52 protein-coding genes and 1 tRNA gene (1 of these 53 only partly in view) are annotated in these 57,153 nt (G+C 68.1%); 27 read left to right on the top strand and 26 right to left on the bottom strand.

Annotated elements, in window-relative coordinates:
- Positions 1-37 carry the 5' portion of a YdcF family protein gene (locus ACZ6ZP_RS19960; protein WP_469407732.1) on the bottom strand. Its footprint begins 629 nt before the window's first position, so only the first 37 of its 666 coding nucleotides appear in the window; its start codon is at positions 35-37; the stop codon falls past the left edge of the window.
- On the bottom strand, positions 37-828 hold the full coding sequence (locus ACZ6ZP_RS19955; RefSeq protein WP_469407731.1) for a GntR family transcriptional regulator: 792 nt from the start codon (positions 826-828) through the stop codon (positions 37-39). Before ACZ6ZP_RS19955 ends, ACZ6ZP_RS19960 begins: the two co-directional genes overlap by 1 nt.
- 163 nt (positions 829-991) lie before the next feature.
- On the opposite strand from ACZ6ZP_RS19955, the gene ACZ6ZP_RS19950 reads away from it, so the two are divergent.
- The 9 genes from ACZ6ZP_RS19950 to ACZ6ZP_RS19910 all read left to right on the top strand — a co-directional run bounded on the left by ACZ6ZP_RS19950 (position 992) and on the right by ACZ6ZP_RS19910 (position 7,059).
- Positions 992-1,321, top strand: coding sequence for an SCO3933 family regulatory protein (locus tag ACZ6ZP_RS19950; protein ID WP_468859634.1), 330 nt, complete (start codon positions 992-994; stop codon positions 1,319-1,321).
- Positions 1,322-1,323: 2 nt separating this feature from the next.
- Positions 1,324-2,667 carry an FtsK/SpoIIIE domain-containing protein gene (locus ACZ6ZP_RS19945; protein WP_469407729.1) on the top strand — a complete coding sequence of 448 codons (1,344 nt, stop codon included), beginning with the start codon at positions 1,324-1,326 and terminating at the stop codon, positions 2,665-2,667.
- An 85-nt stretch (positions 2,668-2,752) separates the two neighbouring features.
- A complete protein-coding gene (locus ACZ6ZP_RS19940) occupies positions 2,753-3,436 on the top strand; it encodes a DUF2637 domain-containing protein (RefSeq protein ID WP_469407728.1) in 684 nt (227 codons plus the stop codon).
- A gap of 18 nt (positions 3,437-3,454) precedes the next feature.
- A complete protein-coding gene (locus tag ACZ6ZP_RS19935) occupies positions 3,455-3,643 on the top strand; it encodes a mobile element transfer protein (protein WP_469407727.1) in 189 nt (62 codons plus the stop codon).
- A gap of 16 nt (positions 3,644-3,659) precedes the next feature.
- Positions 3,660-4,040, top strand: coding sequence for a hypothetical protein (locus ACZ6ZP_RS19930; RefSeq protein ID WP_469407726.1), 381 nt, complete (start codon positions 3,660-3,662; stop codon positions 4,038-4,040).
- A 92-nt stretch (positions 4,041-4,132) separates the two neighbouring features.
- Entirely contained in the window at positions 4,133-4,315 is a 183-nt protein-coding gene (locus ACZ6ZP_RS19925) for a hypothetical protein (protein ID WP_469407725.1), read from the top strand.
- A gap of 7 nt (positions 4,316-4,322) precedes the next feature.
- Positions 4,323-5,717, top strand: coding sequence for a replication initiator protein RepSA (gene repSA, locus ACZ6ZP_RS19920; protein WP_469407724.1), 1,395 nt, complete (start codon positions 4,323-4,325; stop codon positions 5,715-5,717).
- Positions 5,714-5,902: a helix-turn-helix domain-containing protein gene (locus tag ACZ6ZP_RS19915; protein WP_469407723.1), complete on the top strand. Its 189-nt coding sequence runs from the start codon at positions 5,714-5,716 to the stop codon at positions 5,900-5,902. Before repSA ends, ACZ6ZP_RS19915 begins: the two co-directional genes overlap by 4 nt.
- Positions 5,902-7,059 carry a tyrosine-type recombinase/integrase gene (locus ACZ6ZP_RS19910; protein WP_469407722.1) on the top strand — a complete coding sequence of 386 codons (1,158 nt, stop codon included), beginning with the start codon at positions 5,902-5,904 and terminating at the stop codon, positions 7,057-7,059. Before ACZ6ZP_RS19915 ends, ACZ6ZP_RS19910 begins: the two co-directional genes overlap by 1 nt.
- A 55-nt stretch (positions 7,060-7,114) precedes the next feature.
- On the opposite strand, the gene ACZ6ZP_RS19905 is transcribed toward ACZ6ZP_RS19910, so the two are convergent.
- The 9 genes from ACZ6ZP_RS19905 to dnaA all read right to left on the bottom strand — a co-directional run bounded on the left by ACZ6ZP_RS19905 (position 7,115) and on the right by dnaA (position 19,850).
- A tRNA-Ile gene (locus ACZ6ZP_RS19905) sits at positions 7,115-7,191 on the bottom strand.
- Between the two features lie 273 nt (positions 7,192-7,464).
- Positions 7,465-8,208 carry a DUF3566 domain-containing protein gene (locus ACZ6ZP_RS19900; protein WP_351169147.1) on the bottom strand — a complete coding sequence of 248 codons (744 nt, stop codon included), beginning with the start codon at positions 8,206-8,208 and terminating at the stop codon, positions 7,465-7,467.
- Between the two features lie 18 nt (positions 8,209-8,226).
- Positions 8,227-10,824 carry a DNA gyrase subunit A gene (gene gyrA, locus ACZ6ZP_RS19895; RefSeq protein WP_361472738.1) on the bottom strand — a complete coding sequence of 866 codons (2,598 nt, stop codon included), beginning with the start codon at positions 10,822-10,824 and terminating at the stop codon, positions 8,227-8,229.
- A 42-nt stretch (positions 10,825-10,866) separates the two neighbouring features.
- Positions 10,867-12,936 carry a DNA topoisomerase (ATP-hydrolyzing) subunit B gene (gene gyrB / locus ACZ6ZP_RS19890; protein WP_351169153.1) on the bottom strand — a complete coding sequence of 690 codons (2,070 nt, stop codon included), beginning with the start codon at positions 12,934-12,936 and terminating at the stop codon, positions 10,867-10,869.
- A gap of 265 nt (positions 12,937-13,201) precedes the next feature.
- Entirely contained in the window at positions 13,202-13,765 is a 564-nt protein-coding gene (locus tag ACZ6ZP_RS19885; RefSeq protein ID WP_361472734.1) for a DciA family protein, read from the bottom strand.
- A 22-nt stretch (positions 13,766-13,787) separates the two neighbouring features.
- Positions 13,788-14,909 carry a DNA replication/repair protein RecF gene (recF, locus tag ACZ6ZP_RS19880; RefSeq protein ID WP_361472731.1) on the bottom strand — a complete coding sequence of 374 codons (1,122 nt, stop codon included), beginning with the start codon at positions 14,907-14,909 and terminating at the stop codon, positions 13,788-13,790.
- A gap of 73 nt (positions 14,910-14,982) precedes the next feature.
- A complete protein-coding gene (gnd, locus tag ACZ6ZP_RS19875; RefSeq protein WP_351169162.1) occupies positions 14,983-15,867 on the bottom strand; it encodes a phosphogluconate dehydrogenase (NAD(+)-dependent, decarboxylating) in 885 nt (294 codons plus the stop codon).
- 89 nt (positions 15,868-15,956) lie between these two features.
- Complete coding sequence (dnaN, locus tag ACZ6ZP_RS19870; protein ID WP_160506115.1) at positions 15,957-17,087, bottom strand: DNA polymerase III subunit beta; 1,131 nt, start codon at positions 17,085-17,087, stop codon at positions 15,957-15,959.
- A gap of 861 nt (positions 17,088-17,948) precedes the next feature.
- Positions 17,949-19,850, bottom strand: a complete 1,902-nt coding sequence (dnaA, locus tag ACZ6ZP_RS19865) for a chromosomal replication initiator protein DnaA (RefSeq protein ID WP_469407716.1) — start codon at positions 19,848-19,850, stop codon at positions 17,949-17,951.
- A 367-nt stretch (positions 19,851-20,217) separates the two neighbouring features.
- Here dnaA and rpmH point away from each other — a divergent pair, with 367 nt between their 5' ends.
- From rpmH to ACZ6ZP_RS19820, 9 genes are all read left to right on the top strand, one after another.
- Positions 20,218-20,355, top strand: coding sequence for a 50S ribosomal protein L34 (gene rpmH, locus ACZ6ZP_RS19860; RefSeq protein ID WP_006381191.1), 138 nt, complete (start codon positions 20,218-20,220; stop codon positions 20,353-20,355).
- Positions 20,356-20,375: 20 nt separating this feature from the next.
- A complete protein-coding gene (rnpA, locus tag ACZ6ZP_RS19855) occupies positions 20,376-20,747 on the top strand; it encodes a ribonuclease P protein component (RefSeq protein ID WP_351169169.1) in 372 nt (123 codons plus the stop codon).
- Entirely contained in the window at positions 20,744-21,103 is a 360-nt protein-coding gene (gene yidD, locus ACZ6ZP_RS19850; RefSeq protein WP_344518424.1) for a membrane protein insertion efficiency factor YidD, read from the top strand. Before rnpA ends, yidD begins: the two co-directional genes overlap by 4 nt.
- A 3-nt stretch (positions 21,104-21,106) precedes the next feature.
- Complete coding sequence (gene yidC / locus ACZ6ZP_RS19845) at positions 21,107-22,396, top strand: membrane protein insertase YidC (protein WP_351169173.1); 1,290 nt, start codon at positions 21,107-21,109, stop codon at positions 22,394-22,396.
- 14 nt (positions 22,397-22,410) lie between these two features.
- The gene (locus ACZ6ZP_RS19840; RefSeq protein ID WP_135332061.1) at positions 22,411-22,932 is read left to right on the top strand and encodes a Jag family protein; all 522 of its coding nucleotides are present in this window, start codon (positions 22,411-22,413) and stop codon (positions 22,930-22,932) included.
- Between the two features lie 99 nt (positions 22,933-23,031).
- Positions 23,032-23,748 (top strand): 16S rRNA (guanine(527)-N(7))-methyltransferase RsmG, encoded by a 717-nt coding sequence (gene rsmG / locus ACZ6ZP_RS19835; protein ID WP_351169176.1) that lies wholly within the window; start codon positions 23,032-23,034, stop codon positions 23,746-23,748.
- A gap of 307 nt (positions 23,749-24,055) precedes the next feature.
- Positions 24,056-25,132 carry a ParA family protein gene (locus ACZ6ZP_RS19830; protein ID WP_351169253.1) on the top strand — a complete coding sequence of 359 codons (1,077 nt, stop codon included), beginning with the start codon at positions 24,056-24,058 and terminating at the stop codon, positions 25,130-25,132.
- Complete coding sequence (locus ACZ6ZP_RS19825) at positions 25,129-26,241, top strand: ParB/RepB/Spo0J family partition protein (protein WP_351169179.1); 1,113 nt, start codon at positions 25,129-25,131, stop codon at positions 26,239-26,241. The genes ACZ6ZP_RS19830 and ACZ6ZP_RS19825 overlap by 4 nt, the downstream gene beginning before the upstream one ends.
- Before the next feature lie 308 nt (positions 26,242-26,549).
- Positions 26,550-27,167: a GNAT family N-acetyltransferase gene (locus ACZ6ZP_RS19820; protein WP_160506106.1), complete on the top strand. Its 618-nt coding sequence runs from the start codon at positions 26,550-26,552 to the stop codon at positions 27,165-27,167.
- 120 nt (positions 27,168-27,287) lie between these two features.
- Here ACZ6ZP_RS19820 and trxA read toward each other — a convergent pair whose 3' ends face one another.
- The 7 genes from trxA to ACZ6ZP_RS19785 all read right to left on the bottom strand — a co-directional run bounded on the left by trxA (position 27,288) and on the right by ACZ6ZP_RS19785 (position 37,010).
- On the bottom strand, positions 27,288-27,620 hold the full coding sequence (gene trxA / locus ACZ6ZP_RS19815) for a thioredoxin (RefSeq protein ID WP_135332065.1): 333 nt from the start codon (positions 27,618-27,620) through the stop codon (positions 27,288-27,290).
- A 43-nt stretch (positions 27,621-27,663) separates the two neighbouring features.
- Complete coding sequence (gene trxB, locus ACZ6ZP_RS19810) at positions 27,664-28,623, bottom strand: thioredoxin-disulfide reductase (protein WP_351169183.1); 960 nt, start codon at positions 28,621-28,623, stop codon at positions 27,664-27,666.
- Positions 28,624-28,805: 182 nt separating this feature from the next.
- On the bottom strand, positions 28,806-29,750 hold the full coding sequence (locus ACZ6ZP_RS19805; protein ID WP_351169186.1) for a hypothetical protein: 945 nt from the start codon (positions 29,748-29,750) through the stop codon (positions 28,806-28,808).
- Entirely contained in the window at positions 29,747-30,457 is a 711-nt protein-coding gene (gene sigM, locus ACZ6ZP_RS19800) for an RNA polymerase sigma factor SigM (RefSeq protein WP_469407948.1), read from the bottom strand. The genes ACZ6ZP_RS19805 and sigM overlap by 4 nt, the downstream gene beginning before the upstream one ends.
- 58 nt (positions 30,458-30,515) lie before the next feature.
- Positions 30,516-32,225 carry a protein kinase family protein gene (locus ACZ6ZP_RS19795; protein ID WP_383815511.1) on the bottom strand — a complete coding sequence of 570 codons (1,710 nt, stop codon included), beginning with the start codon at positions 32,223-32,225 and terminating at the stop codon, positions 30,516-30,518.
- Positions 32,226-32,343: 118 nt separating this feature from the next.
- Entirely contained in the window at positions 32,344-34,608 is a 2,265-nt protein-coding gene (gene murJ / locus ACZ6ZP_RS19790) for a murein biosynthesis integral membrane protein MurJ (RefSeq protein ID WP_469407711.1), read from the bottom strand.
- Positions 34,609-34,655: 47 nt separating this feature from the next.
- On the bottom strand, positions 34,656-37,010 hold the full coding sequence (locus tag ACZ6ZP_RS19785; protein ID WP_351169256.1) for a DUF6049 family protein: 2,355 nt from the start codon (positions 37,008-37,010) through the stop codon (positions 34,656-34,658).
- 193 nt (positions 37,011-37,203) lie between these two features.
- Here ACZ6ZP_RS19785 and ACZ6ZP_RS19780 point away from each other — a divergent pair, with 193 nt between their 5' ends.
- Positions 37,204-38,646, top strand: coding sequence for a CCA tRNA nucleotidyltransferase (locus ACZ6ZP_RS19780; RefSeq protein WP_351169198.1), 1,443 nt, complete (start codon positions 37,204-37,206; stop codon positions 38,644-38,646).
- A gap of 100 nt (positions 38,647-38,746) precedes the next feature.
- Here ACZ6ZP_RS19780 and ACZ6ZP_RS19775 read toward each other — a convergent pair whose 3' ends face one another.
- The 4 genes from ACZ6ZP_RS19775 to ACZ6ZP_RS19760 form a co-directional block, all read right to left on the bottom strand.
- Positions 38,747-39,232: an LppU/SCO3897 family protein gene (locus ACZ6ZP_RS19775; RefSeq protein WP_351169201.1), complete on the bottom strand. Its 486-nt coding sequence runs from the start codon at positions 39,230-39,232 to the stop codon at positions 38,747-38,749.
- A 113-nt stretch (positions 39,233-39,345) separates the two neighbouring features.
- Positions 39,346-40,602 carry an MFS transporter gene (locus ACZ6ZP_RS19770; RefSeq protein WP_361472701.1) on the bottom strand — a complete coding sequence of 419 codons (1,257 nt, stop codon included), beginning with the start codon at positions 40,600-40,602 and terminating at the stop codon, positions 39,346-39,348.
- A gap of 78 nt (positions 40,603-40,680) precedes the next feature.
- Complete coding sequence (locus tag ACZ6ZP_RS19765; RefSeq protein ID WP_351169207.1) at positions 40,681-41,763, bottom strand: inositol-3-phosphate synthase; 1,083 nt, start codon at positions 41,761-41,763, stop codon at positions 40,681-40,683.
- Between the two features lie 59 nt (positions 41,764-41,822).
- On the bottom strand, positions 41,823-42,509 hold the full coding sequence (locus ACZ6ZP_RS19760; protein WP_351169210.1) for a PadR family transcriptional regulator: 687 nt from the start codon (positions 42,507-42,509) through the stop codon (positions 41,823-41,825).
- A 374-nt stretch (positions 42,510-42,883) separates the two neighbouring features.
- On the opposite strand from ACZ6ZP_RS19760, the gene ACZ6ZP_RS19755 reads away from it, so the two are divergent.
- Both ACZ6ZP_RS19755 and ACZ6ZP_RS19750 read left to right on the top strand, forming a co-directional pair.
- On the top strand, positions 42,884-45,634 hold the full coding sequence (locus ACZ6ZP_RS19755; RefSeq protein ID WP_351169214.1) for a transglycosylase domain-containing protein: 2,751 nt from the start codon (positions 42,884-42,886) through the stop codon (positions 45,632-45,634).
- Positions 45,635-45,769: 135 nt separating this feature from the next.
- Positions 45,770-47,317: a glycosyltransferase family 87 protein gene (locus tag ACZ6ZP_RS19750; RefSeq protein ID WP_351169217.1), complete on the top strand. Its 1,548-nt coding sequence runs from the start codon at positions 45,770-45,772 to the stop codon at positions 47,315-47,317.
- Positions 47,318-47,412: 95 nt separating this feature from the next.
- Here ACZ6ZP_RS19750 and ACZ6ZP_RS19745 read toward each other — a convergent pair whose 3' ends face one another.
- The 3 genes from ACZ6ZP_RS19745 to ACZ6ZP_RS19735 all read right to left on the bottom strand — a co-directional run bounded on the left by ACZ6ZP_RS19745 (position 47,413) and on the right by ACZ6ZP_RS19735 (position 50,114).
- Positions 47,413-48,444, bottom strand: a complete 1,032-nt coding sequence (locus ACZ6ZP_RS19745; protein WP_351169220.1) for an alanine racemase — start codon at positions 48,442-48,444, stop codon at positions 47,413-47,415.
- 90 nt (positions 48,445-48,534) lie between these two features.
- Positions 48,535-49,656, bottom strand: coding sequence for a lipid II:glycine glycyltransferase FemX (locus ACZ6ZP_RS19740; protein ID WP_351169223.1), 1,122 nt, complete (start codon positions 49,654-49,656; stop codon positions 48,535-48,537).
- A gap of 146 nt (positions 49,657-49,802) precedes the next feature.
- Positions 49,803-50,114 (bottom strand): hypothetical protein, encoded by a 312-nt coding sequence (locus tag ACZ6ZP_RS19735; protein ID WP_249588912.1) that lies wholly within the window; start codon positions 50,112-50,114, stop codon positions 49,803-49,805.
- Positions 50,115-50,390: 276 nt separating this feature from the next.
- Between ACZ6ZP_RS19735 and rpsF the strand changes: the two genes are divergently transcribed.
- The 4 genes from rpsF (at position 50,391) to rplI (ending at position 52,132) form a co-directional block, all read left to right on the top strand.
- Positions 50,391-50,681 carry a 30S ribosomal protein S6 gene (rpsF, locus tag ACZ6ZP_RS19730; RefSeq protein WP_006604399.1) on the top strand — a complete coding sequence of 97 codons (291 nt, stop codon included), beginning with the start codon at positions 50,391-50,393 and terminating at the stop codon, positions 50,679-50,681.
- Between the two features lie 80 nt (positions 50,682-50,761).
- Positions 50,762-51,373 carry a single-stranded DNA-binding protein gene (locus tag ACZ6ZP_RS19725; protein WP_351169228.1) on the top strand — a complete coding sequence of 204 codons (612 nt, stop codon included), beginning with the start codon at positions 50,762-50,764 and terminating at the stop codon, positions 51,371-51,373.
- Between the two features lie 57 nt (positions 51,374-51,430).
- A complete protein-coding gene (rpsR, locus tag ACZ6ZP_RS19720; protein WP_003949403.1) occupies positions 51,431-51,667 on the top strand; it encodes a 30S ribosomal protein S18 in 237 nt (78 codons plus the stop codon).
- Between the two features lie 18 nt (positions 51,668-51,685).
- Entirely contained in the window at positions 51,686-52,132 is a 447-nt protein-coding gene (rplI, locus tag ACZ6ZP_RS19715; protein ID WP_249588914.1) for a 50S ribosomal protein L9, read from the top strand.
- A gap of 94 nt (positions 52,133-52,226) precedes the next feature.
- On the opposite strand, the gene ACZ6ZP_RS19710 is transcribed toward rplI, so the two are convergent.
- On the bottom strand, positions 52,227-53,564 hold the full coding sequence (locus ACZ6ZP_RS19710) for an MATE family efflux transporter (protein WP_366462462.1): 1,338 nt from the start codon (positions 53,562-53,564) through the stop codon (positions 52,227-52,229).
- Between the two features lie 460 nt (positions 53,565-54,024).
- Between ACZ6ZP_RS19710 and dnaB the strand changes: the two genes are divergently transcribed.
- Entirely contained in the window at positions 54,025-55,503 is a 1,479-nt protein-coding gene (dnaB, locus tag ACZ6ZP_RS19705) for a replicative DNA helicase (protein ID WP_344525039.1), read from the top strand.
- Positions 55,504-55,644: 141 nt separating this feature from the next.
- A complete protein-coding gene (locus ACZ6ZP_RS19700) occupies positions 55,645-57,027 on the top strand; it encodes a serine hydrolase domain-containing protein (RefSeq protein WP_469407708.1) in 1,383 nt (460 codons plus the stop codon).
- Positions 57,028-57,153: the final 126 nt, after the last annotated feature.

Raw genomic sequence — 57,153 nt, 5'->3', positions numbered from 1 at the left:
GGCGTCGTGCGTCAGCCCATGCCTGCGTCGAGATCATTACTGTCCCTTCTCGCCCTTCGCCGAGTCCGGAACCTTGAAGTCGTACTCCCAGGCGAAGCGCGAAGCCGCGTGTACACCGATGGCGAATTCGACCACTGTGCCAGAGGCCGTGTAGGTCGTCCGATGCAGCTCGACGACGGGTTCGCCTGCCGGAAGCTGCAACAGCTTCACTTCGTCTGATGTCGCGGCCCGAGCGAAGATCGCTTCCTTCATGTGGTCGATCTCGTATCCCGCGTCGTACAGGACCCGGAATCCGCCGCCACGGCCCGCCGGTCCCGGAGTCGGGTCCACGATCCGAGTGCCCTCAACGTGCTCAGGCCTGTAGTAGCTGGTCAAGGTGTGGGTCGGCTGGTCGCCTTCCTTCACGAGACGCGCTCGCGCATACACCTGCGCGCCTTCGGGCAGCCCGTGTGCGGCTGCGACTGCGGGCGAGGCCTCGACGAGGCTGACCTTCTGGGTTTGCTCATTCCGGCGGTAGCTGCGTCCGGAGGCCACGCGGTCTGCGATGAACGCGACCTCATCGCCATCTCGCCACTTGGCCTTGTCGTACCGGGCAATACCGAGTCGCTTGAGAGGGACTTGCTGCCGCACAACCGTGCCGTGGCCTCGGGACGAGGTGACAAGCCCTTCGGCCTCAAGGGCTTTGTAGGCCGCGTGAACGGTCGACTTAGACCCTTCGCCCTCTGCTACTAGCTCCCTGATCTCCGGAAGCTTCTTGCCCGGCGGGTAGTCACCTCTCTTGATCTGCTCAGTCAGCTTGTCCGCTAGCTCTCGCCACTTCGGCGCCATCTGACGACTCCTTTCGACGAGTCCAGTCAAACACAGTCCTAGGACTGTTGACAGTCCCAGGACTGCGTGCCACAGTCTCCCTCAGTCGCTCGCAGTCCTAGGACAGCGAGCTAGGAGCCTCCCTTTTGGGGCTGCTCCAACGAATCGACTCAGGGAGTACTGCATGCCGTCCTTCAAGATCGACGTTTCGACCGCTGTGGTGTTCGTGGCGACCGCGCCGACGCCCAAGGTCATCAACAAGCAGACCGGCGAGCGGGCCATGGACCGGGAGACCGGCGCGGCTCTGTCGACGGTGGGCCTGCTGATCTCGGACGAGGGAGAGGGCAACCTCTACCAGGTGACCGTGCCGGAGACGGGCATCCCGGAGAGCCTGACGCCGGGCATGCCGGTCTCGGTTATCGGCCTCAAGGCGCGTGACTGGGAGAACGAGTTCAACGGCCAGAAGCGGCACGGGATCTCGTTCCGCGCGGTCGCGATCACGGCGGGGTCCTGATCATGGAGAACCTGAGCGGCTGGTTGCTGCTTGCCGCTGTCGCGGCGGTGGCCGGTGGGCTCGGCTTCGCGAAGGTCCGCGCTCCGCGCGTGTACTGGTCGCTGGTCGGCCTGCCGCTCACCTGGGGCCGGTTCATCCTGACCTACCGCTCCACGATGGAGGTCTGCGGGCTCACGGTCCAGCCGTCGGGCTTCCGGGCGTTCATGACCCGCAACGTGGCCCGCCGGGAAGTCCGGCCGCAGCCCCCGAAGGTCCGCCGGGTGCGGCCCACCTCGACTGGACTGCGGATCTCCCTGCGGCTTCCCGCTGGTCTGGAACCAGCGGACGTGGCAGCGGCCTCTGAGCGGCTGCGGCACGCCTGGGGAGTGCGCTCGGTGATCGTGGGGGAGACCCGTCCGGGCATCGTGGAACTGCGGATGACCGGCTACGACGTGCTCGCTCGGGTCCGCATGCCGCGCTCGAAGGCTGAGGGCCCGATGGTCGTTCCCGTCGCGCTGCGCGAGGACGGCTCGGTGTTCGCCCGGGAGTACCGCAAGGTGCCGCACGCCCTGACGCTGGGTGCCAACCAGTCGGGCAAGTCGATGTATCAGCGCAACCTGGTGGCCGGTCTGGCCAAGCTGCCGGTGGGCCTGGTCGGCATCGACTGCAAGCGCGGGGTGGAACAGAGCCGGTACGCCCCTCGCCTGTCGGCGCTGGCGACCACCCCGCACGAGGCCGGGCGCCTGCTGGATGTGCTGGTTGCCGAGATGGAAGACCGATTCGATCTCCTCGGCCTGCACGACGTCTCGGACCTGTGGGATCTGCCGGAGGACGTCCGGCCGGTGCCGCTGGTGGTGCTGGTCGACGAGGTGGCCGAACTGTTCCTCGTGGCCTCGAAGAAGGACGAGGCGGCGCGGGATCAGATGGTCATGCAGATGGTCCGGCTGGGGCAGATGGCCCGCGCGATCGGCATCTACCTCGAAGTGTGTGGCCAGCGCTTCGGCTCCGAGCTGGGCAAAGGCGCTACGACGCTGCGCGCTCAGCTGACCGGCCGGGTGGTGCACCGGGTCAACGACAAGCAGACCGGGGAGATGGGCCTGGGAGACATCGCCCCCGAAGCGGTCCAGGCCGTCACGACGATCGCCCCTGATCGCCCCGGTGTGGCGGTGGCCGGTGACTCTTCGGGCGGCTGGTCCCGCATCCGGACCCCTGCCATGACTCCTGCTGAGGCCGCTTCGGTCTGCCGGAAGTTCGCGCACTTGACTCCTGAGCTGGCCTTTCTGGCCCCGTTCCGGCCGCTGGTGCGACCCGAGCCGACGCCGGAGCCTGCTCCGCCGCTGGTGGCTCCCCGGCCGGTCACCGAGTAACCGCGCACCCCATCCCCGGTCGGCGTGACCGTCTCGCGCCACGTCCCTACCCGCCCCTGCTCAATTCCCCGAAGGAGGTGAGGACATGGCCCGCTCGATCCGCGTGGATGCGGTGCTCGTACAAGCCGTCATCGCCGGTGCACTGTCCTTCTCCCACCTGCACGACCTGGCCGAGGCCGCCGGACAGGACGGCTGGCAAGCCTGGGCCTACCCGATCAGCGTCGACCTGCTGCTGGTGGCGGCCTGGCGTCGACTGCGCGCCGCCCGTGGTGACCGTGCTGCCTGGACCTGGTTCGTGATCGCCCTGTTCGCCTCGCTCGGCGCCAACATCGCCACCGCCGGACTCCTCGACCTGGACGCCGTCCCGGCCTGGCTGCGCATCACGGTCGCTGGCTGGCCCGCGCTCGCCTTCCTGGGCGGCACGCTCCTGGTCCACACCCCCGCCGACAGCGCCCCGTCTCCGGCACCGCAGCCAACTGAGGAACCGGCCGCCGTCGACCTGCACCGCACCGACCCTTCGCCCGCACTCGACGAGAGCCCAGCTCCTCCCGAACCTGCTGAGCTCCCGGCCGCCGAACCGGCACCACTCCCGGCGCCAAAGCTGGATCCGGTGAGCGTTCCGCCGGCACTTCTGGAGCACGCCCGAAAGCTCGCCGACAACCACCGCGCGACCACCGGCACACCGCTCTCGGCCGCCAACCTTCGCGCTCAACTCGGGCTCCCCGCGCCCGTCGTCGACGAGATCGCCACGCACCTCCAACTCGCCTGACCCGAGAGGAGATCCACCATGCCCCGCCCGAACCGCTTCTACGACCTGATCCGTATCGGTCCCGTCCAGGTCGGCAGCTACAACGACGGACGCGGACGCACCAAGCACACCGCCGCCTGCACGGCGCCGAACTGCGGTTTCTCCACGGACTTCCCTGACCGCTCGGCGGCCGAACTCGCGGCCCGCACCCACCGCTGCACGGCCTGACAAGGAGCGCCGTCCCATGCGACTGCCCGACGAACAGTTCCGCGCCGGTCACATCCCCACCGACCTCTACGAGCGGCTCCCGCCCGGCACCGACCCGCGAGCGATCGTGATCGTGCAGGAAGCACCCCGCTCCTACAAGGGCCCGATCTTGCTCACCCTGGCCATTACCGCCGGATGCGCGGTCGTGCTGCTGGTGCTCGCCTTCGTCGTCCAGATCATCGCCGCATCGATCATCGCGGTCCTGTCCGCGAGCTGCGGCCTCAGCTACACCCTCAACCGCGCATCCAAGAGCGGCGGTTCATCCGCCCGCGCCTCCAAGGGGCGCTCTCGCCCGTCTCGCAAGCGTCCTGCGCGCTCTTTGCCCGTCCGGTCCAAGAGCGCCTACCGCAAGCACTAGCGCCCCCCGGGGCGGCCTCGGTCGCCAAACTTCCGCCGCCCCGGACGGCTTCACCCATCCAGATCCAACGGACCCGAAAGGGAAGTCTCATCATGGCCCAGCTCGCCCCTGCCCGTCGTATCTGCCGCGACTGCGACGGCTTCGCCACCGTCGCCATCACCACCGGCACCCGCAACCTGGATGGCTCCCGCGTGACCCTTCAGGCCGACTGCCGCACCTGCCAGGGCCACGGTCACACCACCCCGGCCGCCGCCTTCGCTCGCGCCGGTCGGTGACCTGCTGATGACCGACACCGCCACCATGGCGGGCCTGGACCCGGCCACCCTCGCTGATGTGCTGAGGGTGGCCGGGTCCCCGGGCTTCGACCGTGTACGGGACCAGATCCGCCGCACCGGCGGCTGCTCCGACCCCATCCACCTCCAGGGCGCCACCGTCACCCGCGACCGCACCACCGGTCAGGCCCTCTACTCCTACTCGACCGACACCGAGCCCGGTGGCCGACTCCGGGTCGCCTGCGGCAACCGCCGCGCCTCGCGCTGCCCCTCGTGCGCCTGGACCTACGCCGGGGACACCTACCACCTGATCCGCGCCGGACTCGTCGGAGACCCGGCCAAGGGCACCCCGCCCACCGTCCGCGAACACCCCCGCGTCTTCGCCACCCTCACCGCCCCCAGCTTCGGCCCGGTCCATAACCGGCCCGGCACCCGTGCCTGCCGCTGCGGCACCCGCCACCCGGAAGACGCACCCGAGCTGGGCACCCCGCTCGACCCGGACACCTACGACTACGCGGGCTCGGTGCTGTGGAACAACCACGCCTCCGACCTGTGGCGCTACTTCACGATCTACCTCCGCCGCGAGATCGCCGCCCGCGCCGGACTCACCCAGAAGGCAGCCAAGGAACAGTCCCGGCTCTCCTTCGGCAAGGTCGCCGAATACCAGAAGCGCGGCGCCATCCACTTCCATGCCGTCATCCGCTTCGACGGCCCCGAAGGACCCGACACCCCGCCCCCGGCCTGGGCCACCCTCGCGCTCCTGACTGACGCGATCCACGCTGCAGCTGCTCGCGTCCGCGTCGACCTCCCCGCCTCCGGCGACCACCGCGCCCGCGTCCTGGGCTGGGGCGACCGGCTCGACGTCCAGCCGATCAAAGCCTTCGGGGACGGTACGCAGATCACCGAACAGGCCGTCGCCTCCTACGTGGCCAAGTACGCCACCAAGGCAGCCGAGACCACCGGCACCGTCGACCGCCGCATCGGCAACAAGGAAGCCCTCGTCCTCCTCGGCGTGGCTGACCACCCCCGGCGCCTTATCGAGACCTGCCTGGACCTCCACCACGCCTACCCGGACCGCAAGCTCCGCGACTGGGCCCACATGCTCGGCTTCCGCGGCCACTTCTCCACCAAATCCCGCCGCTACTCCACCACCCTCGGCGCCCTGCGCCAGGTCCGAGCCGACTACCGCGCCGCCCAACACCGAGCCGCCCTCGGCCTCCCCGACCCCGGCGAGATCCCTGAGGAGATGACGCTCACGCTCGCTCACTGGACTTATGCCGGCCACGGCCACACCCCCGGCGAATCCTGGCTCGCCGCCAACATCCGCCGGGATATCGAGCAGAACCGAGAACTGGCCCGCGAGGAGAAAGCCACGCTCCTCGACATGGAAGGAGCCGTCACGTGACCACCGCCGTCCCCGAGCTGCTGACCGTGCCCGACGTCATGGCGCGGCTCAAGATCGGACGCTCCAAGGTGTACGACCTGATCCGCACGCACCGTCTGGTGTCCATCAAGATCGACGGGTGCCGTCGGATCCCAGTCCAGGCAGTCCGCGACTTCATCACCAGTCAGATCGGGGAGGCCGCCTGATGGCGAAGCGTCGGCCCAACGGCGGCGGCACGATCACCAAGCGGTCCGATGGCCGGTACCAGGGCGCTGCCTATGTGACTGACACGGACGGCAACCGGGTCCGTAAGTACGTGTACGGCCGGACGTGGGACGAAGCTAACGAGAAGCTCGGCAAGCTCCAGGACCAGGAGCGGAACGGTGTCCCCGTGCCGTCTCGCTCGTGGTCGCTCGGCGAGTGGCTGGCCTACTGGCTGGAGCACATCGTGAAGCCGGAGAAGGAGCACAACACGTACGTGAAGTACGAGTCGAAGGTGCGGCTCTACCTCGCGCCCCACCTGGGCAAGAAGTCGATGATCAAGCTCACCCCGGCGCAGCTCCGTGCGTTCATGAGTGCCCTCACGCGCGCGAAGGTCGGTGCGGCTACCCGCTTCGAGGTGCTGCGGACCCTCCGCAACGCGCTCAACCGCGCCGTGAAAGAAGAGCTGCTGACGCGGAACGTCGCGCTGCTGGTCGACATGCCCAAGGTCAGCAAGGACAAGGGCAAGGCGTGGAACGCCCCTGAGGCGATCACCTTCCTGCGGGCGTCGCGTGCCCACCGCTTCTACGCGGCCTGCGTCCTGGTGCTCGTCCTCGGGCTCCGCCGCAGTGAGGTCCTGGGCCTGCGCTGGCAAGACATCGACTTTGAGACCGGACAGTTCACGCCGACCAAGCAGGTACAGCGCGAGAAGGGCGTGGGCCTGGTCCTCAAGGACCTCAAGACCGAGTCCTCACAGGCGGTGCTGCCCCTGCCGGAGTTCTGCGCCCGTGCCCTGGAAGAGCGGCGTGCGCTGCAAGAGCTGGAGCGGAAGATCGTCGGTGATGCCTGGGTGCAGAGGCCGGGTCATGAGGTGATCTTCTCGTCCGAGCGGGGCGGGCTGACGGATCCGGTTGGGTTCTCCCGAATGTTCAACGCCCTGGTGAAGCGGGCCGGAGTCCGACGGATCACGGTGCGGCTCGCTCGGCACACCTGCGGCACCCTGCTCGCCTTCCTGAAGGTGCATCCCAAGGTCGCTCAGGCGATCCTGCGGCATAGCCAGATCAGCATGACCATGGACGTCTACACGCACGTGGTGGGGGACGGTGAGCGGGAAGCCGTCTCGCTCCTCGCGGACCTATTGGAAGATCCACTCATCGGCTGATGTCAGCCGTAGATGTCAAAGACCCCCAGCCGTAATCGACTGGGGGTCTTTGCGCTGGTGGGGCTAACAGGATTTGAACCTGTGGCCTCATCCTTATCAGGGATGCGCTCTAACCAACTGAGCTATAGCCCCGCCGCGCTGCGGTGTGTCCCGCGCGCTGACCTCTGAAGATTAGCGCACGTGCGGGCCAGTCCCAAAATCGATAGCTCCGTGGGGGCCGGACACCCCGTGAGCGGCCCCCGAGCAACCGGTGCGCGACCGTACAGCCACGGCAGAGCCTCGGGACAGCCACGGGAGAGCCGCGGGCAGAAGAACAGGGCCCCGCCCGGTACGGACGGGGCCCTGGACCCAAGACAGCTCAGCAGGAGAGCGCGGAGCGAGCGGGGAGAAGAGCGGTAAGAAGAACTACTCGTCTTCGGCCAGCGTCAGCTCGACGCCGCCCACGAAGCCCGCGGAGAGGTTGTAGATGAAGGCGCCGAGCGTCGCCAGCGCCGTGGCGAGGACCACGTCGATGACCGCGATGATCGTCGTGAACATCAGGACCCGCGGCAGCGACAGGAAGGACTGCAGGTCGAAGCCGTTGGACTCGTTCGAGCCCGTCGCCTCCGAGATCGTGCCGCCCACCGTCGAGAAGACGCCCATGGCGTCCATGACCATCCACAGCACGGCGGCCGCGACGATCGTGCAGATGCCGAGCGCGATGGAGAGCAGGAAGCTGACCTTCATCACCGACCACGGGTCGGCCTTGGCCACCCGCAGTCGCGCCTTGCGCGTACGGGGCGTCGTGCGCGCCCCGGTCCGCGGCCTGCGCACGGAACCCGTCTGGGAGTCCTGCTGGTAGGCCTGCGGCGGATGGTACGCCTGGGACCCCTGCTGGGCCTGCTGGGGCTGGCGCTCCCCGGGAAGCGCACCAGTGGCGCCCTGAGAGCCCTGCGAGCCCTGGGACCCCTGGGTCCCTTGAGCACCGGCCGCATAGGACCCCTCGTACTGCGCTGACTGAGCCGACTGCGGCCCTCGGGTGTCGGTCACGGTTCCCCCCTGGGATCCACGAGGCTCATGCGATTCGGGAGAATCAGTGGCGGAGCCACGGACACCGTCTGTACCGGCTGGGCCGGTTCCACTTGCTCCGGCGCCCGTGGCTCCACTCACGATGACTCTCTCCTCGCGCTACTCGGCCGTGGACTCCGTGCCCTCGTCCGTACCGACGACCGGCTCGCCGTCGGCCGATTCGTCGACGATGCCGTCGACTTCCTCCGCCTCGCGCCCGGCCTCGGCGTTACGAGCGATACCGACCACGGCATCGCGCTTGCCCAGGTTGATCAGTTGGACGCCCATGGTGTCACGGCCCGTCTCCCTGACCTCGTTGACTCGCGTACGAATCACACCGCCGCCCAGGGTGATGGCGAGGATCTCGTCGGTCTCCTCCGTCACCAGCGCGCCCACGAGTTCGCCGCGGTCCTCCACGATCTTGGCGGCCTTGATGCCGAGGCCACCACGACCCTGGACGCGGTACTCGTCGACGTTGGTGCGCTTGGCGTACCCACCGTCGGTTGCGGTGAAGACGAACGTACCCGGCCTGACGACATTCATCGAGAGCAGTTCGTCGCCACCGCGGAAACTCATTCCCTTGACGCCCGAGGTCGCACGGCCCATGGGACGCAGCGCATCGTCCGTTGCGGTGAACCTGATCGACTGCGCCTTCTTGCTGATCAGCAGCAGATCGTCCTCGGCCGACACGAGCTCGGCGCCGATCAGCTCGTCGTCCGAACCGTCGTCCGTCTCGCGCAGGTTGATGGCGATGACGCCACCGGCGCGAGGCGAGTCGTAGTCCTTGAGCGGGGTCTTCTTCACCAGGCCGCCCTTGGTGGCGAGCACCAGGTAGGGCACCGCTTCGTAGTCACGGATCGCGAGGATCTCGGCGATCTTCTCGTCCGGCTGGAAGGCGAGCAGGTTCGCGACGTGCTGGCCGCGGGCGTCGCGTCCGGCGTCCGGCAGTTCGTACGCCTTCGCGCGGTACACGCGGCCCTTGTTCGTGAAGAACAGCAGCCAGTGGTGGGTCGTCGACACGAAGAAGTGGTCGACGATGTCGTCCTCCTTCAGCTTCGTGCCGCGGACGCCCTTGCCGCCGCGCTTCTGGGAGCGGTAGTCGACCGTCTTCGTACGCTTGACGTAGCCGCCGCGCGTGATCGTGACGACGATGTCCTCCTCGGCGATCAGGTCCTCCATGGACATGTCGCCGTCGAAGGGCACGAGCGCCGAGCGACGGTCCTCGCCGAACTTGTCGACGATCGCCGCGAGCTCCTCGCTGATGATCTGACGCTGCCGCTCGGGCGAGGCCAGGATCGCGTTGTACTCGTTGATCTTCGCCTGCAGTTCGTCGTGCTCGGCGACGATCTTCTGGCGCTCCAGGGCGGCGAGCCGGCGCAGCTGCATCTCGAGGATGGCGTTGGCCTGGATCTCGTCGATCGAGAGCAGGCCCATCAGGCCCTCACGCGCGACGTCGACCGTCTGGCTGGCCCGGATGAGCGCGATGACGTCGTCGATCGCGTCCAGGGCCTTCAGCAGGCCACGCAGGATGTGGGCCCGCTCCTCGGCCTTGCGCAGCCTGAACTTCGTACGCCGCACGATGACCTCGACCTGGTGCGTCACCCAGTGGCGGATGAACGCGTCGAGGGAGAGGGTGCGCGGCACACCGTCGACCAGGGCCAGCATGTTGGCGCTGAAGTTCGACTGCAGGTCGGTGTGCTTGTAGAGGTTGTTCAGGACGACCTTGGCGACCGCGTCCCGCTTCAGGACGACGACGAGGCGCTGGCCCGTGCGCGAGGACGTCTCGTCGCGGACGTCGGCGATGCCGCCGACCTTGCCGTCCTTGACCAGGTCGGCGATCTTCTGCGCGAGGTTGTCGGGGTTGGTCTGGTAGGGGAGCTCGGTGACCACCAGGCACTGGCGGTTCTGGATCTCCTCGACCGCGACGACCGCGCGCATCGTGATGGAGCCACGGCCCGTGCGGTACGCCTCCTCGATGCCCTTACGGCCCACTACTAGTGCGCCGGTGGGGAAATCGGGGCCCTTGATGCGCTCGATCAGCGCGTCGAGCAGCTCCTCGTGCGAAGCCTCCGGGTGCTCGAGCGCCCACTGCGCGCCCGCCGCGACCTCGCGGAGGTTGTGCGGCGGGATGTTGGTGGCCATGCCGACCGCGATGCCCGCCGAACCGTTGATCAGCAGGTTCGGGAAGCGCGCCGGCAGGACCGTCGGCTCCTGGTTGCGGCCGTCGTAGTTGTCCGTGAAGTCGACGGTCTCCTCGTCGATGTCACGGACCATCTCCATGGCCAGCGGCGCCATCTTGCACTCGGTGTACCGCATGGCGGCGGCCGGGTCGTTGCCCGGAGAGCCGAAGTTTCCGTTGGAGTCCACCAGGGGCATCCGCATCGACCACGGCTGGGCCAGGCGGACCAGGGCGTCGTAGATGGAGGAGTCGCCGTGCGGGTGGTAGGTGCCCATGACGTCGCCGACGACGCGGGCGCACTTGTAGAAGCCCTTCTCGGGGCGGTAACCGCCGTCGTACATCGCGTACAGGACGCGGCGGTGGACGGGCTTCAGGCCGTCTCGTACGTCGGGCAGCGCACGCGACACGATGACGGACATCGCGTAGTCGAGGTACGAGCGCTGCATCTCCGTCTCGAGCCCGACGGGCTCGACACGCATGCCCACGCCGGGGACAGCGGGCTCCTCTTCGGGCATCACAGGGGTGTTCTCGTCGGCCATTGCTGGTCAAAGTCCTTTCGAGGTGCGGCTTGTACGGCCGACTCAGATGTCGAGGAAGCGGACGTCCTTGGCGTTGCGCTGGATGAACGAACGCCGTGCCTCGACGTCCTCACCCATCAGCACCGAGAACAGGTCGTCGGCCTGCGCCGCGTCGTCCAGGGTGACCTGGCCGAGAACGCGGTGCTCCTGGTCCATCGTCGTGATGCGCAGCTCCTCGGCGTTCATCTCACCGAGACCCTTGAAGCGCTGGACCGAGTCGTCCCTGAAGCGCTTGCCGGCCTGGCGGCCGAGCTCGACCAGGGCGTCGCGCTCACGGTCGGAGTAGGCGTACTGGAAGTCGTCACGGGACCACTTGATCTTGTACAGCGGCGGGCGCGACAGGTAGACGTGGCCGGACTCCACGAGCGGCCGCATGAAGCGGAACAGGAAGGTCAGGAGCAGGGTGTTGATGTGCTGACCGTCGACGTCGGCGTCCGCCATCAGGATGATCTTGTGATAGCGGAGCTTCTCGATGTCGAAGTCCTCGTGCACACCCGTGCCGAAGGCCGAGATGAGGGCCTGGACTTCCTGGTTCTGCAGGATCTTGTCGATCCGCGCCTTCTCGACGTTCAGGATCTTGCCTCGGATGGGCAGGATCGCCTGGTACATCGGGTTACGGCCGGACTTCGCCGAACCACCGGCGGAGTCACCCTCGACGATGAAGATCTCGCACTTCGTCGGGTCGTTCGACTGGCAGTCGCTGAGCTTTCCGGGCAGCGAGGCCGATTCGAGCAGGCCCTTGCGGCGGGTCAGGTCGCGCGCCTTGCGGGCGGCGACACGGGCCGTGGCGGCCTGGATGCCCTTGCGGATGATGTCCGCGGCCTCGTTCGGATTGCGGTCGAACCAGTCCGTGAGGTGCTCGTGCACGACCTTCTGCACGAAGGTCTTCGCCTCCGTGTTGCCCAGCTTGGTCTTGGTCTGGCCCTCGAACTGCGGCTCGCCCAGCTTCACCGAGATGATGGCCGTCAGGCCCTCGCGGATGTCCTCACCCGTGAGGTTGTCGTCCTTCTCGCGCAGCAGCTTCTTCTCGCGCGCGTACCGGTTGACCAGGCCCGTCAGCGCGGCCCTGAAGCCCTCTTCGTGCGTACCGCCCTCATGCGTGTGGATCGTGTTCGCGAAGGAGTAGACACCTTCGGTGTACTGCGAGTTCCACTGCATGGCGATCTCGGCCGAGAGCATGCGCTCCTTGTCCTCGGCCTCGACGTCGATGACGGTCGGGTGGATCATCTCTCCCTTGCGGGAGTTGAGGTACTTCACGAAGTCGACGATGCCGCCTTCGTAGAAGTACGTCACCGTGCGCGCCTCGTCGGCCTCGTCGTCGGTCGCCTCGGCCGAGTCCGCACCCGCCGTCGCCTTCGCCGAATCGCGCTCATCAGTGAGTTTGATGGTCAAACCCTTGTTGAGGAACGCCATCTCCTGGAAGCGCCGTGCCAGCGTCTCGAAGGAGTACTCGGTCGTTTCGAAGACGTCCGGGTCGGCCCAGAAGGTGACCGTGGTGCCCGTGTCCTCGGTCGCCTCGTGCTTGGCCAGCGGGGCCGTCGGCACACCCAGCTTGTAGTCCTGGGTCCAGCGGTAGCCGTCGGTCTTGATGTCGACGGCGAGCTTCGTCGACAGGGCGTTCACGACGGAGACACCGACGCCGTGCAGACCACCGGAGACCGCGTAGCCGCCGCCGCCGAACTTGCCGCCCGCGTGGAGCACGGTGAGCACGACCTCGACGGCCGGCTTCTTCTCCACGGGGTGGATGCCCACCGGGATGCCTCGGCCGTTGTCGACGACGCGCACGCCGCCGTCGGCGAGGATCGTGACGTCGATGGTGTCCGCGTGACCGGCGAGGGCCTCGTCGACGGAGTTGTCGACGACCTCTTGCACGAGGTGGTGCAGGCCGCGCTCACCGGTCGACCCGATGTACATGCCGGGCCGCTTGCGGACCGCGTCCAGACCCTCGAGGACGGTGATCGCGCTGGCGTCGTACAAGGCTGTGACCTCGCCGTTCTCGCCAACGACGGTAGACGGGATGTTCTCGTTGGGGTTGCCGGAATCGGCCACGAAGCGCCCTTTCTGGCACAGCACAAGCCAAGCACCCGGCGGTGGCCGGAGCGGCTGCGTCGTTCAGCGATAGTCAGCGTTGTTCTATGCGTCCCACAAGTGGGGCGGGATTAGCTTCCAGTCTACCGGTAGCGCCGACAGTGATGGGGGTTTGCCGGTACCTGAGTCCGCATGTGCCGTCCTGAAGCGGCATCCTCCGACTCCCCATATGCGGAGCGGGGCCCTAGGAGGCTCACAGCGGCACTCAGCGCTTCGGAGCGTCAACCCCGAGCTACCACCCGGTACGGCCTCAGCCGTAGGTGTCACCGGGGCCCGTGCTGCCCGGGGCGCGCAAGGGTCCGAAGCGGCGCGGGGGGCCGCCGGGACCGAGGACTTTGATGAGGCGCACGGTGCCGTGACCGAGGTCTTCGTTGAGGCGCGCGACCAGCTGGGGGGCCATGAGACGCAGCTGCGTCGCCCACGCCGTGGAGTCGCACTGCACCGTCAGGATGCGCTCGCCCTCGTCGTACTTCTGCGGGACGCAGTGCTTGGCCAGGTCCTCGCCGACGATCTGCGGCCAGCGGCCCATCACCCCGCCGACCGCGGCCGGCGTCTCCCAGCCGCGCTCGGTGATCAAACGGTTGATCGCGGAGCCGAGCGGCTGCGGGTCGCGCCCGTCGGCGCGCGCACCGGAGCGAAGGCCGCCCCTGCGGGCCTGCTTCTTCTGCTGCGCCGCGTCGCCACGCGCGCGTGCCTGCTCCTTGGCGGCACGCAGGGCGACCCGGGCCAGGTCGATGCCGGAGGGCTCGGGCGTCTTCGGCGTGTCCTTGGGAGCGTCCTTGGGGGTGTTCTCGGCGGGCTCTTCGGCGCTCATACGGACTCCCCGTTCCGACGCGTCATACGCGTTCCACCGCGCCGTCCGCCACCGCGAACCGCGTCCCGGCGAGCACGCCCGGTACGTCGTCGTCCACCGCGGCCGTGACCAGGACCTGCTCGCCCGGCGCCACCAGCTCCGCCAGGCGCTCCCTGCGGCGCGTGTCGAGCTCCGCGAACACGTCGTCCAGGACGAGCACCGGTTCGTTCCCCTCGGCGCGCAGCAGGTCGTACGAGGCCAGCCGCAGCGACAGGGCGTAGGACCAGGACTCGCCGTGGCTCGCGTACCCCTTCGCGGGGAGCTGGCCCAGCTTCAGGAGCAGGTCGTCGCGGTGCGGCCCGACCAGCGTCACGCCCCGCTCGATCTCCTGCTTGCGCGCCTCTTCGAGGGCGGCGATCAACTGCTCGTACAGAACCTCGCGCGTATGGCCGTCGCCCGGCGCCGACGGCTTGTACTCCAGCGTGACGGGGCCGCCGCCGGGTGCCAGCTGCTCGTACGCCTTGTCGGCGAGCGGCTGCAGCGCGGCGATCAGGTCGAGCCGCTGTGCGAGCAGCTCGGCGCCCACGGTCGCGAGGTGCTGGTCCCAGACGTCGAGCGTGGACAGGTCCATGGTTCGCCCGCCGTGCCGCCGGGCGAGGGCGGCCGACTTCAGGAGGGTGTTGCGCTGCTTCAGCACACGGTCGTAGTCCGAGCGCACGCCCGCCATGCGCGGGGAACGCGCCGTGATCAGCTCGTCGAGGAAGCGCCGACGCTCACCGGGGTCGCCCTTGATCAGCGCCAGATCCTCGGGCGCGAACAGCACCGTACGGACGATTCCCAGTACGTCACGGGGCCTGACCTGCGATGACCTGTTGATACGGGCGCGATTGGCCTTGCCCGGATTGAGCTCGAGCTCGATCAGCTGCTGGCGCTCGCCCTGCCGGACCGCGGCCCGGACGACGGCACGCTCGGCGCCCATGCGCACCAGCGGGGCGTCCGACGAGACCCGGTGGCTGCCGAGCGTGGCGAGATAGCCGACGGCCTCCACGAGGTTCGTCTTGCCCTGGCCGTTCGGGCCCACGAACGCGGTGACGCCCGGGTCGAGAGGGACCTCGACCCGGGCGTACGAGCGGAAGTCGGCCAGCGACAGATGCGTGACGTGCATGGTGTGCGCCGACCTCCCCCGGCCCTACTTCACTTGCTGTCAGCCCCGCGCGGTTTCCCGCACAGGCTGTGGATCAGTGCTCGCTCTTGGACTCGACGGCGTGGCCGCCGAACTGGTTGCGCAGCGCCGCGATCATCTTCATCTGCGGCGAGTCGTCCTGCCGCGAGGCGAAGCGGGCGAAGAGCGAGGCCGTGATCGCGGGCAGCGGCACCGCGTTGTCGATGGCGGCTTCCACCGTCCACCGGCCCTCGCCGGAGTCCTGCGCGAAGCCGCGCAGCTTCGCCAGGTGCTCGTCGTCGTCCAGGGCGTTGACCGCCAGGTCGAGCAGCCAGGAACGGATGACCGTGCCCTCCTGCCAGGAGCGGAAGACCTCGCGCACGTCCGTGACGGAGTCGACCTTCTCCAGGAGCTCCCAGCCCTCGGCGTAGGCCTGCATCATGGCGTACTCGATGCCGTTGTGGACCATCTTCGAGAAGTGGCCCGCGCCGACCTTGCCGGCGTGCACGGAACCGAAGTCACCCTCGGGCTTGAGGGCGTCGAAGATCGGCTGGACCTTCGCGATGTTCTCGGCGTCGCCGCCGTACATCAGCGCGTAGCCGTTCTGCAGGCCCCAGACGCCGCCGGAGACGCCGCAGTCGACGAAGCCGATGCCCTTGGCCGCGAGCTCCTCGGCGTGCTTCTCGTCGTCCGTCCAGCGGGAGTTTCCGCCGTCCACGACGACGTCACCGGGCTGGAGCAGCTCGGCGAGCTCGTCGACGGTGGACTGGGTCGCGGCTCCGGCCGGAACCATCACCCATACGACACGCGGACCCTTGAGCTTGCCCACAAGCTCTTCGAGGCTGTGGACGTCCGCGACGTCCTTGTTGCGGTCGTATCCGATGACGGTGTGGCCTGCGCGGCGGATGCGCTCGCGCATGTTGCCGCCCATCTTGCCGAGGCCGACGAGACCGAGCTCCATCAGTGGTTCCTTAAGTAGCGATGTGGCGTGGAGGCACCTTCGTACCCGCGTCCGAGCCTACGCCCGGACGCCCGCTCACACCTGTGGGCTCAGCCGCTCAGACGTACAGGCATGATCAGGTACTTGTACGCCTCGTCGGCCTCCGCATCCACGGCCGGCCGACCGCTCAGGAGTGCGGGCTTCGTCGACGTCGTGAACGACAGCTGGGCGACCGGGGAGTCGATCGCGCTCAGGCCGTCGAGCAGGAACGTCGGGTTGAAGGCGATCGAGACGTCGTCGCCGTCGAGCTGGGCGTCGACCCTCTCCACAGCCTGTGCGTCGTCGCTGGAGCCGGCCTCCAGGATCAGCACGCCCTGCTCGAAGCTGAGCCGGACCGGAGTGTTGCGCTCGGCCACCAGGGCCACGCGCTTCACGGCCTCGACGAACGGGGCGGTCTCGATGACCGCGATCGAGTTGAACTCCGTGGGGAAGAGCGTCTTGTACTTCGGCAGGTCGCCCTCGAGGAGACGCGTGGTCGTACGCCGACCGGCGCCCTCGAAGCCGATCAGACCCTCACCGGCACCGGAGCCGGACAGCGCCAGAGTGACCGTGTCGCCGCTCGTGAGCGCCTTGGCGGTGTCCAGGAGCGTCTTGGCGGGCACCAGGGCCACCGCGGACGCCTCGGGGTTCTCCGGCTTCCACAGGAACTCGCGGACCGCGAAGCGGTAGCGGTCGGTGGAGGCCAGGGTGACCGTGTCGCCCTCGATCTCGATGCGTACGCCGGTCAGGACGGGCAGCGTGTCGTCGCGGCCCGCGGCGATGGCCACCTGGGCGGCGGCGGAGGCGAAGACCTCACCGGGGACCGTGCCGGTCGCCGTGGGCATCTGCGGCAGCGCGGGGTACTCCTCCACAGGAAGTGTGTGGAGTGTGAATCGCGAGGAGCCGCAGACCACTGTGGCGCGCACACCGTCTGTGGAGATCTCCACCGGACGGTTGGGAAGGGCGCGGCAGATGTCGGCGAGCAGCCGGCCGGAGACGAGGACCGTGCCCTCGTCGTCGATCTCGGCGTCGACGGAGACCCGCGCCGAGACCTCGTAGTCGAAGCTGGAGAGGCTCAGTGCGCCTTCCTCGGCCTTCAGCAGCAGGCCCGCCAGGACAGGTGCCGGAGGCCGGGCCGGGAGACTGCGCGCCGCCCACGCCACCGCCTCTGCGAGTACGTCGCGTTCCACCCGGATCTTCACTTAGCCGCCCTCCTGCTGTTGCTGGCACTGGGGACCAGTCTGACGCACAGCACTGACAGTGGGTGCCTCTCGGGGTCAAGTCGTGACGAGGCGCGCTGGAGGTCCGGAGCGAGAGTTGTGCACAGGCCCCTCTTCGAAGCCAATTCCCCGGTGACTCTAAGTGGGAGTAGTAGTAGGGCCTGTGGAAACCGTGGATAACCGTGTATTCGCAGGTCAGAGCCGGTTTTTTATCCACCGCGCCTGTGGGCGGAGACGGTGGACAACCGGTGGTTTCTGTGGACGGGCGAAAGTTCTGCACACCCGGTGCACAGGCAGGGGGTACTTCTCCCCAGCGCTGTCCCCAGCTTTACCCACCTTCCCCACAGGCCAACCGACCTCCTTGGTGTGACGCCTTTCACTCGGCACGGTGACGGGGCGCGTTGCGTTGCCGAACAGTGGACAGCCGTGTGGAGAAGCTGGGGAAAGCTGGGGACAACCGGCCCGAGCCTGTGGGTTGCCGGTGGACAAGTTCATGCACACCCTGTGGGTGAAATTCTTATCCACAGCCTGTGGAGGACCGTCGTCCACGAATCCACAACCACCTGACCTGGCTTGATGATCCTTCAGCAGGGTCCCCTGTGGACAGCATCTGGACAACTTCCCGGTCCCCAGGGTGTGGAAGGAAAAAAGACCCCGGATCTGTGGAGAACACGCCTCTCAGCTGGGGAAATCGAACAGTGGAGGGCGACGGACGGGGGCCACGGGGGGCCACGGGCGGGTGCGCAACGGCAAAGGGCGCCCCGGAAGTTGTCCCGGGGCGCCCTTTGATGACGTGTCGTCGCTGCGTCTGCGTGGCTCTCAGCGAACCGCTCGACGCGTCCGTCAGCCGTTCTTGATGCGGTTGGTGAGTTCGGTGACCTGGTTGTAGATCGAGCGCCGCTCGGCCATCAGCGCGCGGATCTTGCGGTCCGCGTGCATGACCGTCGTGTGGTCGCGGCCGCCGAACTGCGCGCCGATCTTGGGCAGGGAGAGGTCCGTCAGCTCACGGCAGAGGTACATCGCGATCTGGCGGGCCGTCACCAGGACGCGGCTGCGCGAGGATCCGCAGAGGTCGTCCACCGTCAGCCCGAAGTAGTCCGCCGTCGCGGCCATGATGGCCGGAGCCGTGATCTCCGGAGAGGCGTCCTCGCCGCCCGGGATCAGGTCCTTGAGGACGATCTCCGTCAGACCCAGGTCCACCGGCTGCCGATTGAGCGAGGCGAAGGCCGTGACCCGGATCAGCGCGCCCTCGAGCTCACGGATGTTGCGTGAGATGCGGGACGCGATGAACTCCAGGACCTCGGGCGGGGCGTTGAGCTGCTCCTGCACCGCCTTCTTACGAAGGATGGCGATACGCGTCTCCAGCTCCGGCGGCTGGACGTCGGTGATCAGTCCCCACTCGAAGCGGTTGCGCAGCCGGTCCTCCAGGGTCACCAGCTGCTTGGGCGGCCGGTCACTGGAGAGCACGATCTGCTTGTTCGCGTTGTGGAGCGTGTTGAAGGTGTGGAAGAACTCCTCCTGCGTCGACTCCTTGCTCGCCAGGAACTGGATGTCGTCGACGAGCAGGATGTCCATCTCGCGGTACCGCTTGCGGAAGGTGTCGCCCTTGCCGTCGCGGATGGAGTTGATGAACTCGTTCGTGAACTCCTCGGAGCTCACGTAGCGCACGCGCGTGCCGGGATAGAGGCTGCGGGCGTAGTGCCCGATCGCGTGCAGGAGATGCGTTTTGCCGAGCCCCGACTCTCCGTAGATGAAGAGGGGGTTGTACGCCTTGGCGGGAGCCTCGGCGACGGCGACGGCCGCCGCGTGCGCGAACCGGTTCGACGCACCGATCACGAAGGTGTCGAAGAGGTACTTCGGATTGAGGCGCGCGGTGGGCTCACCGGGGGCCGACGCGGGCGCCGGCTGTGCGGCCAGCGGGCCGGGAGAGCCGCTGCCGTGGACACCGTGGCCGCCGTGGCCCCCGTGCCCGTTGCCGTGGCCACCGCCCCCTCTGGGGTCGTGTCCCCCTGACCCGGGGGACTGCTCGTGCCGCTCCCGCCGGTCGTGGCGTTCCTGCTGGTCCTGCCGCTCCTGGCGGTGCTGCTCGTACGGGGAGCGCCCCTGCGGCGGCTGCGACCGGTAGTCGTGCTGGGGCTGCTGGGGGCTCGCGTACGGGTCCCGCTCGGGGAAGCCGAGCCGCTGCTGCTGCCAGCCGTAGTCGTCCTGCTGCTGGGGCTGCTGCTGCGGCCAGGCGCCGGGCCCGGGGCGCTGGTAGTCGGGGTACGCGGGGCGGGCGGTCGGCAGCTGGTCGGGCCCGCGGCCCGAGGAGTGCTCGTCCGGGGTGCGGCGGCCGTAACCGTCGTACGACTCATGTCCCTGACCGGGGCCCTGGTGCTGCTCCGGCTCGTCGTAGCGCTGCTGTTGTTGCTGGCCGGACTGCTGCTGGAGGGGCGGCGCCGGCGGGGTGGGCCGGTCCATGGGGTCGCCGACCGAGTCGTCCACCGTGATGGCGATACGGATCGGGCGGCCGCACTCGCGGCTCAGCGACTCGCTGACGATGGGTGCGAGACGTCCTTCGAGCACGCCCTTGGCGAATTCGTTCGGTACGGCCAGCAGCGCGGTGTCGGCCACCAGCGCCAGGGGCTGGCAGCGCTTGATCCAGCGCTCGTCCTTGGCGTCTACACCGTGCCCCCGCCCCTCGCCCAGCAGCTGCTCCAGCACTCGTGGCCACACTGCGGCAAGATCGGCAGGTACGTCAGCCACAAGGCACGCTCTCTCACGGGGTCCCACGAAGGTGTGGTTCTTGGGACGGAAATCGGGATGGGCAGGGAGAAGGGAATGAATCGGAGTTTGGCCACGGTAGTCAGGGCAACGGCTGCGGTTCAAGTTGTTGTCCACAGGCTGTGCACAGTGTCTCTCCCTGACGGTCGGTTTGACCGGATGGCGTAGCCCCGCGTACCGTGACCAGGTCGAGTTGTCGATGGCTGCTGCCGCCTGCCTCCGATGGGCAAAGATCACGATCTGTGATTGTGAAGCGGTGCACTCGGTGCGTATTCGCGAGCTTCTCGTGGGCGCACGGTGACAGCCAGGCGATGTCCCGCCACCACACAATCATTTCTGGAGCCCCCGAGTGAGCAAGCGCACCTTCCAGCCGAACAACCGTCGCCGCGCCAAGACCCACGGCTTCCGCCTGCGGATGCGCACCCGTGCCGGCCGCGCGATTCTCGCGAACCGTCGTGGCAAGGGTCGCGCCAGCCTTTCCGCTTAATCGCATTAGGTCATGACGTCGTGCTGCCTACCGAGCATCGGCTGAGGCGGCGCGAAGACTTCGCGACCGCGGTACGCCGAGGACGACGAGCCGGACGCCCGGTTCTCGTCGTCCATCTGCGTAGCGGTCCAACGGACCCGCACGCGCCTGGGGAGAGCGTTCCCCCGACGCGTGCGGGTTTCGTCGTGAGCAAGGCCGTTGGCGGAGCAGTCGTACGCAACAAGGTGAAGCGCAGGCTTCGCCATCTGATGCGTGACCGGGTGGCCCAGCTGCCCCCCGGTAGCCTGGTAGTCGTACGAGCGTTGCCCGGTGCGGGCGACGCCGCCCATGCACAGCTGGCCCAAGACCTGGACGCCGCCCTTCAGCGGCTGCTGGGAGGGGGCGCTCGATGAAGTACCCACTGCTGGCTCTGATCAAGCTGTATCAGTGGACGATCAGTCCGCTGCTTGGTCCGGTGTGCAAGTACTACCCGTCGTGCTCCCGCTACGGCTACCTGGCCATCGACCGGCACGGTGCGATCAAGGGAACGGCGCTCACTGCCTGGCGCATCCTGCGGTGCAATCCGTGGTCGCTCGGTGGTGTCGACCATGTCCCGCCGCGCAAGCGCCCGCGGTGGCACGAGATGCTGCGTGCCACGTGGCAGGAACGCAAGGGCGGGCCCTCCGCCGCTGGCGTGCCGTCCGGGGAGACCTCCCCGGATACTCCGAGCCCGGCCGCCGAGACCCCGTCCCATGCTCAAGGAGCCTGATTAGTGGACACGATTGCCAGTCTGTTCAGCTTCATCACGACACCCGTTTCCTGGGTCATCGTCCAGTTCCACTCGCTGTACGGGGCGATCTTCGGCCCTGACACGGGCTGGGCCTGGGGCTTGTCCATCGTGTCCCTGGTGATCCTGATCCGTATCTGCCTGATCCCGCTCTTCGTGAAGCAGATCAAGGCCACCCGGGCGATGCAGACACTGCAGCCCGAGATGAAGAAGATCCAGGAACGCTACAAGAGCGACAAGCAGCGTCAGTCCGAAGAGATGATGAAGCTGTACAAGGAGTCGGGCACCAACCCGCTCTCCTCGTGCCTTCCCATCCTGGCGCAGTCGCCGTTCTTCTTCGCCCTCTACCACGTGCTCTCCGGCATCGCGTCGAACGACACCGTCGGTGTCATCGACAAGCCGCTGCTCGAGAGCGCGCAGAAGGCGCACATCTTCGGCGCCCCGCTGGCCGCGAAGTTCATGGACAGCGAGGAAAAGGTCGCGGCGCTCCACGCCTCGCTGACCGACGTCCGCGTCGTGACCGCGATCATGATCGTCCTGATGTCGTTCTCGCAGTTCTACACGCAGCGCCAGCTGATGACGAAGAACGTGGACACGACGGTCAAGACGCCGTTCATGCAGCAGCAGAAGATGCTGATGTACGTGTTCCCGATCATGTTCGCCGTGTTCGGCATCAACTTCCCCGTCGGTGTTCTCGTCTACTGGCTGACCACCAACGTGTGGACCATGGGCCAGCAGATGTTCGTGATCCGCCGGAACCCGACTCCGGGCTCCAAGGCCCAGGCCGCGTTCCTGGAGCGCCTGCAGAAGCAGCTCTCGCACACCAAGAAGGTGCGGGGCCGCGGCAACGCGAACGTCATCAAGGCGATCGTCGCCAAGGGCCGTGACCGCAACGAGTTCGAGCGCAAGTTCATCAACGGTCTGAGCAAGGCTGGCCTGGCGGCCCAGGCCGACGGCTCCGTCGCGCCGAGCGAGTCCGTCGCCACGGAGACCGAGGACGGCGCCACCGCCGCCGGCGCCCCGAAGCGGCAGCAGCCCAAGCGCCAGAGCAAGTCGCAGCGCCAGTCCGCCGCCGCACACAGCAAGGCGGAGAGTGACGCGGAGACGCCTTCGGATGCGAAGACGTCGCTGGAGAAGACTCCGGACGAGCCTGAGGACGCCGCTCCCAAGGGCAAGGCCGCGGGCGGCAAGACCGGGTCAGGGAACGCACGCAGCCAAGCCAAGTCCGGGCAGCGCAAGGGCCAGCAGCGCCCCAAGCACCCGTCCAAGAAGTAGAAGGAGTCCATCCCGTGACGGAAGGCACCACCGCCCCCGCCGAGGCCGAGGTCGAGGCCGGCGACACTCTCACCCGCCTTGAGCAGGAGGGCGAGATCGCGGCGGACTACCTCGAGGGTCTGCTGGACATCGCCGATCTCGACGGCGACATCGACATGGACGTCGAGGCCGACCGCGCCGCTGTCTCGATCATCAGCGACTCGAACAGCCGCGATCTGCAGAAGCTCGTGGGCCGTGACGGTGAAGTCCTGGAGGCACTCCAGGAGCTGACGCGCCTCGCGGTGCACCGGGAGACCGGTGACCGCAGCCGCCTGATGCTGGACATCGCGGGCTACCGCGCCAAGAAGCGCGAGGAGCTCTCCGAGCTGGGTGCCAAGGCCGCGGCCGAGGTGAAGAGCTCCGGTGAGCCGGTGAACCTCAAGCCCATGACGCCCTTCGAGCGCAAGGTCGTGCATGATGCGGTCAAGGCCGCCGGTCTGCGCAGCGAGTCCGAGGGCGAGGAGCCGCAGCGCTTCGTCGTCGTGCTTCCCGCCTGATCGCACGTCGTTCCCCCGGCCCCGTCTGTTCGCAGGCGGGGCCGGTCTTTGTCAGCCTGATAGTCAGCCACCCCAGTGCGGTACGGAAGGACGGTCCCCGTGACGGAGGCAGCGGAGCTCCCCTCGGCGCCCGAGCAGGCCCGGGCGGTATTCGGTGAGCGCTTCTCGGACGCGGTCCGGTACGCGGAGTTGCTTGCCGACGCGGGGGTGCAGCGTGGCCTGATCGGCCCCCGCGAAGTGCCTCGGCTGTGGGAGCGGCACCTGCTGAACTGCGCGGTCCTCTCCGAGGTCGTACCCGAGAACGTGATGGTGTGCGATGTCGGCTCGGGCGCGGGTCTGCCGGGCATTCCGCTGGCACTCGTGCGGCCGGACCTGAAGATCACCTTGCTTGAGCCGCTGCTGCGGCGCACGAATTTCCTCACCGAAGTGGTCGAGCTGCTCGGACTCGACCACGTGACGGTCGTGCGTGGGCGCGCCGAGGAGGTCCTTGGCAAGCTGCCTCCCGTCCACGTGGTGACCGCGCGGGCCGTAGCGCCACTGGACCGCCTCGCGGCCTGGGGCGTGCCGCTCCTGCGTCCCTACGGGGAGATGCTGTTGCTCAAGGGCGACACGGCCGAGGAAGAGGTCAAGGCCGCAGGTGCCGCTCTGAGCAAGCTCGGTGCCGTGAACACCTCGGTGCTGCATGTCGGTGAGGGTGTGGTGGACCCGCTGTCCACGGTCGTGCGGGTGGAGGTCGGGGAGAGCCCCGGCGGTGTGCGCTTCGCGGCCAAGCGCGCGAAGGCGGCCCGGACAGGGCGGACTCGGCGTCGTCGCTGAGCGGTCACCCAGCCTCCTGTCGAGGCGTGCCGCGCTCGTCGTTCATCCGTCCTGACGACGAGCCGTACTCCACAAAAGCTGCCAAACGTACGCATACCGGGGTGTCGCGCAAGCGGCACCCCGGCTGCCGTGCATCGTGTTTCACGTGAAACGTCGCTCACTGCTGCATGGCATCATCAGTCGCGGCCGCGCTGCGGAACCTCGCGACCGGCGGCCACTCGGTTCCCTCGACAAGGGGACGGAGTTGTCCACAGAGGTGGATTCGTCCACAGAAGACCGGGCCTCGCTGGTTCACGAACCTCAAAGCATGGGAGGCTCTGTTCATTGCGAGCCTGAAGTCGAGGAGAGTGAATCCTTGCGGTCCGACGCCAACATCGCGGGACCGATGACCGATCCGGTCCCCGGTCCCCGTACCGAGTCGGCGGGGGAGGATGTTTCACGTGAAACACCGCCCCCGATGGACGACACCCCTATCGGTCGTGCTGCCCAACTGGCGGTGGAAGCCCTGGGCCGTGCAGGCGAGGGCCTGCCACGACCCGAGCAGACCCGAGTCATGGTGGTTGCCAACCAGAAGGGTGGAGTGGGCAAGACGACGACAACCGTCAACCTCGCCGCTTCACTCGCTCTGCACGGCGCGCGCGTCCTGGTCATCGACCTCGACCCGCAGGGCAACGCCTCCACGGCTCTGGGTATCGACCACCACGCGGAAGTGCCGTCGATCTACGACGTGTTGATCGACAGCAGGCCGCTCTCGGAAGTCGTGCAACCGGTCCCCGATGTCGAAGGACTCTTCTGCGCCCCGGCCACCATCGATCTCGCCGGTGCGGAGATCGAGTTGGTGTCGTTGGTGGCACGGGAGAGCCGACTCCAGCGGGCGATCCAGGCGTACGAGCAGCCGCTGGACTACATCCTCATCGACTGTCCGCCGTCGCTGGGACTGCTGACGGTCAACGCCCTGGTTGCCGGCGCGGAGGTGCTGATCCCCATTCAGTGCGAGTACTACGCACTGGAAGGCCTCGGTCAGCTCCTGCGCAACGTCGACCTGGTGCGGGGGCACCTCAACCCCCACCTGCACGTCTCGACGATCCTGCTCACCATGTACGACGGCCGGACCCGGCTCGCCTCACAGGTGGCGGACGAGGTGCGCACCCACTTCGGTGAAGAGGTCCTGCGGACGAGCATTCCCCGCTCGGTCCGCATCTCCGAGGCGCCGAGCTACGGCCAGACCGTGCTCACCTACGATCCGGGATCCAGCGGTGCCCTCTCGTACTTCGAGGCGGCACGGGAGATCGCGCTACGCGGCGTCGGCATTCGCTACGACGTCCAGCACGCCCACATGGGCGCTCAGAATGATCAGCACAGCACGACGGAGGGGATGCAGTGAGCGAGCGACGGAGAGGGCTGGGTCGTGGCCTCGGCGCCCTGATCCCTGCGGCCCCGACGGAGAAGTCGACCGCCCAGGCCATGAGCGGAGCTTCGGCTTCGCCCGGTGCTGTACCGGTACTCACCGCCGAGCGGGGTGTGGCGGCCGCGAAGGTGACGGCGCTCCCGCAAAGCCCCGTTTCACATGAAACGGAGCAGCCGCCGAACGGGGCGGTGGAGGTCGAGGAGAACCCGGCCGGTGCGCACTTCGCCGAGCTGCCTCTCGACTTCATCACGCCGAACCCGAGGCAGCCCCGTGAGGTCTTCGACGAGGACGCCCTCGCCGAGCTCGTGACCTCCATCAAGGAGGTCGGGCTTCTCCAGCCTGTCGTCGTACGGCAGGTAGGACCCTCGCGCTACGAGCTCATCATGGGCGAGCGGCGCTGGCGGGCCTGCCGGGAGGCAGGGCTCGAGCGCATTCCGTCGATCGTCCGCGCGACGGACGACGAGAAGCTCCTCCTGGACGCGCTCCTGGAGAACCTGCACCGTGCGCAGCTGAACCCGCTGGAAGAGGCTGCCGCCTACGACCAGCTGCTCAGGGACTTCAACTGCACGCACGACCAGCTGGCGGACCGGATCGGCCGTTCCCGGCCGCAGGTCTCGAACACCCTGCGGCTGCTGAAGCTGTCGCCGGGGGTTCAGCGCAGGGTCGCTGCCGGAGTGCTCTCCGCGGGCCACGCCCGCGCTCTGCTGTCCGTCGAGGACTCGGAGGAGCAGGACCGCCTGGCGCACCGGATCGTGGCCGAGGGGCTGTCGGTGCGGGCCGTCGAGGAGATCGTGACGCTCATGGGTTCGCGGCCGCAGAGTGCTCCGCGGGCCAAGGGGCCGCGTGCGGGCGCGCGAGTGTCGCCGTCGCTGACCAGCCTTGCCACCCGTCTCTCCGACCGGTTCGAGACCCGGGTGAGGGTGGACCTGGGGCAGAAGAAGGGCAAGATCGTCGTTGACTTCGCCTCGCTGGAGGACCTGGAGCGCATCCTCTCGACGCTCGCCCCGGGTGAGGGTCCGGTCCTGAAGAACGGACTCGCCGAGGACTCCGCCGAGGACGACACGTCCGAAGGCGACGAAGCCTGATCCTCATCAGTCAGTCCGCCTGGAGCGGGCCGTGTCCGGTGTGTACCGGAACACGGCCCGCTCTTTGCTTTCTTACGGTATCGGTGCAATCGCATCGTGGATACGATGCGATTGGGTATGGCGCATCCAGCTGGCGACACCTCACTGGGGAGGGGAGGGGCCATGCGATCGGTGAGCCGCACCGGACTGATGACTGCGGGCCTTGGGCTGGGAGCCGTCGGCGGATTCGTCGGCAGCCTGCTGAAGGAACGGAGCGCTCTGACTGCCGCCCGTGATGCGGCGGGCGAAGGAAGTGAGGAACAGCCTTCATGGGGCGTCGGCTCGTACCGCTCACGCTGGACAACCTTCCGGACCTTCCCCAGCGTTGCCGGACGTGTGTCTTCTGGGAGCTGGACCCGGTCAGCGGCCAGGCCGCGGTAAAGGCCGGTACACCGGAGCTCGAGAAGGAGGCGTGGATCTCCGCCGTCCTGCTGGAGTGGGGATCCTGCGGCCGAGTCGTCTACGTCGATGACGTGCCGGTCGGCTTCGTGCTCTACGCCCCGCCGGCGTACGTGCCGCGCGCCACCGCCTTTCCGACGAGCCCCGTGTCCCCCGATGCCGTGCAGCTGATGACCGCCTGGATCATGCCGGGCTATCAGGGCCAGGGGATCGGCCGTGTGATCGTCCAGACGGTCGCGAAGGATCTGCTGCGCCGCGGGTTCAAGGCGATCGAGGCCTTCGGGGATGCGCGATGGGAGAAGCCCGCCTGCGTCCTGCCCGCCGACCATCTACTGGCGGTGGGCTTCAAGACGGTCCGTCCGCACCCCTCGTATCCACGGCTGCGGCTTGAGCTGCGTACGACGCTCTCCTGGAAGGAGGACGTCGAGTTGGCGCTCGACCGACTGCTTGGGGCGGTGCAGAAGGAGCCCGTGCTCCGGCCGCTCTGACGCACCCTGTCCCTCACGCCTGGCGATCACCCCGGTCATGCGAATGGGCCAACCCCGGAGGGTTGGCCCATTCGTGTTTCACGTGAAACAACGCGTCGCTCGTCGCGACGCCGCTGCTCGCTACTCGGCGATGAAGTCCGCGAGGTCGCGCTCCAGAGCAGCCTTCGGCTTGGCGCCGACGATCGTCTTGGCCACCTCGCCACCCTGGTACACGTTCAGGGTCGGGATGGACATGACGCCGTACTTGGCCGCGATGCCCGGGTTCTCGTCGATGTTGAGCTTGACGATCTCGATCTTGTCGCCGTGCTCAGCCGCGATCGCCTCGAGCGACGGGGCGATCTGGCGGCACGGTCCGCACCAGGCGGCCCAGAAGTCCACCAGGACGGGCTTGTCGTTCTTCAGGACGTCTTCCTCGAAGGAGGCGTCGGTCACGTTCTTCAGAGTGCCGGCCACGGCGGGCTCCTTAACTTGGTGGTGCGGTGGGGAGGATGGGGTGTCAGACGGTGGCTGCGGCCGTCTCGCTGTCCACGAGGGCAGCGAGGAACCGCTCGGAGTCGAGGGCGGCGGAGCAGCCGGTGCCGGCCGCCGTGATCGCCTGGCGGTACGTGTGGTCGACGACGTCACCGGCGGCGAAGACACCGGGCACGTTCGTCCGCGTCGAGGGCGCGTCCACCTTCAGGTAGCCCTCGTCGTCCAACGTGAGCTGGCCCTTGAAGAGCTCCGTGCGCGGGTCGTGGCCGATGGCGATGAACAGGCCGGTCACGGGCAGCTCGGAGGTCTCGCCCGTCTTCAGGTTGCGCAGCGTCAGTCCGGAGAGCTTCTGCTCGCCCTTGATCTCGGCGACCTCGCTGTCCCAGATGAAGCTGATCTTCGGGTCGGCCAGTGCGCGCTCCTGCATCGCCTTGGACGCACGCAGGCTGTCGCGGCGGTGCACGATCGTCACGGACTTGGCGAAGCGGGAGAGGAAGGTGGCCTCCTCCATCGCGGTGTCGCCGCCGCCGATCACGGCGATGTCCTGGTCCTTGAAGAAGAAGCCGTCACAGGTCGCGCACCAGGAGACGCCGCGGCCGGAGAGCGCGTCCTCGTTCGGCAGGCCGAGCTTGCGGTGCTGGGAGCCCGTGGTCACGATCACGGTCTTCGCACGGTGCACGGTGCCCGCCGTGTCCGTCACGGTCTTGATCTCGCCGCTGAGGTCGACGGAGATCACATCGTCCGGCACCAGCTCGGCGCCGAAGCGCTCCGCCTGGGCCCGCATGTTGTCCATGAGCTCGGGGCCCATGACGCCGTCCTGGAAGCCGGGGAAGTTCTCCACCTCGGTGGTGTTCATCAGCGCACCGCCTGCGGTGACGGCGCCCTCGAACACCAGGGGCTTCAGCGACGCTCGCGCGGTGTAGAGCGCCGCCGTGTAGCCGGCGGGCCCGGAGCCGATGATGATCACGTTACGGACGTCGGTCACGGCTTGATTCCTCGTCTCTGGAGACTGCTGCGTACTGCTGGTGGGTGCCTGTCTCAGGTCTCTCACCCCACCCAACGGATCCTACGGGGCGTGCATTCCCGACGTGTCCGAGCGCACGGAAGCATGTCAGGGACGTCAGGATGCCACGCTGGGCCGAGTCCATCGCCGCGGCGGCGAGAGGGTCAGGGCCGCGTGTAGGAGTTGGTCAGCAGTACCTTGCCCGCAGCGGTGGCCGAGGACGCCTTGTCCACGCACGTCGCGTCGATGACGTACGCGGAGACCTTCGTGCTGTCGGAGTCATGGGACGCCACGACGAGGTAGGCGTCCTTCCCCTGGTAAGTGCCCTCTTCGGCGGCGAGCGGTGTGCGGTCGCCGATGCCGAGCTGGATGCACTGCGGGACGGTGACCGTGGGCTCGCGCTTCGGCACGGTCTTGTCCTTCGGGGACTCCGGGCTGGAGCGCACGTCGAAGGACGGCTTGTCGCTGCTGCCGGACTCGGGCGCCGTCGTGGGGGCCTTGGCGAGTAGGTCGGTCACTTGGCCCTTGAGCGTGCCCTCGGAGAAGGCGTGCGCGGAGTCGGAGTGGCCCGATGCCGTGTCGCCGTTACCGCCCGAGTCGCTGCCCACGTTCTGTATCAACAAGGAACCGAGGCCGATGGCGGCCGCCGTGAAGACGGCACCGAGTACGACGTTGCGCCGACGGCCGTTCCGGAACCTGCCGCCGCGTCCGGGCCCCGTGGCGGCACGGGGGTGGCCGGCGGGCCGGTCTGCGGGCGGGCTGGAGGCGGGCGTTGTTTCACGTGAAACACGCACAGCGGCTGCGGGCTCGCGTACCGGCTCCGGATCGATCAGCTCGACGGAACCGGGCGCGATGGAGTCCAGCAGTGCTTCCGCCGCCAGTGCCGCGTCGATGCGCCCGGCGATGTCGGCCGGCATCCGTGGCGGCCCCGGCAGCGTGCCGAGCATGCCGCGGATCTCTTCCAGGGAGTCGTAGACATCGGCACAGAGCGTGCAGTCGTCCAGGTGGCGTCGGACGTCGACGGTTCGGGAGGGGGTGAGCAGGCCCTCTGTGAGGTCGGAGATCTCAGCGACTTCTGGGTGCTCGGCCGAGTCGGTCGTGGTTGTCACGCTCGCCCACCTCCGCCCTTCACAGCAGCTGAATCGCTTGGTCCCGCATCCCGTGGTCCCGCTGCAGGTGGGACGGATGTCCCCTGCGTCCGGTTCCTTCCCGGGCCCGACTTCTTGTCGTCCTTGTCGGTGGCGCCGTCTCCACTCTGAACACGGGGCTCCGTACGCAGGTGGGTGAGCAGCGGCAGCAGTCTTGCTCTGCCGCGTGCGCAGCGGCTCTTCACGGTGCCGGTGGGTACATCGAGCACACGGGCGGCCTCGGCGACCGGATAGCCCTGCATGTCCACCAGGACGAGGGCGGCGCGCTGGTCGTGCGGCAGCGTGCCCAGTGCCTCGACGAGCTCGCGGTGCAGATCGCCGCGCTCGACGGGGGCCGCCGCGGACTCGTGCGGCTCCAGGAGCTGCTCGAGCCGTTCGGTGTCGTCGATGGGGGAGGTCTTGCGGGAGGCCGCCTTGCGTGCCCGGTCGAGGCAGGCGTTCACGGTGATCCGGTGCAGCCACGTCGTGACGGCCGACTGTCCGCGGAAGGTGTGCGCGGCACGGTAGGCGGAGACCAAGGCGTCCTGGACGGCGTCAGCGGCCTCCTCGCGGTCTCCCAGCGTGCGCAGGGCCACGGCCCACAGGCGGTCGCGGTGGCGCCGGACGAGCTCGCCGAAGGCGTCCTTGTCCCCTTCCACGTGGCGGGCCAGGAGTTCCTGGTCGTTCATCTCGCCGTGCGTGGTGTCGTCCACCGTCGAACCCCCCCTCCCCCGGTGAGCCTCGGCCTCAGCCCGCGAACTTCACGTCCGTGATGGCCTGCTTGTACCCGGCGCTGCTGTACTCATCACGGGGCGACTTCGGTACATCCGTGATCCAGACGAGTACGTACTGCGTCGTGACGGGTTTCTTCGCCTTGATCTTCGCAGTCGTGCCCGTGGTGGTGACGCCCCCGATCTTCTTCATCGAGGTCGGGGGCGTCGACGAGGACATCGAGTCCGCGGCATACAGCTCGACCGTCGTGTGGTCGCCGGGGTATCGGAGCCCGAGCGACGCGGTCGACACGTGCTCCTCCTTGCCAAGGTCGTAGACGATACCGACGCCGGGCTTGTACGGGGCCAGCTCGGGGCCCTCTATGAAGCTCTTGGACCGCCAGTACGTCGAGTCGTCGCCGTCGTAGGTGTTGGGGACGCCCTCAAGATCCTGCGGGTTGCCGTCGAGGGAGTACTCCTCGCCCTTCGCGATCTTGATCGGATGAGCGGTCTTCGGCTTGCTCTTGTCGCCTTCGTCGGAGGTGTCCGCGCTGCCGGGGTCATCGGAGTTCTTCCGGTCCATCAGTGCGTCCGCCAGCTGCCAGCTGCCAAGACCCAGGGCTGCGATGAGCAGCGCGGACACGGCCCACTTGAGGGCCTTGCCCGTACGGCTCTGCAGCGGGGGCGGCGGGGTCGCAACGGGCTGGGTGACGCCCGGGCGGGGCGCGGTGCGGCCGTAGGTGCCCTGCTGATAGGTCGTGCGCTGGTACTCGGGCGGTGCGGTGAACGCGGGCTCCGGCGGGCGGATGCGCGGCATCTCACCGATCGCCTTCACCAGCTCCTCCGGCGTCGTGCACGGCGGCTCCTGGCGGGAGGCGGTCGCACCGTCGTTCACGAGCGCGCGCATGGCGAGCTCGGACAGGCCCCTGTGTACGCCCGCGCGCACCTGGTCGGGGGCGATCAGGCCGACGCCCTTGGGCAGTCCGGAGAGGCCGTAGGCATCGTCCTCGTACGGCCAGCGCTGGGTCAGTGAGGCGTACAGCAGCGCGCCGATCGCTTCGGTGTCCGTGCGCTGCGGGGTGTCGGAGCTGATGCCGCGCAGCGCCGCGTTCACGGCGAGACCGCGGATGCGGTACTGCCCGGAGGACGTCCGCAGGACCGCGCTCGGGGTCAGCCGCAGGTGGGCGAGTCCCTCGCGGTGAGCGGCCGCCATGGCCTGGGCGACCTGACTGACGAGCTGGTACGCGTCGTGCGCCTCAAGAGGGCCCGCGGCGAGCAGCGCGGTGAGTTCCGTGGCGTCGGGCAGCCACTCGTGCACCACATAGACGAGGTCGTTCTCCTCGACCGCGTCCAGGACGTGCACGAAGCGGGGGTCGCCGAGCAGCGCCGACGAGCGGGCCGCTGCGAGGACCGATCGTGCCCGCGGATGGTCGGCGGGCAGCAGATGCACGCCGACGGCCCGGCGGAGCTTCTCGTCCACCGCACGCCAGCTGCTGAAACCGTCCAGACGGGTGACGCATTCTTCGAGTCGGTAGCGTCTGGCGAGCTTGTGACCGCTGTGCAGCTCGGGGGGTGATGCCGCCCCCGGGCTTGTGGGCTCACCGGTCTCCGCTACGCCTTCTTCTGCCGTTTCCCGCTCCCGGGTCTGGGCCACCCCGTCGGCCGTGGCCTCGTCCGCCTTCGCGGTCAGCGGCTCATCGCCGCTGTTGTCTGCCACGTCGACGGCAGCCGTGCTCCGTTCCGCCACCGTCGTTCCTGCCTCCCCATCCGTTGCGCTTCGTCAGACGCCAAAGCCAATTGTGCCCACAGTCCGGCGCTATGCACGACACGCGGTGGCCGGTGATGGTTGTGCGAACCCCTGCATCTCACCGTCCGAGACGGCCGCGGACCATCCCGACCATCGAATTGAGCTCCGCAATCCGCATCTTTCGGGCGGCGATGAAGAAGACGCCGCCGAGGACGATGCCGCCGACCACCAGAGCGATGAGGGAACCGCCTGCGCCGTCGCCCAAAGTCTTGAGAATCCCGAAGCCGGCGGCGCCGGCAAGAAGGGCTGCCGGAATCGACGCCCCGATGAGCCTCGTGTACGTACGTGCCACCTGTGCGCCGTCCAGGTCGCCGCCCAACCGCTTGCGCAGCCGGCTCCAGGCGACGCCGACACCGACGGCGTAGGCGAGGCCGTAGGACGCGGCCATGCCGACGACGGCCCAGCGGGCGGGCAGGACGAAGAAGCAGGCCGCCGAGGCCGACGCGTTGACGGCCGCCACGATGACCGTGTTGTAGAACGGCGTGCGCGTGTCCTCGTAGGCGTAGAAGCCCCTCAGGACGACGTACTGGACCGAGTACGGGATCAGGCCGAGGCCGAAGGCCATCAGCGTGTAGCCGATGTTCAGCGCGCCCGAGCCGGAACTGGCGTAGAGCAGGGTGGCCATCGGAACGCCCAGGGCGACGAAGGCGAAGGCGCAGGGCACGATCGCCACGGCCGAGGTGCGCAGGCCGTAGGAGATGTCGTCCCGGACCGCTGCGGGGTCTCCGTCGTTGGCGGAGCGGGAGATGCGGGGCAGCACCGCGGTCATCACCGAGACCGTGATGATGGCCTGCGGCATCTGCCACAGCAGCAGCGCGTAGTTGTACGCGGTGATGCCGGTGCCGGGGTGCCCCAGATCCTCGGCGGTCGCGCCCGCGCTGGTGGCCAGCTGAGTGACGACGACCATGCCGAGCTGGTTGGCGAGGACGAAGAAGAGGGTCCACTTGGCGAGCCGGGCGGCCTTGCCGAGGCCGTGACCGCGCCAGTCGAAGCGGAGCCGGATCTTGAATCCCGCCTCGCGCAGGTACGGCACCATCGCCAGGGCCTGCACGGCGAGGCCGAGCAGGGTCCCGATGCCCAGCAGCCGGGCGCCTTCCGGCGTGATGGTGGAGGCGTCCATGTCGGTCGAGTTGAAGCTGCCGAAGGCCCAGATGAAGGCGCCGAAGGTGGCGATGACCACGACGTTGTTGAGGACCGGCGTCCACATCATCGCGCCGAACCGGCCGCGCGCGTTGAGGACCTGGCCGAGCACGATGTGCACGCCCATGAAGAACATCGTCGGGATGCAGAAGCGCGCGAAGGTGACCGTGACGTCCAATCGGACGGGGTCGTCGGCGATCGTCGGCGACATCATGCGTACGAGCAGTGGCGCGGCCACCACACAGATGACGGTGACGCCCGCGAGCAGGACCATGACGAGCGTCAGGAGGCGGTTGGCGTAGCCCTCGCCGCCGTCGTCGTCGTTCTTCATGGCGCGCACGAGCTGCGGGATGAAGACCGCGTTCAGGGCGCCGCCGCCGACGAGTACGTAGATCATCGTCGGAAGGACGTTGGCGACCTGGTACGAGTCGTTGAGGGTGCCGACGCCGATCGCGGCGGCCATGACCAGGGTGCGCGCGAAGCCGGTGAGCCGGGACACCAGCGTGCCCGCGGCCATCACCGCGCTCGACTTCAGCAGGCTCGCCGCGCGACCGCCGCCGCCCGACTTGGGGGCCGGGGCGGGGGTCGGGGGAGCTGCCGGGGCCGGGACCATCGGGGGCTCGGGGGGCTGGTAGCCCCCGGGCTGCTGCGGATAGCCGTTGCCCTGCGGGTATCCAGTGCCCTGGGGATAGCCGTCCTGCTGCTGGTAGCCCCCGGACTGCTCGCGGTAGCCGCCGGGCTGCTGGTCCCGGAAGAGGTGGGCGAAGGCGTCCGGCTCGTGGCGCTCCTCGCCGGCCTGGGTGACCAGGTCGTCGACGCCCACGAACTGCGTCGTACGGGCGTCGTCGCCGTACGGGAGGTGCCGGGTCGGGCCTTCGGGTTCGGGGGCCGGGGTCTGGGCCCACACGCGGGGGTCGGGGGCGTGCTGCGGGGAGGGCGGCTGGGCGTAGAGCGGCTGAGGGTCCTGGTAGTAACCGGGAGGCGGCGGGGGGTGCGCGGCGCGGTCGTACAGCGCCTCGGTCACCGGATCCTGGGCGGTGAGGTCCTGGGCCCGGTAGGGATCCTGGTCGTAGGCGTCCTGGAGGTACACGTCCGGGGCAGGCTGGGGTGGCACGTGCCCGTCCTCAGGGGGACCGGACCCGCCCGCGCCCTGGCCACGGTCACCGTCGTACGGCGCGTTCATGGATTACCCCACCTCATCGTCCCCGGGCCCACCGGCCACGACATCGCTCAACGGTCCACTCTCTCACCCGTGTCCGACGGGTCGGTGCTTTCCGGAGCGGTGTCCGGTGTCGGGTCACTCGGCTGCTCGGGGTCGTCCTCCCCCGACTCCGTGCCGGACTCGCCGTCCGGGCCGTCCTCCGGGCCTTCCTCGGCCTGCTGCCGGGCGGCCCGCTTGCGCTGCGTGTACATCCGGAATCCGGCGAGCACGAGGAGCAGTACGCCGCCCGCGATGACCAGCATCACGGTGAGGGTGATCTCGGTGACGTTCACGTCGAAGCGGACCGGCTTGCCGTACGGCTGGCCGTCCTCGGTGTAGAGCTGGGCGTATACCGGGACCGGGCCGTTGGCATTGGCCGTGGTGGTGAACTTCACCGACTGGGCGTGCCCGCCCGCGACCTTCACCGGCTGTTCCCAGTAGGCCTTGTCGCCGATCTTGAGACGCGTGGGGTTCTCCGAGGTCAGGCGCAGAACCATGTGATCGACGTCTTGGACCAGGTTGTTCTGCACCGTCACCGGGATCGTCGCGCTGCGCCCCGAGAGCTTCGCGTCGGACTTGTCGATCAGCGCCACCTGCTTGACGAGCGTGGTCAGGTAGTTCTCCACGCCCTCCCGGAAGGTCGCGGCCTCGGCGGCCCTGCCCCGCCAGGACGTCGACATCTCGCGGTCTATGGCCCGCCCGAAGGGGGTGATGACGCGGTCGGGCTCGCTGAGGATCGTCTGGAAGCGGTTGAGCTTGTTCTGGGTTCCCTGAATCGACTTGAAGGCCGACTTCGGCAGCTCCTGCTTGCGCAGCGACGCCGGATAGGCACCGGCCGAGGGCACCTGGGTCGTGGCCCGCGGGTCCGGCTTCGCCTTGGCCGCCGCCGATAGGTCCTGCGGCTCCGACCAGCGCTCGTCGGAGAGGGCGGTCAGCGCCTTCGCCATCGACTGGGCCTGGCTGGCGGACGGCATGCGCTGCGGGGCGACGACGACGGTGCGCTGCTTGTCCGGATCCTGCAGCGTGACCATCAGGCTCTGGGCGAGGAACTGCTGCACGGCGAGCGTGGAGTTCTCGGCCCCCGTCATGTCGCCCTGGAAGGCCGTGGAGAGGCGTGCGTCGGCCACCACGGCCGTCGTGCCGCCGCCGATGGGCCGGGCGGCGTTGGGCGTGTACGGCAGCGCGCTGGAGTCACGCAGGCTGTCGCTCCGGGCGATCACCGTGTGGGCGCCGGCGGAGGTGGAGACATCGACGATCGACGGATCGAGGGCACCGTCCACGGGCCACGCGAAGTCCGACTGCGGCTTGACGTGGAGGATGGACTCCACGGCCAGCGCCCCCGCGTCGGTGGCGTCCTTGAGCTGGCCCAGGGAGCCGGTGACGGTCTTGCCGTTGTGGGCGAGCGAGGCCAGGTCGGGATCGGCGAAGGGCAGGGCGACGACCTTCTTGTCCTGCTTGTCCTTCACGGTCTGCTCGAGCTTGTTGAGCCAGTCCTTGGCGACCGCCTGGCCCTTGCCCGCCGTGGTGCTCTTGCCGTCGGCGGTCTGTACCCGGTAGTTCCGCGTCATCGCGTCGACCGAGGCCAGCAGGTCGGGATCGATGACCCAGGTGACATCGAGCTGGCGGCCCAGGGCCAGCATCTGCTCCAGGCGACCGCCGGGAGCGAGTTCCTTGGCCAGGTCGTCGTCCGTGAAGACGGGCGTCTGCTGCTCGTCCGAGCCGGTCTCCGCCGTGAGGTGCGCGGTGGAGATGAGCGGCCACAGATAGGTCGTCCTGGTCTTCGTGCCGGTGCCGCCCGACTGCCACGGCAGGAAGGTCCGCTCGAAGCCGAGTACCTGGGACCAGGGCTGGGTGGTGGTCCGGCCCGTGAGTGAGACACCGAGCTGGTAGACGCCGTCGGCGCCGAGGTCCAGGGCCTTGACCGGGACGGAGATGCTGAAGTCCTGGCGGATGCCGGGGGCGAGCTTGGAGAACTTCTTGACGTACTTGCCGCCGACCTCCGTGCCGTCGGCGCCCGACTGGTAGCCGGTGCGCTTGGCGGCGGAGTCGATCTGGCTCCGGCCGTTCAGGACCGGCCCCAGGCGCAGCCCGACCGTGGCTCCCGCCACCGTCTGCTTGCCCTCGTTGGTGACGGTGCCGGAGACGGTGAGCGTGTCACCGTCCGACGGGGCGGTGGGTGTGAGTTTGTTGAGCGAGACGTCCACGGTGTTCGAACCGGTGGCGTCCGCCGCCGCGCTCGGTGCCGCGGCGTGCGCGGTCGGCGCCGCCGACAGCTGCAGCATGCCGGTCAGCAATGGGGCCCCAGCCAGCAACGCTGCCGTTCGCCGCAGCCACCGGCGGGCAGGTGAGGGACTGGTCCCCGGGAAGTCTGCCGCCTCGGCCACGCGTTGCCCGTCCTCGTTGTCGTCAGTGGTCGTCGGTTGTGCGTCCACGCATGGTAACGAGGTGCGCTGTGGCGAAGTGCCGCGGACTGCTCCACATGATCGGAAGACCTGGCCGGGGAGGGGCGCGCGGCCCCGGCGGCCCCGCTGAAAACCGGGCGGCTGCGGGCGTCCGGGGCACGTACCCTTTTCTGTTGTGCCGAACGCCAATGAAGAAATTCCCAGCGCACTGAGTCAGGTGCAGCGCCGCGCGGTCAGCGAACTGCTGCGTGTGTCCCCTGTCGCGGACGACCTTGCCCGCCGTTTCCAGGAGGCCGGGTTCTCCCTCGCCCTGGTCGGTGGGTCGGTCAGAGACGCGCTCCTTGGCCGGCTCGGCAATGACCTGGACTTCACGACCGACGCCCGCCCCGAGGACGTACTGAAGATCGTCAGGCCCTGGGCGGACTCGGTGTGGGAGGTCGGGATCGCCTTCGGCACGGTCGGGAGCCAGAAGGACGGCTACCAGATCGAGGTCACGACCTATCGGTCCGAGGCGTACGACAGGACCTCGCGCAAGCCCGAGGTGTCGTACGGCGACTCCATCGAGGAAGACCTCGTACGCCGTGACTTCACCGTCAACGCGATGGCCGTCGCTCTCCCCGAGAAGGAGTTCGTCGACCCGCACGGGGGCCTGGAGGACCTGGCGGAGCGTGTCCTGCGTACTCCTGGCGCCCCGGAGGACTCCTTCTCCGACGACCCGCTGCGCATGATGCGGGCCGCGCGGTTCGCCGCGCAGCTGGACTTCGAGGTGGCCGCGGATGTCGTCGCCGCGATGAAGGCGATGGCCGAGCGCATCGACATCGTCTCCGCTGAGCGCGTCCGTGACGAATTGAACAAGCTGATCCTCTCGCCGAACCCGGCGAAGGGACTTGCTCTACTTGTCGACACGGGCATCGCCGACCGCGTACTGCCCGAGCTTCCGGCGCTGCGTCTGGAGAGTGACGAGCACCACCGCCACAAGGACGTCTACGACCACTCGCTGATCGTCCTTGAGCAGGCGATGGCGCTGGAGGAGGACGGTCCGGACCTGACGCTGCGGCTCGCGGCGCTGCTGCACGACATCGGGAAGCCGCGGACGCGGCGCTTCGAGGACGACGGCCGGGTCTCCTTCCACCACCACGAGGTGGTGGGCGCCAAGATGACCAAGAAGCGCATGACGGAGCTCAAGTACTCGAACGAGCTCGTGAAGGACGTCTCGCGCCTGGTGGAGCTGCACCTGCGCTTCCACGGCTACGGGACGGGCGAGTGGACGGACTCGGCCGTACGCCGCTACGTACGCGACGCGGGGCCCCTCCTCAGCCGGCTGCACAAGCTGACCAGGTCCGACTGCACGACGCGCAACAAGCGCAAGGCCAACGCGCTCTCGCGTGCGTACGACGGCCTGGAGGAGCGCATCGCGCGGCTTCAGGAGCAGGAGGAGCTGGACTCGATCCGCCCCGACCTGGACGGCAACGAGATCATGCAGGTCTTGGATGTACGGCCGGGACCGGTGATCGGTCAGGCCTACAAGTTCCTGCTGGAGCTGCGGCTGGAGAACGGGCCGATGGAGCGCGACGCGGCGATCGCGGCGCTCAAGGAGTGGTGGGCCGCACAGGAGTGAGATGCGGCTCGATGCGATGTTTCACGTGAAACATCGCACCGCATCCGGACATGCGAAGGGGCACTGTTTCACGTGAAACAGTGCCCCTTCGCGTATGCCGTTACTTGGTGGTCTTCAGGCAGAGCACCACATCGTGGCCGCCACCGGTCTGGTAGTAGGAGACCTCGGTCCCCTTCACCGTGTCGCACTTGCTGACGCTGCTCGTGTCGTCGAACTTTTCGATGACCTCGAACTCGGAGTCACTGGAGGAGCAGTCGGTGTTCTTCAGATCCGGCTGCGACTGCGTGCCCTTGTTGTGCAGGCAGTCACCGACGGCGGTGGTCTCGGCGTCGCTCTTGCCCAAGTAGAACTTGCCGACAGCGATGAGGATGCCGACGACGATGACGCCACCGATCCGCAGGGCCAGCTTCTTGCCTCGCCCACCGCCGCTCGGAGCAGCCGGGGGAGGAACCGGCGCCCCCTGGTTGTACGGCGGGTAGGGCTGCTGCGGCGGAACACCGGGCTGGCCGGGCTGTGCCGGCTGGCCGGGGTGCGGCGGCTGCACGCCCTGGCCGTACGGATTCTGGCCCTGGGGCGGAGTAGTCACTTGGGGGTCCCCCTCGAACGGAAGCGCGATGGCGCGGATACGACGTCCGTAAGTTATAGGGATGTGGTGACATCTCTGAAGTCCGAAGAGGCTCTGTGGCATTGATGTGACACTTACTGCGCGTCAAACCTGGTCATAGCGGCAGCAATTGCTGCGTAGATAACGGCCACCGTGACCACCAGCGGCACCGAACGGCCGTCAGGCGGCAGCATCAGGGCGGCAACTCCGGCCGCGCCGACGAAGGCGACGTTGAACAGGACGTCGTAGACCGAGAAGATCCGGCCACGGAAACTGTCGTCAACCGCCGACTGCACCACCGTGTCCGTGGCGATCTTCGCGCCCTGGGTCGTCAGGCCCAGCAGGAACGCCGCGATCAGCAGCGGGACAGGTGCGAAGGGGAGGGCGAGCGCCGGTTCAAGGACCGCCGCCGCCCCCGCGCAGGCGATGATCCAGCCGCCGGCCGTCAGCCGGTTCACCGCCCAGGGCGTCACCACGGCCGCCACGAAGAAGCCCGCCCCCGAGACCCCCACGGCGAGCCCGAGCAGGGCGAGCCCGTCGGACTCCGAGGACGACCAGGCGTACCGGCAGAGCATCAGGACCATGACCGACAGGGCGCCGTAGCAGAACCGCATGAGCGTCATCGCGAGGAGCGCGCGGGCCGCAGGGCGCCGCTGCGACAGATGCCGCACCCCGGCCACCAGATCCCGCGCCGTACCGGCCAGTGCGGCGCCGAGCCGGGGACGCATCAGCTCCGGGTCCGGACCGAGGAGTTCACGGGCCATCCGCAGCGAGGCGAGTGCCGCGCAGAGGTACAGGGCGGCCCCGAGCATCACCACCGCCGCGTCCGAGTCGGACCCCAGCAGGCGCACGGCGAACGCGAGACCGCCGCCCGCGGTGGCGGCCAGCGTCCCCGCGGTCGGCGAGAGGGAGTTGGCCATCACCAGGCGCTCGGCGTCGACCACGCGCGGCAGCGCCGCCGAGAGCCCGGCGAGGACGAAGCGGTTGACGGCCGTGACGCAGAGCGCGGAGGCGTAGAAGAGCCAGTCGGGCACGCCGCCCAGCATCAGCAGCGCGGTCACCGAGGCGAGAGCGGTCCGCAGGAGATTGCCGTAGAGAAAAACCTGACGGCGTGGCCAGCGGTCCAGGAGCACGCCGGCGAAGGGGCCGATCAGCGAGTACGGCAGGAGCAGCACCGCCATCGCGGAGGCGATCGCGGCCGGTGAGGTCTGCTTCTCCGGGGAGAAGACGACGTACGTGGCGAGGGCCACCTGATAGACGCCGTCCGCGCCCTGGGAGATCAGCCGCACGGCGAGCAGCCGCCGGAAGTCCCGCAGACGCAGCAGTACGCGCAGGTCACCGACGACAGCCATGGAGCACAGCCTCACATACGAGGAGGGTCCCCGGACGGATTGCCCGGGGACCCTCAACAGCCGTTCAAGCGACGAGCTTTAGCGCTCGACCTCGCCCTTGATGAACTTCTCGACGTTCTCGTAAGCCTCGTCGTCGAAGTACTGCACGGGCGGGGACTTCATGAAGTACGAGGACGCGGAGAGGATCGGGCCGCCGATGCCGCGGTCCTTGGCGATCTTCGCGGCGCGCAGGGCGTCGATGATGACACCCGCCGAGTTCGGGGAGTCCCAGACCTCGAGCTTGTACTCGAGGTTCAGCGGGACGTCACCGAAGGCGCGGCCCTCGAGGCGGACGTACGCCCACTTGCGGTCGTCGAGCCACGCGACGTAGTCCGACGGGCCGATGTGGACGTTGTTCTCGCCCATCTCGCGGTCGCGGATCTGCGAGGTGACGGCCTGCGTCTTCGAGATCTTCTTGGACTCGAGGCGGTCGCGCTCCAACATGTTCTTGAAGTCCATGTTGCCGCCGACGTTGAGCTGCATCGTGCGCTCGAGACGGACACCGCGGTCCTCGAACAGCTTCGCCATCACGCGGTGCGTGATGGTGGCGCCGACCTGCGACTTGATGTCGTCGCCGACGATCGGGACGCCCGCCTCGGTGAACTTGTCGGCCCACTCCTTGGTGCCGGCGATGAAGACCGGAAGAGCGTTGACGAAGGCGACCTTGGCGTCGATGGCGCACTGCGCGTAGAACTTCGCGGCGTCCTCGGAACCGACCGGCAGGTAGCAGACGAGAACGTCGACCTGCTTGTCCTTGAGGGTCTGGACGACGTCGACCGGGGTCTCGTCGGACTCCTCGATGGTCTGGCGGTAGTACTTGCCCAGGCCGTCGAGGGTGTGGCCGCGCTGGACGGTGACGCCCTTGCTCGGCACGTCGCAGATCTTGATGGTGTTGTTCTCGCTGGCGCCGATGGCGTCCGAGAGGTCGAGGCCGACCTTCTTGGCGTCGACGTCGAAGGCGGCGACGAACTCGACATCACCGACGTGGTACTCGCCGAACTGGACGTGCATCAGGCCCGGGACCTTGGCGTCCGGGTCTGCGTCCTTGTAGTACTCGACGCCCTGGACCAGCGAGGCGGCGCAGTTGCCCACGCCGACGATGGCTACGCGAACCGAACCCATTCCGGTTGCTCCCTGTGTGATTCGTGTATTCCGGATGAGACCCTGCGGACCGCTGGGCCTCACTTGGCGGTGTCATCGGACGGATCCGGCGGCGGGTTCGTGTCCCGCCGCCGGGGCAGGCCGCCCGACTCCCCAGATGTGCTGTCGTGCTGAGCGGAGCTGTCCGGGGCGGACCGTTGCTGGTCCCGCCCCGCTCGCTCGCTCTCGATGAGCTCGTTCAGCCAGCGCACTTCGCGCTCCACGGACTCCATTCCGTGCCGCTGCAGCTCAAGCGTGTAGTCGTCCAGGCGCTCCCGGGTACGGGCCAGGGAGGCGCGCATCTTCTCCAGACGCTCCTCGAGGCGGCTGCGACGCCCCTCGAGCACCCGCATGCGTACGTCCCGCGATGTCTGCCCGAAGAAGGCGAAGCGGGCGGCGAAGTGTTCGTCCTCGTACGCGTCGGGGCCGGTCTGTGAGAGCAGCTCCTCGAAGTGCTCCTTACCTTCCGCCGTCAACCGATAGACGATCTTGGCGCGGCGCCCGGTGAGGGGGGCCGCAAGGGCCTCCTCGGGGGTGCCACCCGATTCCTCGATCAACCAGCCGTTGGCGACCAGCGTCTTGAGGCAGGGGTAGAGCGTCCCGTAGCTGAAGGCGCGGAACACTCCCAGCGATGTATTGAGGCGTTTACGCAGCTCATAGCCGTGCATCGGGGACTCGCGCAGCAGACCGAGCACGGCGAACTCGAGGATGCCGGAGCGTCTGCTCATCTTCGCCCTCCCGTCTGCCAGCGTCTGTCTGCACGGTCTTTATGCCGAGCTGATGTATCGACTCGATACATCGAGACGATAGAACGGCCCACCTGCTGAGGCAAGGGGGGAAACGGTGAACGGCATCACATCACCGATTCGTAGGAAGTAACTTGCCTGATTTGGGGTGAACTTCTGCCCTAAGAGGGTTTTGACGGTGCGTAGTCTGTGCGCCATGCAGACCGCCGGGAACCAAGTGACGCGTGAGGGCGTCGTTGACCCTGGTGTAGTGCGGGTGAGCGCTGGGATGGGCGCATCCGTACTTCGGGGGGACCGGAAACCAGCCGCCGTTTCCAGGCGCGGATACCTGCGCCTGCCCGAGGAGTAATCGTTCGATGAGCGAGCACCGTCGCAAACCGCCGCAGCCGCAGGGCGGCGGACGCGCCGCGGCCAGACGCGGCGTCCCAGGCGCGTCGTCGGGTCGCCGCGCGGCACCGCGTGGCGCCACTGGATCACCCACTTCCTCAACCGGCTCGCACGGAACAGGGGCCCCCGACGACGGGGACCGTTCCTACGGCGGCCGCGCCGAAGCCCGTCGTGCCGCGCAGCGCAGTGGCGCTGTCGGCGCGGGCGGAAGCCGCCGCAGAGCTCCCGACGGGTCCGGTGCCGGGCGCGGAGGCGCCGGTGGCGGCGGTCGGCGTGGTGGTGGCGGCCCGAACGGGCCCGGCCGCGGCCGTGGCCGTGGCGGTCATGAGCCCCGCAAGAAGCGGTTCATCGACTACCCGCGCGCGGACAAGGACGGTCTGCGGCGCTGGGTGCCGTCCTGGCGCCTTGTCACCGGCCTGTTCGTCGGGTTCGTCGGCAGCCTGATGGCGGTCACGGGGATCGCGTACGCCCTGGTGGAGGTGCCGAAGGTCGACGAAGCGGCCAAGGCGCAGAACAACGTCTACTACTGGGCCAACGGCAAGCAGATGGTCGCCACCGGCGGCGAGACGAACCGCCAGATCATCGACTACGACAAGATCCCCAAGGAGATGCGGACCGCCGTCATCTCCGCCGAGAACAAGACGTTCGAGGACGACAAGGGCGTCGACCCGATGGGCATCACGCGCGCCCTGGTCAACATGGCCAAGGGCGGCGAGACCCAGGGTGGCTCGACCATCACTCAGCAGTACGTGAAGAACGCGCGCCTGGGCGACCAGTCGCAGACGTTCACGCGTAAGTTCAAAGAGCTCTTCATCTCCATAAAGGTGGGCCGGCAGGAGTCCAAGGAGAAGATCATGGCGGGGTATCTCAACACCGCCTACTACGGCCGCGGCGCCTACGGAATCCAGGCCGCCGCCCGTGCCTACTTCGGCAAGGACGCCCAGGAGCTGAACCCCAGCGAGTGCGCGCTCCTGGCGACGGTCCTCAAGGGCGCCACGTACTACGACCCGGCGGGCTCCCCCGAGGTCGACCCTGCCGCCTCGCGGGAAGCCAACACCGCGCGCGCCACGAAGCGCTGGAAGTGGATCCTCGACGAGGAGGTCAAGGACGGTCACCTGACCGCCGAGACCCGGAACAAGTACACGAAGTTCCCGAGGCTGGAGAACCCCCGCTCCAACGCTCAGCTGGGCGGTCAGGTCGGTTACCTGGTCGACCTGGCCAAGGCGTATGTGATCAACAACAGTGACGGGCAGATCACGGCCAACGATCTCCAACAGGGCGGCTACGAGATCCACACGACCTTCGACAAGAGCAAGGTCGACAAGCTCGAAAAGTCCGTGGAGAAGGTCCGCCAGGCGAAGATCAAGCCCAAGCTGCGCCCCAAGAAGGACACCCACGTCCAGTTCGGCGGCGCGTCCGTGAATCCCAAGAACGGCGCGATCGAGGCCATCTACGGCGGTGAGGACGCGACCAAGCACTTCACCAACAACGCGGACCAGACCGGTGCGCAGGTCGGCTCGACGTTCAAGCCCTTCGTGCTGGCCGCGGCCTTCAAGGACGGGACGCGCGACAAGGAGGGGTCGCCGGATCAGGGCGAGGGCCAGCGCACGATCGTCAACCCCAAGAGCCTCTACAGCGGCAAGAACAAGCTCAAGATCGAGAACTACGACGGCAGCATCTGGACGGACAAGGAAGGCAAGGAGTGGCTCCAGACCAACGACGGTGACCAGAGCTACAACGCGCCGACCTATCAGATCGACCTCCGCGAGGCGATGAGGGAGTCGGTCAACTCGGCCTATGTGCAGCTCGGCATGGACGTCGGCCTGGACAAGGTGAAGGAGGCGGCCATCGCCTCCGGCATCAAGGAGAACAGCCTGGCCAGCGCCAACTATCCGTCCTTCTCTCTCGGAACGTCCTCTCCGAGTGCGATCCGCATGGCCGGCGCCTACTCCACCTTCGCGTCGAGCGGCGAGCAGAACGATCCGTACTCGGTCACGAAGGTCGAGCACAAGGGCAACACCGTCTACCAGCACAAGTCGCAGCCCAAGCGGGCCTTCGACAACTCGGTCGCCGACAACGTCACCGACGTGCTCAGGACCGTCGTCGAGAAGGGCACGGGCACCTCGGCCCAGCTGAGCGGCCGCCAGGTCGCGGGCAAGACGGGTACGACCGACGGAAACAAGTCCGCCTGGTTCGTCGGGTACACCCCGCAGCTGTCCACCGCGATCAGCATGTACCGCCTCGACGACAACGAAGGGAACAAGAAGCGCGAGTTCCTGGAGATGTTCGGCACGGGTGGCGAGGAGAAGATCCACGGAGCTTCGTTCCCCGCGCAGATCTGGAAGGACTACATGGAGCGGGCCCTGAAGGGCGAGCCTGTGCGGAACTTCCCGGTCCCGGATCCGATCGGTACGGTCGTCGGGGAGACTCCGCCGCCGGCCCCGAGCCCGACCCCGTCGAAGACCGAGGAGCCGGAGAAGTCCCCCTCGCCGACTCCTTCGGACACCGGTCCGTCCCCGACCCCCTCGGGGAGTCCCGACCCCACTGAGTCTTGTGCCGACTGGGACTTGCAGTGCAACAACAACGGCGGTGCGGCAGAAGGCGGCGACAGCGACGGCAGTACCGGCGGGGAGTCGCCACCGGCCACCGATGAGCCATCGGGTGGCGGTGGCAACAACGGAAGCGGCAACGGAGGCTGGCTCGGAGGCCCGACAGGCTGACTGGGGTTCCCCGTGCGTGTGTTTCACGTGAAACGCACGGTTTCACGTGAAACATGCGCCGCCAGGCGCTGACGAGGGCCGCCACACCGCACCGGTGTGGCGGCCCTCGTCGTGTTCTCAGGTGCGTACGGCAGGATGTGCGGCATGCCCAGTGCAGAGACGACGCGCACGAGCGTGCACAAGACCCCAGGTGCACACCAGCCGGAGCCCGTACGGCCGACCAAGGAGGACGAGGTCGCCGCGGCCGGCAGCGAGCTGATCGGTGGACCCATCGGCCGCAGAGTGCTGTACGCGGCGACGTGGTGGACTCCCGTACGCGTCATCGCGCTCGTGGCGATCGGGATGTTCGCGCTCGGCATGGTGCAGAAGATGCCGTGCTACGACGGCGCCTGGTTCCAGGGCGCGAGCTCGCAGTACACGCATGCCTGCTACTCCGACATCCCGCACCTCTACCAGGGGCGCGGCTTCGCCGACGGGCTCGTGCCCTACTTCGACAAGCTGCCCGGCGACATGGAGTACCTCGAATACCCGGTGCTGACCGGTGTGTTCATGGAGGTGGCCTCCTGGCTGACCCCGGGCAGCGGCAGCATCCAGCACCAGGAGAAGTTCTACTGGATGGTCAACGCGGGGATGCTGATGGCCTGTACGGCCGTCATCGCCGTCTGTGTCGCCCGCACCCACCGGCGCCGCCCCTGGGACGGCCTGATGGTCGCCCTGGCGCCCGCCTTCGCGTTGACGGCCACCATCAACTGGGATCTGTTCGCCGTCGCTCTGACGGCCGCCGCGATGCTGATGTGGGCCCGTGGGGGGACGCTGGCCGCCGGTGTCCTGCTCGGCCTGGCGACCGCCGCGAAGCTCTATCCGGCGCTGCTCCTGGGCCCGCTGCTCATCCTGTGCTGGCGGGCGGGGCGCTGGCGGCCCTTCTTCATGACGGCCGGGGCCGCGGTGGGGGCCTGGCTCGTGGTGAACCTGCCCGTGATGATCACGCACGACGCTACGGGCTTCCACATCCGTGAGGGCTGGGCGAAGTTCTACACCTTCAGCCAGGAACGGGGCGTCGACTTCGGCTCGTTCTGGCTGATCCTCTCGCAGCGCATGGACGATCCGCTGTCGACGGACACGGTCAACACCCTGGCGGCGGCGCTGATGCTCCTGGCCTGCCTCGGGGTCGGCGCGCTGGGCCTGACCGCGCCGCGCCGCCCGCGCTTCGCGCAGCTCGCCTTCCTGGTGGTCGCCGCGTTCATCCTCACCAACAAGGTCTACTCGCCGCAGTACGTACTGTGGCTGATTCCCCTCGCCGCGCTGGCCCGGCCGCGCTGGCGTGACTTCCTCATCTGGCAGGCGTGCGAGGTCGCGTACTTCCTGGGGATCTGGCTGTATCTCGCGTACACGACAAGCGGAGACGCCCACAAGGGACTGCCGACCGAGGGCTATCAACTCGCCATCGTGGTGCACCTGCTGGGGACGCTGTACCTGTGTGCCGTGGTCGTGCGCGACATCCTGATGCCGGAGAGGGACCCGGTTCGCCGGTCCGGTGACGACGACCCCTCCGGGGGCGTCCTGGACGGTGCGCAGGACGTCTTCGTCCTCGGGCAGGCGGCCCATCCACCGAGGCACGCGGCGCACTCCACCGAGGGGACCTACGTGCGCTGGGGAACGACGTCGACCGACGTTTCACCCTGAGCGAACAGGCCACCGAAATGGCCGGAAATGGCTGAAGGGCCGGGAGCGACAACCGTCGCTCCCGGCCCTTCAGTCTGTCGTCGGCCCGGCTGTGATCAGCGGTCGACGATGCGGTCGAACTGCGTGGTGGTGTGCCGCAGATGGGCCACCAGCTCCTCGCCCACCTTCGGCTCGGGTGCGTCCGATGGCACGAAGAGGATGGAGACCTGCATGTGCGGCGGCTCGGCGAACCAGCGCTGCTTGCCGCCCCAGACGAACGGCGACAGGTTGCGGTTGACGGTCGCGAGGCCCGCGCGGGCCACGCCCTTCGCACGCGGCACCATGCCGTGCAGCGCCTTCGGGGCCTCCAGGCCGACGCCGTGCGACGTGCCGCCCGCGACGACGACCAGCCAGCCGTCGGAAGCGACCTTCTGCTGGCGGTAGCCGAAGCGGTCGCCCTTGGTCACCTGCGTGACGTCCAGGACGGCACCGCGGTACTGGGTGGCCTCGTGGTCGCCCAGCCACAGATGCGTACCGATGCGCGCGCGGAAGCGCGTCTGCGGGAACTGCTGCTGCAGGCGGGCGAGTTCGTTGGCCTTGAGGTGGCTGACGAACATCGTGTGCAGCGGAAGACGGGCGGCACGCAGCCGGTCCATCCAGCCGATGACCTCCTCGACGGCGTCCGAGCCGTCGGTGCGGTCGAGCGGCAGGTGGATCGCGAAGCCCTCGAGCCGTACGTCCTCGATGGCCGCGTGCAGCTGTGAGAGCTCCTGCTCGCTCACGCCGTGCCGCTTCATCGAGGACATGACCTCGATGACGACGCGGGCGCCCACGAGGCCGTGTACGCCGTCCAGGGACGACACGGAGCGGATGACGCGGTCGGGCAGCGGCACGGGCTCCTCGCCCCGCCGGAACGGGGTCAGGACCAGCAGATCACCGCTGAACCAGTCCTTGATCCGGGCGGCTTCGTACGTGGTGCCGACGGCGAGGATGTCGGAGCCGAAGCGGGTCGCTTCCTCCGCGAGGCGCTCGTGACCGAAGCCGTAGCCGTTGCCCTTGCAGACCGGGACGATTCCCGGGAACTGCTCCAGCACGTGCTTGTGGTGTGCCCGCCAGCGCGCGGTGTCGACATAGAGCGTGAGCGCCATGGCCGGATCCCGGAACCTTTCTCGTGGCTGCGGTGTATCAGAGGTATGAAGACTATTTGTGATGCTGCGAATTGTGCCCGGGCAGTGCGGTCAGCGGCGCGACATGTAGATGTCGAGCGCCTTGTGGAGCAGCTTGTTGAGCGGGAAGTCCCACTCGCCGATGTACTCGACAGCCTCTCCACCCGTGCCCACCTTGAACTGAATCAGTCCGAACAGGTGGTCGGTCTCGTCCAGGGAGTCGGAGATGCCCCGCAAGTCGTAGACGGTGGCGCCGAGCGCGTAGGCGTCCCGGAGCATCCGCCACTGCATCGCGTTCGAGGGCCTGACCTCGCGGCCGATGTTGTCCGACGCGCCGTAGGAGTACCAGACGTGTCCGCCGACGACGAGCATCGTCGCCGCGGACAGGTTCACGCCGTTGTGCCGCGCGAAGTACAGCCGCATGCGGTTGGGGTCCTCGGAGTTGAGGGTCCGCCACATCTGCTGGAAGTAACCCAGCGGCCGCGGCCGGAACTTGTCGCGGATCGCGGTGATCTCGTAGAGGCGCTGCCATTCGGCGAGGTCCTCGTAACCGCCCTGGACGACCTCGACGCCGGCCTTCTCGGCCTTCTTGATGTTGCGTCGCCACAGCTGGTTGAAGCCCTTGAGGACCTCGTCCAAGGAGCGGTTGGCCAGCGGCACTTGGAAGACGTAACGCGGCTGGACGTCGCCGAAGCCGGCGCCGCCGTCCTCGCCCTGCTGCCAGCCCATCTTCCGCAGCCGGTCGGACACTTCGAAGGCACGCGGCTCGATGTGCGTGGCCTCGACGTCCCGCAGTCGCTTCACGTCCGGGTCCTGGATGCCCGACTTGATCGCGGGGGCGTCCCAGCGCCGGATGACGACCGGCGGGCCCATCTTCACGGAGAAGGCGCCCTGCCGCTTCAGATGCGCGAGCATCGGCTGCAGCCAGTCGTCCAGGTTCGGCGCGTACCAGTTGATGACCGGGCCCTCGGGAAGGTAAGCGAGGTAGCGCTTCACCTTGGGCAGCTGCCGGTAGAGCACAAGGCCCGCACCGACGAGTTCGCCCGTCCGGTCGTCGAACCAGCCCAGGTTCTCCGAACGCCATTCACTCTTCACATCCGCCCATGCCGGGACCTGGCAATGACTCGCCGACGGCAGGCTCTGGATGTACGCCAGATGCTGCTCGCGACTGATGGTCCTCAGGGTCAGACTCATTCGGGGCGCTCCTCGGCTGGTGTGTCCCCATGGGTACAGGGGCTCCGGCTCTCGCGCCGAAGCCTACTGTGCCCCGAGAGCGCCCCGTCTGGGCGTACGGAACCTTGGCCCCCGGCCTCTGTGTGGCGGGGGCGTCCAGGGGGCGGCTACCAGAGGCCGCCGAAGAGGCCGCCGTGTGCCATGCCCAGGAAGAATCCGACCGCCGATGCGCCCAGGCCGAGGATCAGACCGAAGCGCTCGCGGGTCGTCTCGGAGATGAACTGTCCCCACGCACCCGTGGCGATCCCCACCAGACCGGCCCAGGAGCTGAGCAGGTGGAGGTTGTGGAACATCGCCGAGACGAAGGCGATCGCACCCAGGATCAGGGTCACGCCGAGCAGCGTGTCCTGCATGGGATGGGCCTTGCCGTCCGTGGCGAAGAGAGAACCAGCGGTGTTGGGTCGCAATGTCTGTGCCATGAGGCACCTCCTGCGTAAGGCGGCGCATCGTAGCGCCATACACACCCGATGTGTACAGATTCTGCCCGTCGCCCGCCGGATTTCAACCGGAAGCCCAGGTGCGGGTAGTCTGTACCGTCTGCACCGGTGTCTGCCCAGGCCATGGCAGGGACTCCCGATCGGTCTACCGATCGGGGAGCCCGATTGTCAGTGGCTGCCGATACCGTTGCGTACGCATCACGACCCTCCTGCCACGGAACGACCGTGGCCGCTGAGTCCAAAGGAGGTGGGTTCCACATGCGTCACTACGAAGTGATGGTCATCCTCGACCCCGATCTCGAGGAGCGCGCTGTCTCCCCGTTGATCGAGAACTTCCTCTCCGTCGTCCGTGAGGGCAACGGAAAGGTTGAGAAGGTCGACACCTGGGGCCGTCGTCGTCTCTCGTACGAGATCAAGAAGAAGCCCGAGGGCATCTACTCGGTCATCGACCTGCAGGCCGAGCCTGCGGTCGTCAAGGAGCTCGACCGCCAGATGAACCTGAACGAGTCGGTCCTCCGGACCAAGGTCCTCCGTCCCGAGACCCACTGAGCTTCCCAGCTCAGCGGTACTCGGGATCCGAGTAGCAGCAGCAAAAGCAGCCAGCAGCAAACCCGCCGAGAGGTTCCCCCATGGCAGGCGAGACCGTCATCACGGTCGTCGGCAATCTTGTCGACGACCCCGAGCTGCGCTTCACCCCGTCCGGTGCGGCGGTCGCGAAGTTCCGTGTCGCGTCCACTCCCCGCACCTTCGACCGTCAGACCAATGAGTGGAAGGACGGCGAAAGCCTCTTCCTCACCTGCTCGGTCTGGCGTCAGGCGGCGGAGAACGTCGCGGAGTCGCTTCAGCGAGGCATGCGCGTCGTCGTGCAGGGCCGGTTGAAGCAGCGGTCCTACGAGGACCGTGAGGGCGTCAAGCGCACGGTCTACGAGCTGGACGTCGAGGAAGTCGGCGCCAGCTTGAAGAACGCCACGGCCAAGGTCACCAAGACCACGGGTCGAGGCGGCCAGGGCGGCGGATTCGGCGGCGGTGGCGGCGGCCAGCAGGGCGGCGGCAACTGGGGCGGCGGCTCCGGTGGCGGTCAGCCTCAGGGCGGCGGCGGTGCTCCCGCCGACGACCCCTGGGCGACCGGTGCGCCGGCCGGCGGCGGCCAGCAGCAGGGCGGTGGCGGTGGCTGGGGCGGAAGCTCCGGCGGCTCCTCCGGCGGCTCTGGCGGCGGCTACTCGGACGAGCCCCCCTTCTAGGCCTCAGGGCCAGGGGTGGGCCGTTCCCACACTTCTTGATCACACAGGAGAGACACAATGGCGAAGCCGCCTGTGCGCAAGCCTAAGAAGAAGGTCTGCGCATTCTGCAAGGACAAGGTCACGTACGTGGACTACAAGGACACGAACATGCTGCGGAAGTTCATTTCCGACCGCGGCAAGATCCGTGCCCGCCGCGTGACCGGCAACTGCACGCAGCACCAGCGTGACGTCGCCACGGCCGTGAAGAACAGCCGTGAGATGGCGCTGCTGCCCTACACGTCCACCGCGCGATAAGGGAAGGGTGACCGAATAATGAAGATCATCCTCACCCACGAGGTCTCCGGCCTCGGTGCCGCCGGCGAGGTCGTAGACGTCAAGGACGGCTACGCCCGCAACTACCTGATCCCGCGGAACTTTGCGATCCGCTGGACCAAGGGTGGCGAAAAGGACGTCGAGCAGATCCGTCGTGCTCGCAAGATCCACGAGATCGCGACCATCGAGCAGGCCAACGAGGTCAAGGCCCAGCTCGAGGGCGTCAAGGTCCGTCTGGCCGTCCGCTCCGGCGACGCCGGTCGTCTCTTCGGTTCCGTCACCCCGGCTGACGTCGCTTCGGCGATCGAGGCCGCCGGCGGTCCGAAGATCGACAAGCGTCGTGTCGAGCTCGGCGCGCCGATCAAGACGCTGGGCGCCCACGCGACGTCCGTGCGTCTGCACCCCGAGGTTGCCGCCAAGGTCAACATCGAGGTCGTCTCCGCCTAAGCACTGCGCTTGGCAGAGCTGAAGCACAACCGTTGGGCCGCACCCTCAGGGTGCGGCCCAACGTGTTTCACGTGAAACAGCGAGCGGTCCGGGGTCAGCGGGTGGCGCCGGTGACGATCCAGTGCCCGGAGCGCGTACGCATCCACAGGGTGACCATGCGCACCGTCATCATCAGCGTCATCGCCGCCCAGACGGCAGTCAGTCCGCCGCCGAAGGTCGGTACGAGAAGTGCCACTGGGGCGAAGACCGCCAGCGTGGCCAGCATCGCCCAGGCCAGGTACGGGCCGTCCCCCGCTCCCATCAGGACGCCGTCGAGCACATAGACGATCCCGCAGATCGGCTGGGAGATGGCCACCACCACGAGCGCGGGCAGGGCAGCGTCCTGGACGACGGAGTCGCTGGTGAAGAGCGGGATGAACAGCGGCCGGGCGAGGACGACAAGGCCGCCGAGCACGACCCCCGAGGCGATGCCCCACTGCACCATGCGGCGGCAGACGTCACGCGCACCCTGGGCATCGTTCGCGCCCAGATAGCGGCCGATGATCGCCTGGCCGGCGATGGCGATGGCGTCGAGCGCGAAGGCCAGCAGGCTCCACAGGGACAGGATGATCTGGTGGGCGGCCACATCGGCGTCACCGAGACGGGCTGCCACCGCGGTCGCGATCATCAGGATCGCCCGCAGCGAGAGCGTACGGACGAGGAGCGGTGCGCCTGCTTGGGCGCAAGCCCTGATACCGGCTGCGTCGGGGCGCAGGGAGGCGCCGTGGCGTCTGGCTCCGCGTACGACGACGAAGAGGTACACGGCGGCCATCGCGCACTGGGCGATGACGGTGCCCCAAGCGGATCCGGCGATGCCCCAGCCGGCGCCGTAGACGAGGGCCACGTTCAGGACGCCGTTGGCGACGAAGCCGCCGATCGCCACGTACAGCGGAGTCTTGGTGTCCTGCAGACCGCGCAGGACACCGGTGGAGGCGAGCACGACGAGCATGGCGGGGATGCCGAGCGAGGAGATGCGGAGGTACGTGATCGCGTACGGGGCCGCGGTGTCCGATGCGCCGAAGAGCTCCACGAGCGCGGGTGCGGTGGGCAGGACGACGGCGATGACGGCGGCCCCGAGCAGGAGGGCGAGCCAGATGCCGTCCATGCCTTGGCGGATGGCGGACTGGAGATCTCCGGCGCCGACCCGGCGGGCCACGGCGGCCGTGGTCGCGTAGGCGAGGAAGACGAAGACGCTCACGGCGGTGGTGAGGAGCGCCGAGGCGACGCCGAGACCGGCCAGTTGTGCGGTGCCGAGGTGGCCCACGATGGCGCTGTCGGCCATCACGAAGAGAGGCTCGGCGACGAGTGCGCCGAAGGCGGGAACGGCGAGGGCGATGATCTCTCGGTCATGCTGTCGCCGAGCGGCCTTGGGTGCCGCGGGAGCCTGTGTCATGGACACCAATCTAATCTTCCACAGGTAAGAGATGCAATGTAGTAGGGACCCTTACTTGGTCTCGAGTGGGACACTCTTCGGGGCGCTGTTTGGCACGATCTTGGTCCGACTGGGGAAGTTTTTCTTCTGCACAGCCGGTGGATGGGAAAGTCGCAGGTCAGGACGTGTTTGTTCGGAACGCTGAGTGCTTGTTCACAGGCCTGTCCACCGAGCCGTGCACAGGTTTGGCGGGGTTCTCCACAGCAACGCGCCCGTCATCCACACCGCCTGTGGATAACCAGATTGGCTGACGGTGCCCACGGGCCTACCGTGGTGCGGCGCCCCCCTCGTGATCCGACCTCGGAAAGCCTGTAAAACCGACGCGTCAGAACCGGAGTTGGGCCGCCCATTTGTCAGTGTCGTGCCGTAAGAAAGAAAGGCACGGCGAGGTCCGCGTGGCGGACGTGAGGGAGGTGGCCCGGTGAGCATTTCCGAGCCCTTGGACGACCCCTGGGCCGACAGCGGTCCCAGTGACCGTCTGCCCGCCTCCCGGCAGCGCCGCGACGGGGGCAGGGGCCGCGACGAGCAGCACGACCGCGGCCGTGAAGGCGGCGGCTGGGACGGCGGAGGCACCGCCTTCGAGCGCGTACCGCCGCAGGATCTCGACGCCGAGCAGTCCGTGCTCGGCGGCATGCTGCTCTCCAAGGACGCCATCGCCGATGTCGTCGAGGTGCTCAAGGGCCACGATTTCTACCGGCCGGCGCACGAGACGATCTACACGGCGATCCTCGACCTGTACGCCAAGGGCGAGCCTGCCGACCCGATCACCGCGGCGGCCGAGCTCACCAAGCGCGGCGAGATCACCAAGGTCGGCGGGGCCTCGTATCTGCACACGCTGGTGCAGACGGTGCCGACGGCGGCGAACGCCGAGTACTACGCGGAGATCGTCCACGAGCGGGCGGTCCTGCGTCGCCTCGTCGAGGCGGGCACGCGCATCACCCAGATGGGATACGCGGCCGACGGCGACGTGGACGAGATCGTCAACAGCGCCCAGGCCGAGATCTACGCGGTCACCGAGCAGCGCACCAGCGAGGACTATCTGCCGCTCGGCGACATCATGGAGGGCGCGCTCGACGAGATCGAGGCGATCGGTTCGCGCAGCGGCGAGATGACCGGCGTGCCGACGGGCTTCACCGACTTCGACTCGCTGACGAACGGCCTGCACCCCGGCCAGATGATCGTCATCGCCGCCCGTCCCGCCATGGGTAAGTCCACGCTGGCGCTCGACTTCGCGCGCGCTGCCTCCATCAAGCACAACCTGCCCAGCGTCATCTTCTCCCTGGAAATGGGGCGCAACGAGATCGCGATGCGTCTGCTGTCCGCGGAGGCACGGGTGGCGCTGCACCACATGCGCTCCGGCACGATGACGGACGAGGACTGGACGAGGCTCGCGCGCCGCATGCCCGAGGTCTCCGCGGCCCCGCTCTACATCGACGACTCCCCGAACCTGTCGATGATGGAGATCCGTGCGAAGTGCCGTCGTCTCAAGCAGCGCGCGGACATCAAGATGGTGATCATCGACTATCTGCAGCTGATGCAGTCCGGTGGTTCCAAGCGCGCCGAGAGCCGCCAGCAGGAAGTCTCGGACATGTCGCGAAACCTGAAGCTGCTCGCCAAGGAGCTCGAGGTCCCGGTCATCGCGCTCTCGCAGCTGAACCGTGGCCCCGAGCAGCGCACGGACAAGAAGCCCCAGGTCTCCGACCTGCGTGAATCCGGATCGATCGAGCAGGACGCGGACATGGTGATCCTGCTGCACCGCGAGGACGCGTACGAGAAGGAATCGCCGCGCGCGGGCGAGGCGGACATCATCGTGGGCAAGCACCGTAACGGTCCGACGGCGACGATCACGGTCGCTTTCCAGGGCCACTACTCACGCTTCGTGGACATGGCACAGACGTAGCAGTGACCGAGGTACCTCAGGGCGGGTGCCGCGAGGTTTCGCCGAGGGCTGCCATGCCTCGGCGCCACGGGTACGCGTTCCGCGTAGCGCGGTCGGTGGAATTCGTTCGACGTGCGGCTTCTTCGCGGGTGGACTAGGGCCATGACATCACCCCGTGAAGAGTTGCTGCCCACCACCCGCCGAGCTTTGCTGCACCGTGTCGCCACCGCTCAGGCGGAGGGGCGGGCCCCCTCGCTCGTCGCCTCGGTGCTCAGGGACGGCGAGTTGGTGTGGACGGAGGGGCGCACCTGCGTCGAGGGGCACGCGCCGGACGAGAACGTCCAGTACCGCATCGGCTCGATCACCAAGACCTTCACCGCCGTGCTGGTGATGCGGCTGCGCGACGAGGGCGCCCTTGATCTCTCCGACCCGTTGGAGAAGCACCTCCCGGGCACGGCCGCAGGCGACGCCACTATTCTTGAACTCCTCGCGCACACCAGCGGGTTGGCGGCCGAGACGCCCGGGGAGTGGTGGGAGCGTACGCCCGCCTCACAGCGCCCCGAGCTCGGGGACGTACTCGGCGAGCAGCCTTTCAAGCACCCCACCGGTCGCCGGTTCCACTACTCCAACCCCGGCTATACGTTGCTCGGTTCGTTGATCGAGGCGCTGCGTGGGGACTCCTGGGAAGCCGTGCTGCGGCGGGAGGTCTTGGAGCCGCTGGGCCTCGACCGTACGAGTGCGCAGCCGCAGGCGCCGCACGCGGGCGGCTGGGCCGTCCATCCGTGGGCGGACGTGATGATGCCCGAACCGGCCGAGGATCTGGGCCTCATGGCTCCGGCCGGGCAGCTGTGGTCCACGACGGCGGACCTGGCGCGCTTCGCCGCCTTCCTTCTGAAGGGCGACGACCGGGTCCTGTCCGCCGATTCGGTACGGGAGATGCGTGCGCCGGCGTCGCCCGCGCTGCCGGGGGACTGGGACGTGACGTACGGCCTGGGCACGCAGCTGATCCGTGGGGAGGGGCGCACGCTGGTCGGGCACGGGGGCTCGCTGCCGGGCTTCATGGCCGGGCTGTGGGCGAGCGAGGAGGACGGCCTGGTGGCGGTCACGCTGACCAACTGCACCTCCGGTCCTGCCGTGACGGCGTTGGCTTTCGACCTGCTGAAGATCGTGGCCGAGGCCGAGCCGCGTATCCCCGCGGAGTGGCGGCCCCTGCCCGAGCTGGACGAGGGGCTGCTGGAGCTGGCGGGGCCCTGGTACTGGGGGACGAGCACCTTTGTGCTGAGGCCGAAGGCTGACGGGGCGCTGGAGCTGACGCCTCTTACGGGTTATGGCCGCGGGTCGTTGTTCCGGCCGCACGGCGACGGCGCCTGGACCGGGCTCGACGGCTACTTCGCCGGGGAGGTTCTGCGGGCGGTGCGGCGGCCCGACGGGTCGGTGAGCCATCTCGATCTGGGGTCGTTCTTCTTCACGCGGGAGCCTTACGACGCGAGGACTCCCGTGCCGGGCGGTGTGGACCCGCAGGGTTGGCGCGGGCTGCCTCAGTAGGAGTTTGCGACAGGCCGGTGGTGGGGGGGTTTTTTAATGAAAAAAACAAAAACCCCCCCCCGTAAAATAACAATTTACAACCCCACCAAACGTAAAAAAAAAAAACCCCCACAAAAAAAAAACAAA

It is taken from the genome of Streptomyces sp. NPDC054047 (genome assembly GCF_055585065.1).
This window is presented reverse-complemented; position numbering and strand designations above follow the sequence as displayed.

What these genes read in the sequence shown, in the direction of transcription:
- ACZ6ZP_RS19820 (WP_160506106.1), top strand. Translation starts at nt 26,550, where the DNA reads ATGGGGCGTCGGCTCGTACCGCTCACGCTGGACAACCTTCCGGACCTT.
- ACZ6ZP_RS19755 (WP_351169214.1), top strand. Translation starts at nt 42,884, where the DNA reads ATGAGCGAGCACCGTCGCAAACCGCCGCAGCCGCAGGGCGGCGGACGC.
- rpsR (WP_003949403.1), top strand. Translation starts at nt 51,431, where the DNA reads ATGGCGAAGCCGCCTGTGCGCAAGCCTAAGAAGAAGGTCTGCGCATTC.
- ACZ6ZP_RS19750 (WP_351169217.1), top strand. Translation starts at nt 45,770, where the DNA reads ATGTGCGGCATGCCCAGTGCAGAGACGACGCGCACGAGCGTGCACAAG.
- ACZ6ZP_RS19830 (WP_351169253.1), top strand. Translation starts at nt 24,056, where the DNA reads ATGGGAGGCTCTGTTCATTGCGAGCCTGAAGTCGAGGAGAGTGAATCC.
- ACZ6ZP_RS19735 (WP_249588912.1), bottom strand. Translation starts at nt 50,114, where the DNA reads ATGGCACAGACATTGCGACCCAACACCGCTGGTTCTCTCTTCGCCACG.
- rpsF (WP_006604399.1), top strand. Translation starts at nt 50,391, where the DNA reads ATGCGTCACTACGAAGTGATGGTCATCCTCGACCCCGATCTCGAGGAG.
- ACZ6ZP_RS19925 (WP_469407725.1), top strand. Translation starts at nt 4,133, where the DNA reads ATGGCCCAGCTCGCCCCTGCCCGTCGTATCTGCCGCGACTGCGACGGC.
- ACZ6ZP_RS19765 (WP_351169207.1), bottom strand. Translation starts at nt 41,763, where the DNA reads ATGGGTTCGGTTCGCGTAGCCATCGTCGGCGTGGGCAACTGCGCCGCC.
- gnd (WP_351169162.1), bottom strand. Translation starts at nt 15,867, where the DNA reads ATGGAGCTCGGTCTCGTCGGCCTCGGCAAGATGGGCGGCAACATGCGC.
- ACZ6ZP_RS19770 (WP_361472701.1), bottom strand. Translation starts at nt 40,602, where the DNA reads ATGGCTGTCGTCGGTGACCTGCGCGTACTGCTGCGTCTGCGGGACTTC.
- yidD (WP_344518424.1), top strand. Translation starts at nt 20,744, where the DNA reads ATGAAGTACCCACTGCTGGCTCTGATCAAGCTGTATCAGTGGACGATC.
- recF (WP_361472731.1), bottom strand. Translation starts at nt 14,909, where the DNA reads ATGCACGTCACGCATCTGTCGCTGGCCGACTTCCGCTCGTACGCCCGG.
- ACZ6ZP_RS19885 (WP_361472734.1), bottom strand. Translation starts at nt 13,765, where the DNA reads ATGAGCGCCGAAGAGCCCGCCGAGAACACCCCCAAGGACGCTCCCAAG.
- ACZ6ZP_RS19950 (WP_468859634.1), top strand. Translation starts at nt 992, where the DNA reads ATGCCGTCCTTCAAGATCGACGTTTCGACCGCTGTGGTGTTCGTGGCG.
- ACZ6ZP_RS19910 (WP_469407722.1), top strand. Translation starts at nt 5,902, where the DNA reads ATGGCGAAGCGTCGGCCCAACGGCGGCGGCACGATCACCAAGCGGTCC.
- sigM (WP_469407948.1), bottom strand. Translation starts at nt 30,457, where the DNA reads ATGAACGACCAGGAACTCCTGGCCCGCCACGTGGAAGGGGACAAGGAC.
- ACZ6ZP_RS19740 (WP_351169223.1), bottom strand. Translation starts at nt 49,656, where the DNA reads ATGAGTCTGACCCTGAGGACCATCAGTCGCGAGCAGCATCTGGCGTAC.
- ACZ6ZP_RS19700 (WP_469407708.1), top strand. Translation starts at nt 55,645, where the DNA reads ATGACATCACCCCGTGAAGAGTTGCTGCCCACCACCCGCCGAGCTTTG.
- ACZ6ZP_RS19725 (WP_351169228.1), top strand. Translation starts at nt 50,762, where the DNA reads ATGGCAGGCGAGACCGTCATCACGGTCGTCGGCAATCTTGTCGACGAC.
- ACZ6ZP_RS19745 (WP_351169220.1), bottom strand. Translation starts at nt 48,444, where the DNA reads ATGGCGCTCACGCTCTATGTCGACACCGCGCGCTGGCGGGCACACCAC.
- repSA (WP_469407724.1), top strand. Translation starts at nt 4,323, where the DNA reads ATGACCGACACCGCCACCATGGCGGGCCTGGACCCGGCCACCCTCGCT.
- murJ (WP_469407711.1), bottom strand. Translation starts at nt 34,608, where the DNA reads ATGAACGCGCCGTACGACGGTGACCGTGGCCAGGGCGCGGGCGGGTCC.
- ACZ6ZP_RS19760 (WP_351169210.1), bottom strand. Translation starts at nt 42,509, where the DNA reads ATGAGCAGACGCTCCGGCATCCTCGAGTTCGCCGTGCTCGGTCTGCTG.
- ACZ6ZP_RS19940 (WP_469407728.1), top strand. Translation starts at nt 2,753, where the DNA reads ATGGCCCGCTCGATCCGCGTGGATGCGGTGCTCGTACAAGCCGTCATC.
- ACZ6ZP_RS19955 (WP_469407731.1), bottom strand. Translation starts at nt 828, where the DNA reads ATGGCGCCGAAGTGGCGAGAGCTAGCGGACAAGCTGACTGAGCAGATC.
- rplI (WP_249588914.1), top strand. Translation starts at nt 51,686, where the DNA reads ATGAAGATCATCCTCACCCACGAGGTCTCCGGCCTCGGTGCCGCCGGC.
- gyrA (WP_361472738.1), bottom strand. Translation starts at nt 10,824, where the DNA reads ATGGCCGACGAGAACACCCCTGTGATGCCCGAAGAGGAGCCCGCTGTC.
- ACZ6ZP_RS19710 (WP_366462462.1), bottom strand. Translation starts at nt 53,564, where the DNA reads ATGACACAGGCTCCCGCGGCACCCAAGGCCGCTCGGCGACAGCATGAC.
- ACZ6ZP_RS19945 (WP_469407729.1), top strand. Translation starts at nt 1,324, where the DNA reads ATGGAGAACCTGAGCGGCTGGTTGCTGCTTGCCGCTGTCGCGGCGGTG.
- ACZ6ZP_RS19930 (WP_469407726.1), top strand. Translation starts at nt 3,660, where the DNA reads ATGCGACTGCCCGACGAACAGTTCCGCGCCGGTCACATCCCCACCGAC.
- ACZ6ZP_RS19935 (WP_469407727.1), top strand. Translation starts at nt 3,455, where the DNA reads ATGCCCCGCCCGAACCGCTTCTACGACCTGATCCGTATCGGTCCCGTC.